This is a genomic window from Salinibacterium sp. NYA9b, assembly GCF_976973725.1.
Genome location: NZ_OZ333476.1, coordinates 2,163,025 through 2,219,740, shown reverse-complemented (window position 1 = coordinate 2,219,740; position 56,716 = coordinate 2,163,025). Strand labels below are relative to the sequence as shown.

Sequence of the window (56,716 nt, the reverse complement as noted above, 5' to 3'; positions counted from 1 at the left end):
CGAGTGGCAGCGGGTTCGATGACTCCATCGAGCTCTCCGCGCTCGGCCGCGAGGAACGGGCTAGCAACGTTGTAGGTGTATTCGTTGGCCAAGCGAGTGCGCACGGCTGCGACATCCTCACCAGCAGCCTCCGCAGCCTTGATCTCACCGCGGTACAGGATGTTGACGGCGCCCTGGCCGCCCATGACGGCGATCTCAGCGGTCGGCCATGCGTAGTTGAGGTCGGCGCCCAATTGCTTGGAGCCCATGACGATGTAGGCCCCGCCGTACGCCTTGCGAGTGATGACGGTGACGAGAGGCACTGTTGCTTCGGCGTAGGCGTAGAGGAGCTTGGCGCCACGGCGAATAACGCCGGTCCACTCCTGGTCGGTGCCCGGCAGGTAGCCGGGAACGTCGACGAGCGTGAGGATCGGGATGCTGAACGCGTCGCAGAAACGCACGAAGCGCGAAGCCTTCTCGCCAGCCTCGATATTGAGGGTTCCGGCCATCGCCTGCGGCTGGTTCGCAACGATGCCCACCGAGCGACCTTCAACGCGACCGAAACCGACCACGATGTTGGGGGCGAACAGCGGCTGGGTTTCCAGGAAGTCCCCGTTATCGACAATGTGCTCAATGATCGTCTTCACGTCATAGGGCTGGTTGGGGCTGTCGGGAATGATCGAGTTGAGTTTGCGGTCCTCATCTGTGATCTCGAGCTCAACTTCACTCTCGTAGATGGGAGCATCCGACATGTTGTTGTCGGGCAGGAAGCCGACGAGGGTGCGGGCGTAGTCGAGGGCATCCTCTTCATCGCTCGCCAGGTAGTGGGCAACGCCCGACACCTTGTTGTGGGTGAGCGCGCCGCCGAGCTCTTCCATGCCGACGTCTTCACCCGTAACGGTCTTGATGACGTCGGGGCCGGTCACAAACATTTGGCTGGTCTTGTCGACCATGATCACAAAGTCGGTGAGCGCGGGGGAATACACGGCGCCACCGGCGGCCGGGCCCATGATGATCGAGATCTGGGGGATGACACCCGAAGCCTGAGTGTTGCGGCGGAAAATCTCGCCGTACTTGCCGAGAGCAACAACACCCTCCTGGATGCGAGCTCCACCGGAGTCGAGCATGCCGATGATCGGAACGCCGGTCTTCATGGCGTGATCCATGACCTTGATGATCTTTTCGCCGGCAACCTCACCGAGCGAACCACCGAAGATCGTGAAGTCTTGGGCATACACGGCAACTTGGCGGCCGTGAATGGTGCCGACACCCGTGACGACAGCGTCACCGTATGGACGCTTCTTTTCCATGCCGAACGCGTGGGTGCGGTGGCGAACGAACTCGTCGAGTTCCACGAACGAGCCGTGATCGAGCAACTGCTCGATGCGCTCGCGGGCGGTCATCTTGCCCTTAGCGTGCTGCTTTTCGATGGCCGCATCACCGCTGGCGGTCACGGCCTCGTGATAGCGGTTCTTAAGATCGGCGATCCGGCCGGCGGTCGTGAACATGTCTGGAGTCGAGTTGTCTTCGGTCACTGTGTCACTTTACCCACCCATCCACCGCTTGTGTGGTTGGCGGAACCCACAAGTTTCAGGCCGGTTTCATTGAGGAAACACTAGAGACGGCATCCGCAGGCGCCTCGGCGCTCTACGCTGAAGCGATGCACTTGCCATTGAGTACCGCCGTTCTGCCGCTGCTTGAGCATGTTGATGAAATCGGCTCGACCAACCAAGAACTCTTGGCGCGCGCCACCCGGGGCGAGACTGAACACCTTTCGGCTCTCGTGACCGCCAATCAGACGGCCGGTCGCGGACGCTTGGGGCGAGAATGGGTGGCCCCTCCGGGGAAAACATTCGCCGTTTCAGTGCTGGTGGCGCCCGAGAATGCGCCCATTGAAGCACTGTCCTGGATGCCCCTCATCGGCGGGCTGGCGATGGCCCGCGCCGTGCGCAGCTTCGTCACCGACCGCGAGGTGACCCTCAAATGGCCCAATGACGTGCAGATCGAGGGTCTGAAAGTGTCGGGGTTGCTCTCGGAACTCGTGGCGGGCGGCACCGGAGTGATCGTGGGAGCGGGATTGAATCTCACCATCGAGCGCGACGAGCTGCCGACATCCGTCTCCAGTTCTCTTGTGTTGGAAGGCGCCGAGCCTAGCCTCGATGAGGCGCTGAGTCGCTATTTGGCCGAACTCGCCCAACTTGTCGAACAATTTATCGCTGCTGGACTCGATCCGGTACGAAGCGGTGTCGCGGATGCCGTGCGGGCCGAGTGCGGAACTATCGGTCGTCGAGTGCGTGTCGAGTTGCCCGGCGGCGCCCGAATCTTTGGGACCGCCGAAACCGTCGACGATCAGGGCCGACTCGTGGTTAAGGATGATGCGAACGGGCTGCTGCAGCACGTCGCGGCAGGTGACGTCACTCACCTGCGGTATGAATGATCTATGCCGAATGAGATGAGCGTTCAGCGCGAGGCTATTGTTGCCCGCGTTCGCTCTCACGCGCGTGCACTGACGTTCCCCGGCATCATTTTTGTGGCGACGGCGGGTACTCTCGGCTATTTCTTCGGCAGTTTCCCAGAGGATTGGCAGAATCTCGCGCTCCTCACCGCTGGGCTGCTCCTCATTGTCGTGGCGTGGTTCTTGCCCTTCTTCGGCTGGCTTGCCCGCAACTACACGATCACGACGCGGCGCGTGGTGCTCTCGAGCGGAGTCTTTGTGCGCATCCGGCAAGAGCTCTTGCACAGTCGTGGCTACGACGTCACCGTGCGTCAGTCCTGGATTCAGCGGATGTTCGGCAGCGGTGATCTGCTCATCAACGCCGGTCACGATCACCCCGTCGTGCTGCGCGACATTCCCTCTGTCGCGCTCACGCAAGCAGCCCTGCACGACCTTATGGAGAACAACCAAAACGTGGTTTCGCTGCGTCGGCAACGGGAAGAATCGCAGCCGTCTGACGAGACCGCCGTGTGGGGAACCCGCTAAAACGCAGCCTTTGCGGCGACGTTAGCGCGGCATTCTCGTGAGCAAGTTACTCGGCGTCAACTCTCATCAGATAGGCTGCCCGGCGTGAAGATTTCTGTAATCGGTTGTGGGTATTTGGGCGCCGTTCACGCGGCATCGATGGCAAAGCTTGGTCATGAGGTTGTCGGTATCGACATTGATGCGGCAAAAGTCGCGTCTCTGTCGCAAGGACTAGCTCCTTTCTATGAACCCGGATTGCCGGAGTTGCTGAGCGAGACCGTTGCTGCTGGCTCGCTCGAGTTCTCAACGGAGATGTCTCGCGCTGGTGATGCGCTCGTGCATTTTATTGCGGTGGGAACGCCGCAGAAGGCTGACTCCAACGCGGCCGATCTACGTTTCGTCGATGCAGCTTTTGAAGCATTGTTGCCGTTCATCGGTCCGGGTCACGTTGTTGTGGGCAAATCGACTGTTCCCGTGGGCACCGCCCAGCGACTGGCCGATCTGGTTGAAGCCACCGGCGCACGCCTCGCCTGGAATCCAGAGTTCTTGCGTGAAGGCTTCGCCGTCCAAGACACGATTGCACCCGATCGACTCGTTTACGGCGTTCGTGACGGCGACGAAGCGACGGCGAATGTTCTTGATGAGGCATATTCCTCCATTCTGGAACGCGACACTCCCCGAATCGTGACCGACTTTGCAACAGCGGAACTCGTCAAAGTGGCCGCCAATGCATTCCTCGCCACCAAGATTTCGTTCATCAACGCGATGGCTGAAGTGGCCGAAGTCGTGGGCGCCGATGTCACTCAGCTCGCTGACGCCATCGGGCACGACCAGCGCATCGGCCGTCGTTTCTTGAACGCCGGCCTCGGTTTCGGCGGTGGCTGCCTGCCTAAGGACATCCGTGCTTTCATGGCGCGCGCGTCAGAGCTCGGTGCTGGCGAGGCCCTCAGCTTTTTGGGCGAGGTCGACGCGATCAATCTTCGCCGCCGCGAACGCATGGTCGATCTGTGCCGCGAAGTGCTCGGCGGAACCATCAAGGGCGCACGAGTCGCCGTCTTGGGGCTCGCCTTCAAACCGGATTCCGATGACGTGCGTGATTCGCCCGCGCTCGATGTTGCAGCCAAGCTCGCGGAGCTGGGTGCTCACGTGCGGGCCACTGACCCTCAAGCAATCGAAACCTCGCGTCGAGTACGTCCCGGTCTTGACTACGTCGAGACCGTGGAAGAAGCGGCGAAGGATGCCGATGTCGTTCTCGTACTCACCGAATGGCCCGAGTACCGTGCCATTGATCCGAGCACGCTTGACTCAATCGTTTCGGTGCGCGCGATCCTCGATGGGCGAAACTGCCTGGACCCGGTGCAGTGGCGAGCGGCCGGCTGGACCTACCGCGCGCTCGGTCGTCCCTAGCGCGGCATCTGCCGCGGCATCCACTGCGATGTGAGCGGCATGGGTTGCGGCGCGTGCTGACTGCGCGGCGGCGTGCTCGGCAGCAAGAACACCGCGGCTGGGGCTGAATACCCACCAGCGGTAGAGCGCAAAACGGAATACCGCACCGAGAGCGAGACCGACGACGTTGGTCGCGATGTTGTCGGCGAGCAACGATGTGAAGCCGAGCACGTAGTGCGACACCCACAGGCACAGCAGGCCGATTCCCATTCCGGCGACGCTCACTACCGCGAACTCAGCACCCTCGCGCGTGGCGCCAGTGCGGCCGGTCGTGGCGAATGTCCAGCGACGGTTACCGATCCAGTTCGCGCCGATGGCGAGAGTGGTGGAAATCACTTTGGCGACCACAGGGCCTTCGTGCAGCACATCAGGTGAGAGAATTGTGAGCCGCAACAGATTGAATACTGCGACATCGATCACAAGCCCACCGAGGCCCACTACGCCGAAACGTAGAAACTGGCCGAGCAGCTTTCGCATGTGATCTCTCCAGTAGACAAGAATGGGGCAGGGCGGTTGGAAGTCTAACGCGCCAACCTAAGCCCGAAACTGGGCATCATCTTAGATAGTGCAGGAGTCACGAATGCGACCTATCGTCGGCGTCATTGGCGGAGGCCAGTTGGCCAGAATGATGATCCCGCGTGCCATCGAGCTCGGTTTCGAGCTGCGCGTACTGGCAGAGACCGAAGGAATGTCGGCCTCCCTCGCCGCCACAGCGGTCGGCGATTACACGGATGCCGCCACGGTTCTTGAGTTTGCCCGCGACGTTGATGTGATCACCTTCGACCACGAGCACGTGCCTCAGGATGTGCTTGCTGCTCTCGTGGAGGCTGGCGTTGCCGTGCACCCGGGGCCCGCTCCGCTCGCTGTCGCTCAAGACAAGATTCTGATGCGCCAGGAGCTGACGCGCTTGGGGTTGCCGGTTCCGGTCTGGGCCAGTGTCTCGAACGCTGCCGAGCTCGACACTTTTATTGCGGATAACGGTGGTCGCGTCATCGTGAAGACACCGCGTGGCGGATACGACGGCAAGGGCGTCCGCATCGTGGCCGCAGCCTCCGAGGTGGCTGACTGGTTCGAGGCGGGCAACCCGCTGCTGGCCGAAGAACTTGTCTCGTTCACTCGCGAGCTTGCCCAACTGGCTGCTCGAAGCCCCAGCGGAGAAGTAGCGCTCTGGCCTCTCGTGGAGTCGATCCAACTCGATGGCGTCTGTGCCGAAGTGATTGCACCGGCTCCCCGAGCACAAGCGTCCCTCTCCGAAGCCGCCGCCGCCATTGCTCGCGCGGTCGCTGAGAAACTTGGCGTCACGGGTGTGCTTGCCGTGGAGCTCTTCGAAACGACCGACGGTGAATTGCTCATCAACGAACTCGCAATGCGCCCGCATAACAGTGGACACTGGACGATGGATGGCGCGATCACGAGCCAATTCGAACAGCACGTGCGTGCCGTGCTCGATCTTCCTCTCGGCGCGACAGCCGCGCGCTCACCGTGGACGGTCATGATCAACGTTCTCGGCGGCCCCACTTCGGGCACTATCGCCGAGCGTTACCCGCTCGCTCTCGCCAACCAACCGACAGCAAAGTTCCACGAATACGGCAAAGCGCCGCGCCCCGGCCGCAAGGTGGGGCACGTAAATGTGAGCGGCGACGACCTCGACGACGTCATGTACCGAGCGCGTGCCGCAGCAGCATTTCTGAAGGATTGAGACCTAGCATGGGTTCCGTGACTCAACCGCAAGTAGCTGTCGTAATGGGATCAGACTCCGACTGGAAGGTCATGGTCGACGCTTCGGCGGCGCTCAAAGACTTCGGGATCGAGCACGAGGTCAGTGTCGTTTCGGCGCACCGCAGTGCTGAGAAGATGATTGCGTTCGGCAAAGAGGCTGCTAGTCGCGGCATCCGGGTGATTATTGCCGGTGCTGGTGGGGCAGCTCATCTTCCGGGCATGCTCGCTTCGGTCACGACGTTGCCGGTGATTGGTGTTCCTGTTCCGCTGTCGCGTCTCGATGGCATGGATTCGCTGTTGTCGATTGTGCAAATGCCTGCCGGTATTCCGGTGGCCACGGTGTCCATCGGTGGAGCGCGCAATGCGGGCATCCTCGCCGCTCGCATTCTTGGTTCAGGCGATGCCGAACTCACGACGAAGCTTGCGGACTACGCTGCCGGGCTTGAAGCCATGGTGGCTGAGAAAAACGCTGCATTGAACGCGAGCCTGTGAGCGCAACAAGTTCCCTTCGTCAGCCCGCCGATCGCTCAGCGGCCACGATGACGAAGCGCGCGTGGTGGTTGCTCGGGCTCAACATTCTCATTCCCGGTTCGGCCCAATTGTTGGCCGGAAACCGCAAACTTGGGCGCTTTGGTGTCGTCGCCAGCTTGATCTTTGTGTTGCTGGTAGTGGTGGGGCTTGTGCTCTCGGTAGCGTCACCGGGCACGCTTTTCACGATCGGCAGCAGCACGATCGGTCTCTGGGCGATTGCTCTGGTCCTCGTCTTTTATGCCGTGTTGTGGATCGTGCTGACTCTCAACGCGTGGAGTATTTCTGGACTTGGTCGCGCGACGCCGAGTGGTCGCGCGATCGTTGCCGCCTTCAGCGCGCTCGTGCTCGTCGCCATCGCCGGGACCGCAGGCTACGGCGCCTATGTTGCGACCACGGCGAGCACTTTCTTGAGTGATGTCTTCGTCGCAGCGCCGACCAAAGAACCCATCGATGGGCGCTACAACATTCTCTTGCTCGGCGGAGACGCCGGAGCAGACCGCGACGGGCTTCGACCTGACAGCATCACCCTCGCGAGCATCGACGCCGAAACCGGCGAAGCGGTACTGATCGGTTTGCCCCGCAACATGGAACGCACCCCGTTCGTTGAGGGGTCGCCGCTGGCGGCTAAGTATCCAGACGGCTACGGAGTCTACGGCTGCGACGTCGACGTGTGTCTGTTGAATTCGGTCTACACCGAGGTTGAACTCAACACCCCTGAGTTATATCCGGATGCCGTAGCGAACGGCAGCACGCCCGGAATCGAAGCAATGCGAGACGCTGTCGAAGGCATCACCGGTCTCAGCATCCAGTACTACGCCCTCATCGATATGCAGGGCTTCTCAGACCTCATCGATTCACTTGGCGGAGTCACGATCAATGTCGAAGAGGCCGTGCCGATTCATGCGGATGCGGAATTCACGATCGTTGCCGAATGGATCCCCGCTGGCGTGCAAGTCATGGACGGCTATCACGCCCTCTGGTACGCCCGCTCGCGCCACGACACCACCGATTACGACCGGATGGAACGCCAGCGTCAGTTGCAGCAGGCAGTCGTCGAGCAGTTCACGCCGTCGAATGTGCTCACCAAGTTCCAGGCCATCGCGTCGGCGAGTTCGCAGGTCGTCACGACCGATATCCCGCAGGGAAGTCTGGGCTACTTTGTGAACCTGGCCTCTAAGACGCGCTCGCTGCCGATCGGTTCGCTCGAGTTGGTTCCTGCCAACGACATCGACCCCGAATACCCCGACTTCGAGTACGTGCGCGAACTCGTTGCCGGTGTCACCACCTCGAGCGTGCCTGAGGAAGGCACCGAGTAGCGAGCGCTACTCAGCGGCGTCGTGTTGTGCGGCCCTTAGAGGTCAGCGTGGAGCTGCCAGACCTTCTCGGCTGACATGCGCCAGCTGAAGGCCCGCGCGCGGTCCTGGCCGGCGTAGAACAAGCGCTCAGCGAAGGGGGCATCGTTGAGCACTCGGTTGATTCCCTCGGCGAGAGCTTCGGGGTATCCCTCGGCTGGTTCGCGCTCGATAACCACTCCCGCATCGGCGGCGAGTTCGAGCAGAGCGGGCGCATCGGAATGTACGACAGGGATGCCGAACGAGAGTGCTTCAAGCACGGGCATGCCGAAGCCGACATCGAGATTGGGGTAAACGAAGGCCGCGGCGTGGTCGAAAATCACCGAAAGATCGTCGTTGCTCACGGTTCCCATGCCACGAACACGTTCGGGGCTGATCTTTTCGGCGGCGAGAAACTCGGCGATGCTTTCGTCATCGGGCTCAGGGCCCACCAGGAGCAGCACAACGTCTTCATCGATTTCTCGGAGGCCCCGGATGAGGTGGTCGATTCCGCGGTGCGGGTCGAGGCCACCGATCGCCAGCAAGAATCGCTGCGGGAGGTCGAGTTCGTTGGCGCGTTCGTCGATGTTCTCGGGAATGCGCAGGCTTGCGCTTGCTGCACCGCTGATGACGCGCACGCGGTCACCAAAGTTGGCAATTCCTTCGAGTTGCTGCGCGACGGTGTGGCTGGGCACCACGATCGCGTCGGCATACTTTTCTGCGCGCTTGAGCATTGCGCGGGCCCACCCGGCTTGCCTGCTGCCGAGAGATTCGGGACGCGTCCAGGCGACAACGTCATGCACGGTGACGGCGATTTGTTCGCCACGGTTAAGGCGGTCGTGGCGGCGTAACGGAGCCATCAGGCTGGGGGCATGCAGCATCCCGTGGCCGGGAATCTTCGTGAAACCGTGATGCCACGACGCGCGCAGCTCTCGGCGACTGAGGGCACTCTTGTGCAGTTTCGCCAGATTGGGGAGGCGGTCAGCGATGAGGTCATACTCGGTCTCGGTCGACGCTGAGACGAACGCTTCAACCGTGCAGTTGGCGGGGGCGACGTTGATGAGTTCTCGAGTCAACTCTTCGGTGTACCGGGCAACACTGCCGGGGGTCGGCGAGAGCATCTCATCGATGATGACGCGGAGAGTGGTCATTCGGCAGTCAACGCTCCTGATTCAAAGGCGGCTTTAAGGGCCTGCTTCCAATCACGCATCGGCTCGATCCCCGCATCGAGCCATGCATGGTGACTCAAAACAGAGAAGCCCGGTCGCGGAGCAGGCCGCGTGAAAGCTGAACTGTCGGTCGGCTTGACCCTATCAGGATCGAGCCCAGCACAGACGAATACGGCTTGAGCAAGATCGAACCAGCTAGCGCGGCCCGAGTTGGTGCCGTGGAAGATGCCAGCGGGCGTGCCAGCGTCGACGAGAGTAACAAGTTGAGCGGCGAGATCGCCCGTCCACGTGGGTTGGCCGTGCTGATCGTTGACTACCTCAAGAGTGTCGCGGTCAGCGGCCAGCTTCAGCATGGTGCGCGGAAAGCTGGAGCCGTTCTTGCCATACAGCCATGCCGTGCGCACGATTGCCGTGCGACCAGGGTTGTGCTCGAGTGCGAGCAACTCGCCGGCCGCCTTCGTGCGACCGTACGCCGATACCGGATGCCTAACCGCGTCTTCGGCGTAGGGCTCAGTAGCCGTGCCGTCGAACACGTAATCCGTGGAGAGCTGCACGAGGCGTGCTCCGTGCGTTGCCGCGGCGAGGGCAAGATTGTGGGGGCCGACAGCGTTGACGAGGTGAGCGTTCTCTTCGTCAGTTTCAGCGTCATCCACCCGGGTGTATGCGGACGCGTTGATGATGACATCGAAACCGCCCAGTACATCGAGGGCTGCGGCAGCATCGGTGATGTCGAGTTCGGCTCGCGTGAATCCGGTTGCATCGTGCTGCGCGAGAGCGAGCATGAGGTCGGTGCCGAGCATTCCGCCCGCACCGACAACAGCAACTCGGGTCACAACGCAGCCTTTTCCTTGAGGGGTTCCCACCACTGGCGGTTATCCCGGTACCACTGCACAACGTCAGCGAGGCCCTGTTCGAACGGCACTTGGGGTGCGTAGCCGAGCTCTGACTGGATCTTGGAAATATCGACGCTGTAGCGCAGATCGTGGCCGAGGCGGTCCTCAACGCGATCAACCGACGACCAGTCAGTGCCGGTGTGGTCGAGCATCATCTGAGTGAGCTCCTTATTGGTGAGCTCAGTGCCGCCGCCAATGTTGTAAATTTCACCTGCGCGGCCGCCAGTGACGACGAGCGCGATGCCGCGGCAGTGGTCGTCGACGTGCAGCCAGTCACGGATGTTGTTGCCCTCACCGTAGAGAGGCACGTGCTTGCCGTCGATCAAGTTTGTGACGAACAGCGGGATCAACTTTTCAGGGAAGTGATACGGGCCGTAGTTGTTCGAGCACCGTGTGATCGACACGTTGAGACCGTGCGTGCGGTAGTAGCTGCGCGCCAACAAATCGCTGCCCGCTTTCGACGCGGAATACGGGGAGTTGGGCTCGAGCGGCTGGAGTTCATCCCAGGAACCTTCGGCAATCGAGCCGTAGACCTCATCCGTCGACACATGAACGAATCGAGGCGTCTTCGCGCGGAGTGCAGCGTCGAGCAGGCGTTGGGTGCCGAGAACGTTGGTCTCGACGAATGCGCTCGCATCGCGCACCGAGCGGTCAACGTGAGACTCGGCAGCGAAGTGAACGATCGCGTCGATGTCGCCGAGAAGAGTGTCAAGAAGGTCGGCATCACGGATGTCGCCCTCGACGAAGCTGAAGCGAGGGGAATCGGCGACAGGAGCAAGATTTTCTAGGTTGCCGGAATAGGTGAGGGCATCGAGCACCACAACATCGGCGCCAGCGAGCCCGGGGTACTCATCCTGAAGGGTGCGGCGAACAAAGTTCGAGCCAATGAATCCGGCGCCGCCGGTCACGAGAAGCTTCATGAAGGGTTCCTGTCGTTTGAGGGCGTGGAGCCAGTGGTGGATGCCGAAGCGCCCCTGTGGGGAAACTCCGACGCGAGCGTGCGCTTGAGCGCATCTTGCAAGGAGTACGTCGCCGTATAGCCAGAGCTGCGCAACCGATCGGTGTTCACCGTGGTGTCGGCCGCAAACTTACGAATACGCACCGCACTGATCGGAAATGTGCGTCGGGTGATCTTAGCCGCAGCATCGAAGACATAGCCTGCAGCTATCCCCAAGGGCAGTGGCAAGCGCAGACCGCTCGCGGCGTGAACGTCCATTTCGTCGCGCAGGATCGAGATGAGTTCCTTGGTCGAGAGGTCGGGCTTGTCAGCAAAGTTGCGGATCTCGATGCCGGTCGGCGCCTCAAGGCGGCTCGCGATGTACCCAACGATGTTGCCGACATACGACATCGACTTCTTGTTGTCGCCCTTGCCGACCATGATGAAACGGCCAGACGAAACCTGCTTAGCGAGGTTGTACACGTTGCCACGGTTGCCTTCGCCGAAAACAACGGAGGGGCGCACGATCGCCAAGGAGCGTGCGGCATCCGCGTTCGCCCAAGTGCTGAACACACCTTCGGCGGCCAACTTGGAACGGCCGTATTCGTTGAACGGTTCCGGCACAGAATCTTCGGCTGCATCATTCTTATCGAGGCCATATAGCGCAACGGTGCTCGTGAAAACGATGCGCTGGATGCCATTAGCTTCCGCGGCAGCGACGAGGGCGTGCGCGCCTCCGACGTTCACCTCGGTGTAGAGGCTCAGCGGGGAGACATCGTCACGGTGTTCGGCGGCGAGGTTGATGATTGCGTCGTGACCGACACTGGCTGCCGTGAGCTCATCCGCCGAACGCACGTCTCCCGTCACGGACTGTTCAGGGAAGAGTGCGGAAACGTGGCGATCGAAGTTGGTGAATTTGTGGCCCTGTTCGTGCAGGGTTTCGAGTAGGCGAGTGCCGATAAAGCCACTACCGCCGACGACGAGAATCTTCATATTGTTGCTTTCTCTCTTTGCGACAGATTGTTTGTTCACCAGACACCCGAGCTGATCAACAGCGCAATTATCCACTGATCTCTTGGGCGTCGCCTGAGTTGGGACGCGCGGCGTGCCAGAGCATAGCGGGCTCGCAGGTTTGTTTTTTCGACCAGCTCACTCATCCGTTCGAGTTCTGGGCGATGAGCGTCGTCAGCTACGCGGAGGGCGATGCTCGCCAAAAGCCGCGCTTGACCGCGGTGCCACTGCTCGCGCACGAGTGCTAGACGAGAGAATGCGGAACGCGCACCGACGTTGGCGCCCATGACGTTGGCGTCGTGCTGGCGATACTCCACTGTTGGCACCGCATCGATGTGCCAGATCCAGCCCTTGGCTCGGGCCACAACGTAGAGCAACCAGTCGTGATACTGCGGCAGCGGGCCCGCGCCAGCAATGTCGGCAGCATCGAGCAGCTCACGCGTCACGGTAATGAGGCGGTTCGACATCAGAAATGTGGAGCCGGGGCCGGGGCTTTCGAGGAGGTAGTCGAAACGGCGCTGCGGAAAGTCCTTCTTAACAAGGCTACGTTCGCCCTCGGCCGTAAACGACGTGACGTTCGACGAGACTCCATCGGCACCCAACTCTTGGCTCAGGCGCACGTGGGTCGCAAGCTTCGTAGGAACCCAAATGTCATCTTGATCGCAGAATGCGTAGAACTCGCGGTCGGCGGGGGCCAGCTGTACGAGGCGGTAGAAGTTCGCGGCGGCACTGCCCGACGCGCCGTCACTCGGGATGACGGTCAGGCGCGGATCGGACGCGGCGCGTTCAGCGAGCCACTCGGCGGTGCCATCCGTTGAGGCGTCATCGCGGGCGAATACTTCGACCTCGACACCCTGTTGTGCGAGCACACTATCGAGCTGCTCGGGAAGCCAGCGACGACCATTGTGGGTCGCCAGCAGTACTGCGACGCGGGGGAGCACCCCTGGGGTGAGATCGGCAGGCATAACTCACCAATGATAGTTGGCTTGGCGCTGCGCGCTACTGCAGGCGGCGCACCTTAAGCTGGAGCAATGAGCGCGCCTGAGCCAACCCCCAGCATCTCGGTGGCCCTGTGCACCCACAACGGCGCCGCTTATATCGAAGAACAACTCGTCAGCATCCTGGAACAACAGCCAGCGCCGAAGCAACTTGTTGTGTCGGATGACGCCTCAAGCGACGACACAATTGCTCGTGTTCGACACACTGCAGCCCGCTATCCCGCTGTGCAGCTCGTGGTCTTCGAGAACACTCCGCCGCTGGGAGTGACTAAGAACTTTGAGCAGGCGATTCGGGCGTGCACCGGGGATCTCATTGCGTTGAGCGATCAGGATGATGCTTGGCACACTGGTCGGCTTGCGCTCTTTGCCGCTGAGTTTGCGGCGCATCCGGCCGTGTCTCTGATCCACAGTGATGCACGTCTCGTCGATGGGGGGCGAGCCCCGCTCGGGCACACACTGTCGGGAGCGCTCGGAGTGAGCGGTGGCGAAGTGGCGAGCATCCATTCTGGTGACGCATTTTCGGTCTTGCTGCGGCGAAATCTCGTGACGGGCGCCTGCACCGTTTTTCGTCGAAGCCTCGTGGAATTTGCAGCACCCTTCCCGCCGTCGTGGGTTCACGACGAATGGCTCGGCATTATTGCGGCAGCCGTCGCCTCGACAGACTTCATTGAGCAGCCCACTATCGACTACCGGCAACACGGCGCTAACCAAATTGGCGCGACCAAGCTGACCCTGTCGGGAAAGTTCGGGCGCATGATGGAGCCCCGTCGCGACCGCAATGCCCGCCTCGAGACCAACATGACTGTTCTCGTCGATCGCTTACAACGGCTTGGAACGCGGGTGAGCGACGACAAAGTCAATCAGGCGATAGCCAAGCTCGAGCACGAGCGGATGCGCAATTCGCTGCCCGAGGGCCGCCTGCGCCGCATTCCTTTAGTGGCCCGCGCCTTCGCTGCTGGTCAGTACGGCCGCTATTCGCGTGGCCCGCTCGACGCCGTGCGTGACATTCTTCAACCCGTCGACTAACGCTCTGAGCATCCTGAACCGCTCGCCAAGCCTCGCCGGGTAGGATTCTTGGTGTGCAAATACGTGAACTCTCGGTGCCTGATTCCTACGAAATCACCCCTAAGCAATTCGCTGACGACCGCGGCGTTTTCTTGGAGTGGTACCGCTTCGACAAGCTTGAAGAGGTAGTGGGGCACCCGCTCGACCTTCGACAGGCCAATACTTCAGTCTCTCAGCGCGGCGTTGTGCGGGGCATCCACTATGCGGATGTACCTCCCGGGCAAGGCAAGTACGTCACGGTCACGCACGGCCGCGGCATCGATTTCGTCGTCGACATCCGTGAAGGATCGCCCACCTTTGGTCAGTGGGACTCGGTCATTCTTGACACCGTCGACCGTCGTGCCGTTTATGTCGCTGAGGGTCTTGGCCATGCGTTTATTGCGCTCACTGACGATGCCACTCTCACCTACCTCGTGAGCGACGTGTACAAGCCAGGAGCCGAACACGACATCAACGTGCTCGATCCGGAGATCGGCTTGGTCTTCCCTCCCGAGCTCGGTGACCTCGTTCTCTCACCCAAAGACAAAATTGCGCCCACCCTTGCCGAACGCCTCGCCGATGGCTCGCTGCCGTCGTACGCTGCCGTCAAGGAGTACTACGAGGCGAACCGAAAGGAACGCAACTAATGCGCGGAATCATTCTGGCCGGTGGCAGCGGAACGCGCCTCTGGCCCATTACCAAGGGCATCTCCAAGCAGCTCATGCCCATTTACGACAAGCCGATGGTTTACTACCCCTTGTCGACCTTGATGAGTGCGGGCATCCGCGAAATCTTGATCATTACGACTCCGGATGACCAAGCCCAGTTCCAGCGCCTCTTGGGTGATGGCAGCGAGCTCGGCATCGAATTGTCCTACGCCGTGCAGCCGTCGCCCGATGGGCTCGCGCAGGCATTCATCATTGGTGAAGAGTTCATCGGCGACGAAAAAGTTGCCCTCGTTCTTGGCGACAACATCTTCCACGGCATGGGGCTCGGTTCGAACCTTCGCCAGCACAACGACATCGACGGTTCGCTGATCTTCGCGTACCACGTGCGCAACCCGCGGGCCTATGGCGTTGTCGAGTTCGACGAGAACTTCATCGCCAAGTCGATTGAAGAGAAGCCGCTTGAGCCCAAGAGCAACTACGCGGTTCCTGGCCTGTATTTCTACGACAATTCGGTTATTGAGATCGCCAAGTCGATCACGCCGAGCGCGCGTGGAGAACTCGAAATCTCGACCATCAACGAGCACTACCTCAACCGCGGTCAGCTGCAGGTCAACGTTCTCGACCGTGGTACCGCGTGGCTCGATACGGGAACGTTCGAGTCGATGGTTCAGGCCACCGAGTTCGTGCGCGTGATTGAAGACCGTCAGGGTTACAAGATCGGCTGCATCGAAGAGATCGCGTGGCGCGCTGGCTGGATTTCGGATGACCAGCTCGCCGCCCTCGCTGCGCCCCTCGTTAAGAGCGGCTACGGCGTCTACCTCGAAGGACTGTTGGCGGCGGCGAAGTGACTCGTGTTCTGATCATCACGGGCGACCCGATTGGTCCCCGGATGGCCGGCCCCGCAATTCGCTCGTGGAATATGGCGCTCGCGCTCGCCGACGCCGGCAACCAGGTCACGCTCATGACCACGACGAAGCTTCAGCCGGTGGATGCTCCCTTCGAGCTCACGCTCGTCACGCCGGGGGAGAACGACGCCTTTGCGAAACTCGAACAGTGGTGCGACGTTGTGGTCTTCCAAGGCCATGCCATGCGCCAGTTCGAAGTGCTGCGCACGACAGACAAGATCACCGTCGTCGACATTTACGACCCGATGCACCTCGAGATGCTCGAGCAGGGCCGCGAACTCGCGCGCGCGACCTGGGAGCTGCGCGTCACGACCGCCACCGAGGTGCTCAACGAGCAGCTCGCGCTCGGTGACTTCTTCATGTGCGCCTCCGAACGCCAGCGCCTCTTCTACTTCGGCCAGATGGCCGCCCTCGGGCGCCTCAGTCCCACCACGTACGAAAACGACCCGCACCTCGAGGGCCTCCTCAGCGTCGTGCCGTTCGGGCTCGAAGGCACCCCTCCCGCCCACGAGCGAGACACCCTCAAGGGTGTTCTGCCTGGCATTGATGCCGGCGACAAGCTGATGATCTGGGGCGGTGGGGTCTACAGCTGGTTCGACCCCAAGACTCTGATCCGCGCTGTTGCGAAGCTGGCTGAAACTCGCCAGACGGCCAAGCTCTACTTTCTCGGCACCCGGCATCCGGGAGTCGACCAGATGGGCATCGTGCGCGAATCGCACGATCTGGCGAGCGAACTCGGCGCACTCGACACCTCGGTGTTCTTTAACGAGGAGTGGGTCGACTATGCAGACCGCCAAAATTATCTGACCGAAGCGGATGCCGGCGTCAGTACCCACATGTCGCATATTGAGACCACGTTCTCGTTCCGCACCCGCATCCTGGACTATCTCTGGGCTGGCCTGCCTATGGTGGTTACCGAGGGCGACAGCTTTGCTGACCTCATCGAGACCGAGGGCCTTGGCCTTACCGTTCCCGCCCGGGACGTGGATGCTCTCGCCGCAGCCCTCGACCGGGTGCTGTACGACGACGCCTTCATCGCCGAGTGCAAGCGCAACGTCGCGCGCGTTCGTGAAGACTTCTACTGGAAGCGCACCCTTGAGCCTTTGGTGAATTTTGTGGCGAACCCGCAGCACGCCGCAGACCACGCCGAAACGCGTCGTCGTGGGGTTGCACTCGGGGGCAAGGTTCGCAAGCCCTACGGCCTGCGGCACGACCTCCGGATGGCGTGGCATCACTTGCGCCATACCGGCGTGAAAGCGACGGTAGACAAAGCTGTCGCACGATTGCGACGCTAATTGCCGTTCACAGCAGACTCCGGGTTTTCACGCGTTAGCTTTGTGCCATGTTGACTGGTCTGCGTTCCGTGTTCTCGCGCCCAGAACGTCGTCTCGGGATGATCATTGCGCCGCTATTGGTGTTCGCCGCACTCGCGGCATGGGCGTTGTCATCGCCGGTCGGCGCAAGCCCCGACGACGATTTTCATCTGACGAGCATTTGGTGCGCAACAGGAGATTCGCAGTATTGCGCGGAGACTGATGACGCTGGCGCGCGACTAGTCCCGCCCGCTGTCGCGAGGCCCGCGTGCTTCGCGTATGACCCCGAAAAGAGTGCTGGCTGCCAGAACAGCATCGACTTCACGGAGGGGCCGACCACCGAAACTGTCCGCGGAAATTTTGCCGGTGGCTACCCAGTTGTCTACTACGGCGCCATGAGCTTGTTTGTCGGGCCCGATGTGCACGCCTCTGTATTCGTGATGCGAGTCGTCAACATCGCGCTGTTCGTCGGTATTGGGGTCATCCTTTATTTAGCGTTGCCTACCAACCGTCGGCAGATTCTTGTCTGGCAGTGGGCGCTCACCACCGTGCCTCTTGGACTCTTTGTACTTTCCTCTAACAACCCGAGTTCATGGGCGCTCATGGGTGTGGGCTATGGGTGGTTAGCGCTGCTCGGTTTCTACGAGTCGTGGGGGGTCAAGCGGATCGTGCTTGGTGCGCTGTTCCTGCTTGGTGCGGTGATGGCGTCCGGCTCACGCAGCGATGCCACTGTTCTTTTCTGCCTCGCGGTCTTTGCAGCAGTACTTCTCGCGATGAACAAAACGCGACGATTCTTGTGGTCCTCGTTCCTTCCCGTCGCGGGTTTCATCATTTGTGCGCTGTTGTTCCGGGCATCTCGATCGTCCGAAGCGGTGACCAGCGGTGTGCAAGATCAGCTCAGTTTTGGCGTTATCGTTCGCCGCGTCGCTCTAAATCTCACGGAAGTCCCCTCGATCTGGACTGGCATTTATGGGCAGTCGTGGGGGCTCGGATGGCTAGATACCTCAATGCCCGCCGTGGTGTGGGTCAGTTCGCTCTCTGCCGTCATCGGTGTCGGTTTCGTCGCGGCGCGCGCTAATTCAGTGCGAAAGAGCTTCGTGCTCGTGATTGGCGCTACAGCCCTCGCGATGATCCCGGTCACTTTGCTCGTTCTTGCGGGTAAAGATGTGGGCGACGACTACCAGCCGCGCTATTTGCTCCCCCTTGTCATTGTCTTTGTCGGCGCGCTCTTCTTCACCTCGGGCACCCAGCTCCTGCGCCTGTCACGAGCGCAGACGTGGATGGTCGTTGTCGCTCTTTCTGGAGCGCAATTCGTTTCGTTGTACCTCAACACCCGCCGCTACGTGACCGGTATTGATGCGCTCAGCCCTGACCTCGATGCAGGCAGGGAATGGTGGTGGAACCTCATCATCACCCCCAATGTCGTGTGGATCGTGGGATCGCTGTGCTTTGCAGCAGCGCTGGCGATTCTCCTCCCGGCGCATCGCGTCACCGCAGAGGTGGGGGAGCGAGACCTCTCGCCTGATACCACCACTGCTCGCGCACTCTGAGATAGCCTGTACGGATGGCACCCGGACGCTTCGAACCTATTGTCGCGTCCGCGCGTACCAATCCGCTGCGGCGGTTCCGGCTTATTGCCTTAGCACCCGTGTTGGCTCTCCTCGCGCTTTCGGCGTGGGCTTTTGCATCGCCGATGGGCGCAGCTCCCGATGACGATTACCATCTGGTGAGCATTTGGTGTTCAACGGATAACCCGGCGTACTGCCAGCCGGGGGCGACTGAGTCAGCCCGACTCGTGCCACAAGCGCTCCTGAGCTCGCCGTGCTACGCCTTTTTTAGTGAGGAAAGCGCCGCCTGTCAGGACCGGATCGACTTCGGCTCAACCTCGTTAGTGGAGACGGACCGCGGAAACTTTGAGGGTGAATATCCGCCGCTTTACTATTCCGTCATGAGCGTATTCGTGGGCGATGACACCATGTTCTCGGTTATGGCGATGCGTCTTTTCAATGTTTTCTTGTTCGTTGCCTTGACCGCGGCGCTTTATATGCTGCTCCCCGTCAGGCGTCGGCCTGTGCTGGTGTGGGGCTGGCTCGTGACAACGATGCCGCTTGGCGTCTTTCTGCTCGCATCGAATAACCCAAGCGGTTGGGCTGTCGCCGGCGTCGGATCAGCGTGGTTGGCACTGCTCAGTTATTACGAGGCAGAGAGCCGCGTGGCTCGTGCCGCTTCTGCGGTACTCGTGGTCATCTCGGTTCTTATGGCGGCAGGTTCCCGCGGTGATTCTGCTTTGTACGTGGTTGGTGCGCTCGGCGTTGCAATCATCCTTGTATTTGAGAACACTCGTCGTTTTTGGCTGCTCTCGCTACTTCCCGTTGCAATGGGCGTTGTTGCTGGAGTGTTTTTCTTGTCTGCCAGGCAGACTTCAGCCGGAATCAACGGTTTTGCCGGAGCAGAAGCTGGGCCAGCGGCGGCACAAGCGGCAACGGCGGCAGACAGCTTGGCGGGTTTCGGATTGCTAGCGTACAACCTTCTCAACGTGCCTTCTTTATGGATCGGCGCTTTCGGCGGGTGGGATCTCGGCTGGCTAGATACTCCGATTCCCGCTTCGGTGGTGTTTTTCGGGATTGCTGCCTTCGTGGCGGTGGGCTTTGCCGGCCTCGGGGTGCTGAACTGGCGTAAAGCATTCGTGGTTGCGAGCGTCGGCTTCGTGCTCTGGATTCTTCCGACTTACGTGCTCACTCAGGGCGGGGACAAAGTGGGGGAACAGGTGCAGCCTCGCTACATCCTGCCGCTCATCGTGTTGATGGGTGGTCTGCTTGTGGTGCAAGCTGGCCGAAAGAGCGTCGCGCTCGGACGGGTGCAGACCGTCGCAGTCGTCGTTGCGCTAAGTGCCGCCAACCTCGTCGCGCTTCACATGAACATGCGGCGCTACGTCACGGGCAACGATGTTCCCGGATGGAACCTTGACGCTGGCGCCGAGTGGTTCTGGCCAGGAGCTCCAGCGCCCATGGTGGTGTGGGTGGTGGGATCATTAGCATTTGCGGGCATGGTTGTCATTCTGGCAAGGGAAATCTATATCGCACCGTTGGTGGCAAATAAGAATGCCACCGGCGCAACTGCAGCTACAGACGCGGGTGCGGGTGCGGGTGCGGATTCCGGTGCACCTAGAGATGCAGAAGCAAGCGCAGCCCTGCTTGCTGCTTCCGGCGTTACTCACGTACCCGCGTGAGTCCTCAGACAATGGACTCTCTTGCCGGCAAACGCGTCGCGGTCGTCAGCCGGATTTACGTTCCTGAACCCGCCGCGGCCTCGTACCGTTTACGCGCGCTGGTTGCTGAATTGGTGGCCAATGGCGCTGCCGTAGATGTGCTGACCACGAACCCTCCCGCAGGGTTCGATGATGCTGACACGCCAGCACGGGGCGCGCGAGTGCGACGTATGTGGGTGCTAAGAGACCGGGCAGGGTACGTGCGTGGCTACCTGCAGTACTTGAGCTTTGACCTGCCCGTGTTCTTTCGTTTGCTGTTTATCGAGAAGCCACACCTTGTCATCGTTGAACCGCCGCCAACTACAGGATGGTTCACCCGAATTGTGTGTGGGATCCGAGGCATTCCATATCTGTACTACGCGGCGGATATTTGGTCAGATGCTGTGGGGAGCGCGGGCTATCCGCGTCATATTGCAGCGATTCTTCGCAACGTGGAACGTTGGGCGATGAGCGGCGCTGCCGCAGTCGTGTCTGTTTCGGTCGAGTTCACAGCGCGCATCCGAGAACAATTTCCTCGGGCGACAGTAACCACGGTTGGCAATGGCGTAGACACAACGATGTTCAGCCCGGTGGGGGAGAAGATCACCCTCGACGTTCCCTATCTGCTGTACGCGGGTACGGCCTCTGAAGTCCATGGTGCGCAGATCTTCTTTGACGCCTTCGAAGAGGTTCTCAAGACCCGGCCGGATTCAAAGCTCGTCTTTATCGGCCAAGGGTCAGATTTCGCATCGCTTGCTGAGCGCAGCAAGTCCTTGCCCGTCGGGGCTGTGGAGCTCCGACCCCGGATGAGCCCCGAAGAAGTCGCAGCTTGGATTCGGGGCGCTGTCGCGACGCTCGCGAGCGTTCATCCAGAGGGCTACGCTCGCGCTTTCGCCACCAAAATGTACGCCTCAGTAGCGTGCGGTGCGCCCGTAATCTACGCGGGAACAGGCCCTGGGGCCGACTTCGCGGCTCAAGAGGGGATTGGGCATGCTGTCGCGTATGACAAAGATGCGATCGCAGCAGTAATGCTCTCGGTCCTCAACGTCGAGGAGCCACAGACGAATCGTGCTGCCCGCTCGGAGTGGGCTGCTAACAACATCTCTCTGCGTGCGGTCGCTTCGCGGATCGTCAGTGAAGCCTGGCGAATCTTGACCCGATAAGTGCGGCTCCGGGTGAACTCGAAACCGGCACAAGGGGAGGTAGTGTTGTAGGGATTCAGATGAGTCACCTGATTGAAAAGAGAGTTGCGCGCGGATGCCAGACATCGTCAAAACAGTCGCAGTAGTCGGTCAAGGCTATGTCGGTCTACCAGTCGCGATGCGGGCTGTTGAGCAGGGCTATCGCGTTATCGGAATCGACCTTGACGAACGTCGGGTCGAAGGTTTGCGATCCGGTATATCTTTCGTCGAAGACGTCTCTGACGCTGACCTCGCCCGCGCGATCGCTTCCGGCAGCTACACACCGACGACGGACTACGCTGACGTCGTCGGATTCGATTTCGCTGTTATTGCGGTGCCGACTCCTCTGCGTGAAAGCGTGCCGGACCTGAGCTTCATTGAGAGCTCCGGCGTTGCGTTGGCAGAGCGCATGAAGCCCGGAGCGACAGTCATTCTCGAGTCGACAACCTACCCAGGAACCACTGAAGAGCTTCTCGTGCCGATCTTGGAGTCCGGGTCGGGCCTCACTGCCGGTAGCGATTTCTACGTAGGGTACAGCCCGGAACGTATTGACCCGGGTAACCAGCAGTGGGGCTTCGTTACCACTCCCAAAATCGTGTCGGGAATCAACCCCGAGTCACTTGAGAAGGTTCAAGCGTTCTACGATTCGCTCGTCGACACGACTGTTCCTGTCCCCACTCCTAAAGAGGCAGAACTTGCGAAGCTTTTGGAGAACACCTTCCGCCACGTGAATATCGCATTGGTCAACGAACTCGCGATTTTCGCTCATCAGCTCGGCGTCAACGTGTGGGAGTCGATTGATGCAGCGAACACTAAGCCTTTCGGCTTTATGAAGTTCACGCCGGGCCCCGGCGTCGGCGGACATTGCTTGCCCGTAGACCCCAGCTACCTCTCGTGGCAGGTCAGAAGGAAGCTTGGTCAGAATTTCCGATTCGTTGAGCTGGCTAACGACGTTAACGACAACATGCCGCAGTACGTGACGCAGCGTGTCATGCACCTCCTCAACGCGTCTAGCCGCGCGTTGCGAGGCTCCAAGATCTTGCTTGTCGGAATGGCGTACAAGAAGAACTCCGGCGACATTCGTGAGTCCCCGTCGCTGCGACTTCTTGAGCTCCTCCACGACGAGGGCGCAGAAGTCTTTGCCGTCGACGATCACGTCGAAGCCCACCGCTGGCCTGCAAACGTAACGAAGGTATCTCTCACCGCAGAGACGATAGCCGGGATGGACATCGCGGTCTTGCTGACTGACCACGACACTCTAGAGCTCGAGCTATTGAACACTGCAGATGTTCCGGTGTTGGACACCCGTAATCGACTCAACGGACCGAAGGTCGAGATCCTCTAGTCTTTCCCTCGGAGAACGGCGAGCAGACTGCTAAGCGAGACCAGCCAAGCCTGCTTGCCGTGCGAACTCGGGCACTTTAGCCACGAGTTCGGAGAAGGTTCCCTGGGCGACAACTTTGCCATTCGACATGAAGAGGATCTGGTCTGCATGTTGGATCGTGGACAGTCTGTGCGCGACGGTGATGACGGTTTTCTCGCCGTGGAGGGCTTTGATCGCGTCGGTCACTGCGGCTTCTGTCGCAGTATCGAGGGCGCTTGTCGCTTCGTCGAGAACCAAAACGCGGGGATCCGCGTAGAGTGCGCGAGCAATTCCTAGGCGCTGCCGCTGTCCGCCCGAGAGCGCAAGGCCCCGTTCACCGATAACACCATTAATGCCGTCTTCGCGCTTATCCACGATGTCCAAGAGTTGCGCTTGTGCGAGTGCGGATCGCACGCGTTCCTCGTCGAAGTCATCGCCCCACGTGAGTGCAACGTTCTGCGCAATGCTGGAATCGAATAGGGCGACCTCCTGCGGCACGTAGCTGACTTGCTGTCGCCACGATTCCGTCAGCTTGTTCAGGTCCACCTGATCGATGGCCAGCCGTCCGCCAGTAGGTTCGATGAGGCCCAAAATCAGGTCGACGACGGTTGATTTCCCGGCTCCCGACGAACCGACCAACGCAACCGTGCTACCAAACGGAATGGTGAATGACACATCACTTATCGCATCGCCCTGATCGGCGGCATACCTAAAGCTCACGTTCTCAAAGCTCAGCGCACTCGATGGCTCGGGAAGCGTTAAGGTTTCGCGCCCGACGCGGTATTTGACCGAACTTTCAGCGCTCCGAATTTCGGCGAGCACGGCGCTTGCGTGGGGCATGTTCGCCGTGACTTGAGACACGACCGCTTGGAACCTGACGACCGAAGGCGCCATGCGGAAGCCAGCGAGTCCGAAAAGCGCTACCGCGGTTATTGCTTCTGTGACTCCGCCTGTGGCATATCCCGCAATCCCCACGAGCACGAAACCGCCCACGATCCCGGATTCGAGTACATAGCGAGGCACCTGGCCGAGGAACTGAATGTTGGAACGCGCGCGCGTCGAATGCACTCGATTGGAGCGGACGACGTCTGCGACTTCGTGTGACTTCCCGCGAAGCGTGACTTCCTTGAGCGCGCCGATCATCTCGGTAATGAGCCGAGAGCTTCGGAGCGTGTACTTAAGGTTGACGCGGCCAGCCTCACGCGCACGTTTCGCGACCCAGAAGTACAGGATCGCTCCTAGGAGACCGAGGTACCCCAGTGCGATGGCAGCAACCAGCGGCTGAACTACGGCGAGCACTACGACAATAGTGAGGAAGCTAAGAGCTTCTCCGAAAAGTGTGGAAAAGGGGAGCAGGAAGCCCGACACCGTCACGCCAACGCTGCCGTCAGTCAGCCGGACCACGTCTGCGGAGTTTCGCTTGAGTCGCTCGACCCACGGGGCGTCGATGTAGCTCGCGAAGAGTCGCGAACCAATGTCAAGTTCGTATTTTGCGAACCGCCGAGTGGCCCCCCACAAAAGGGCGACAGCAAGAATGCCCTTCGCAACGATCATGAGACACACGAGCCCCAGCATGAGCAGAAGGCCCAGCTCTCCGACCTCGCCAAGCACAGGAAGCGAAAGTGTGGTTCCAGACAGGATGGGGGAGATGACGAGAGCAAGCAATCCGAGTGCCAACGCATCGAGGATCGAGAGCAAGCCCAGAGTTACCGAATACACGATGAGGTAGCGCCGCGCTCCGGCGGGCAAAATGGAGAGCACCTCGTTGACGAGGGCAATTGCAGACTTCATCTATTTCTCCAGGTCGAGGCCGAATCCTACCGAAGTCTACGTGGTCTTTGATGGGGCCCGATTGAGCGGGAACCACGACAGAGACTTCTCGGTGCCGGGGTGATTCAACGCCCGGCGGGATCCACCCACCGGCGTCAGAGCCGTATTGTGAAAGCTCTATATCAGCGCGACTGATCATCGGAAAGTTCATGCGTATGGGAGACTGAGCATATGGGAAGAACTTGGGTCATTATCCCTATGTATAACGAGGGTGCGGTCATCGGCGAGGTGGTCGCCGAAGTGCGGAGAACGTTTCCGTACGTGGTGTGCGTAGACGACGGGTCGAGCGACGACTCTGCGGAGTTCGCGCGCGCTGCCGGAGCTATTGTGGTCGAGCATCCGATCAACCTCGGCCAGGGCGCCTCGTTGCAAACAGGCTTTGACTACGCCCTCTCCGACCCGGCCATGACCGAAGTCGTTACGTTCGACGCAGACGGTCAACATCAAGTGGCGGATGCCGCGGGCATGGTGGAGAAGCTCCATGCGAATAACTTGGATGCCGTCATCGGCTCACGATTCCTTGATGACCGTACAAAGGTCAGCCGCTCTAAACGCATCGTGTTACGCACTGCGGCGTGGTACACGCGAGTGACAACGAATATGGCTCTTACTGATGCGCATAATGGCCTCCGGGTGCTTAGCCGCACTGTGCTGGAGAATATTCACATCACTCAGAACCGGATGGCCCATGCCTCCGAGCTTGTAGATCTCATCGGCGGTCTCAAAATTCAGTGGTCTGAGTATCCCACCCATATTGTCTACACCGACTACTCAAAAGCCAAAGGCCAGTCCCTTCTCAACTCTGTCAACATTCTCGTTGAACTGATCTTTAGGTGAGCTCATGACCGTTATTTTTCAGACCATCGTCGTTTCGATTGTCATCGTCATCGCGGTAGTGATGATGCGCAATGGGGGAGCGCGGCATCAAGCGGTTCGTCGCATCCTCATGATGCTCTTCGTCGTCGCTGCCGCTTCGTCAGTATTCTTCCCTCAGATTTGGACGACGATGGCGAAATTGGTGGGGATCGGCCGGGGTGCTGACCTGCTGCTTTACCTCACGGTTCTTTTCTTCTTGGGGCTCGTGATGAGCACCTACCGGCGTTTTCGCCAGATGGATACTCAGATCACTGAGCTGGCTCGACAGCTGGCATTGAGTCAACAGCCGAAACCCGAGGAACTAGATTCGGGAGCCAATCACTCCGCTTAGGACCTTGCGGAATCGAGAATTGCACTCTTTCTGGGGGTGCGCCGTCGCGCATTTAAATGTTGTTCTGCTGCGGTTTTTGGGGGGAGTGAATTACCCTTGGTGCAGTACGTGCAAATTTAGGGGGCTCGAATGCGCTACAGGAGCATAAGAACGTCGGTTTCAGTCTTTCGTGGATTGGCCGTCACGGTCTTGGCGTCGCTGCTGTTCACTGTTGGCGCTACGAATGCAGTACCGGCCTCAGCACAAGCCCCTGTCGAGTCAGCACAATCTGCCGTGTCGCAACTGGCTGATTCTTCAGTGGTGCAATCGAGCCTATTTCAAGCTAATTCTGGAAGTAACTTTGACCCGGGTTACATCATTAGCGATGCCTATTTCTATAAATCGGGTGACATGTCTCAGTCTCAAATCCAGGCCTTCCTCGATTCGATGCTGGACTCCTGTGACAACTCAAACTGCCTGACGATTAAGCGCACCACCACTTTTTCGCGCGATGCGGATCGCACGGTGTGCGGGCCTTACGCGGGGGCGAGCAACGAGCGGACCTCGGCCATTATCTATAAGGTGCAACAAGCCTGTGGCATTAGTGCCAAAGTTCTGCTCGTGATGCTGCAGAAAGAACAAGGGTTGCTCACGAACGATGAACCGAGTGATTCGCGCCTGGCTCGTGCGATGGGCTACGGCTGCCCCGACAACGTTGGCGGAGTATGCGACGCCGAGTACTACGGCTTGTACAACCAGCTGTACAACGCGGCGTGGCAGCTCAAGCGCTACAGCACTCCGACTGCGTGGGGCTACTACCAGCCCGGAGTGAAGTCGATTCTCTATCACCCCAATACCGCGTGCGGTTCAAAGTCAGTAAACATTCAGAACAACGCGACTGCGGCGTTGTACAACTACACCCCGTACGTCCCCAACACGGCCGCTCTGGCTAATCTTGGCGGCTATGGTGACTCGTGCTCGTCCTATGGGAATCGCAACTTCTGGGACTACTTCACGGCATGGTTCGGTTCTACCACTGGGGCTCCCGTCTACACGGTCGACGACCCAGACATCGCTGCGTATTACGAGACTCGAACCACCGCGTTGGGTTCGCCCACTTCGACAACCAGCACGTACGAGACTGTAAATGGCGATGGCGCTGTCCAGCACTTCGCTAAGGCCCACGTCTATTCCAGTGACGCCGGTGTATTTACGGTTAACCTCGCGTTCCGAGATGAATCCGTCGCGCAAGGTGGCATCAGGGGAATTCTCGGCTGGCCTATCGGGGAACAATTGTGTGTTTCCGGTAGCTGTTCGCAGCAATTCCAAAACGGCGCCTTGTATCAGGCCTCGTCGAGCACAGCGGTCTACTCGATTCTGGACTCAGCGATCGTCGATTACTACGATGCGCAGCCCACTGCGCTCGGGTGGCCGGCCGCGGACACTGTGTTCTATGACACCGTCAATGGCAGTGGTCTTGTGCAGCGGTTCAACTACGCCCAGGTTTACTCAAGTGATGCGGGCGTGTTCGCGCTGAGTAAGGCCTTCCGTGACGCTTCGGTTGCTCAGGGTGGCATTAACGGAGTCATGGGCTGGCCCGCGGCTGAAATGGTCTGCGTTTCGGGTAGCTGTTCTCAACAGTTCCAACACGGTGCCTTGTACCAAGCCTCATCGAGTTCGGCTGTCTACGCGATCACGGATTCCGCGATCTCGGCGTACTACAGCACACGTATCGCCACTCTGGGCAAACCCACTCTCGATACCCGCTCCTACGAGACGGTGAACGGTAGCGGAACTGTCCAGCGGTTCGAGAATGCTCAGGTGTATTCGACTGATGCAGGGGTGTTCTCGCTGAGCAAGGCCTTCCGCGATGGATCGGTTGCTCAGGGTGGCATCAATGGTGCTCTTGGGTGGCCTGTTGCTGAGATGGTCTGTGAATCGGGTAGCTGCTCGCAGGAGTTCCAACACGGCGCCCTGTATCAGGGCTCGTCGAATTCGGCTGTCTATGCGATTTCAGATTCGACTATCGCTGACTACTACGGTGCTCGCATTTCAGAACTGGGGCTGCCGACGCTTGATACTCGTTTCTATGAGACGGTGAATGGCAGTGGAGCTGTTCAGCGCTTTGAGGATGCTCAGGTGTACTCGAGCTCCGCTGGCACGTTTGCTCTTAATTGGGATTTCCGCGGGGGATCGGTTGCTCAAGGTGGCATCAATGGTGCTCTTGGGTGGCCTGTTGCTGAGATGGTCTGTGAATCGGGTAGCTGCTCGCAGGAGTTCCAACACGGCGCCCTGTATCAGGGCTCGTCGAATTCGGCTGTCTATGCGATTTCAGATTCGACTATCGCTGACTACTACGGTGCTCGCATTTCAGAACTGGGGCTGCCGACGCTTGATACTCGTTTCTATGAGACGGTGAATGGCAGTGGAGCTGTTCAGCGCTTTGAGGATGCTCAGGTGTACTCGAGCTCCGCTGGAGTATTTACGCTCAACTGGGATTTCCGGGCGGAGTCAGTTGCTCAGGGTGGCATCAATGGTGCTCTTGGGTGGCCTGTTGCTGAGATGGTCTGTGAATCGGGTACCTGCTCGCAGGTATTCCAACACGGCACAATCTCACTGCCCGCGGCACCGTAGTGGAGTTCTGCTGAGTCCTCAGTCGGAGAACCCCGCCGCGAAAGCTGTCGCGAAGACTGTGCGATTTCTGTGACGAAGTACTAAATGACTGATGGGTTTGCCTGCGCGGAAATGTCGGGGGCGACGCGGCGCTCATCGAGTGAATCGCTCGCCACCAAGCGTCGACGCCCCATTCCGATCGCGATGATCAGGTAGAAAACTGCAAGGGGAAGCAACTGGATCCACATTCGGTTGAGCGAATCTCCCGCGCCGACGCGATACGCAGCCTCGCGCAGGTAAGCGAGCAGGAACGCCACGGGAATGAAAGTGACGATCGGGAATCGCATCATCTCGCCCCTGGGCAGTTTTGCGAAGAGTGCAACCGCGACGACGATCCCCAGCAGGAGTAGAGAGTATCCCCACGAGCCTGCTCCGAGCACCGCGTTGTCCACGGTCGCACGCAGGCTGTCGATCAGCACATCGGGCTGCCTCATTGCGAGGATGGCGAGTGCAACCCAGAGCAGAGCCTGTGCGGAGACGAGGAAGATGCTGCGCTTGCGGGTGAGGAGCTTCAACCGCAAAAGTGGGACTCCGCCAAGCGCTGCGATGCCTAAGGCGAGCAGCCCGAGAACAGACACCGGCACTCGCGAATCTCCGGCCACGTACATTATCGCTACGAATGACTGCCAAGCAATCGTCGAGATCCCGAACAAGCCCAAGAGTAGCGAGCGTTCACGCACCGAGAACTCTTGATTCAGAAGCACGGGGAGAAGAGCGAGCGCAACTGCTATCGGCGCTTCAGCACGAATCACCGATAGCGCGACTATGGACAGCGCCATGAGCGTAATGAGAGCAGCGCGGTTTACCTCAGTCTTCGTCGCAATGAGCCATCCGCAGCCGACTAGGACCACTATTAGCATCCCGAACAAGAGATGTCCGTTGACATAGAACGCGTTGAACACGTAGCGATTTACCGTCACGAGCGCCAACAAACACGACACGATGACGACTGCGGCAATCCGGTGATCGATCCGCGGTGCGAGTGCCACCCAGGCCAGCCACACGATAACGGCAATAGTGAGGCCAGCGATCAACGGCGTGATGGCGGGAAGGTAGTGTTCGCCGCCGAGGTTCGCAGCGGCATGCAACAGGGGAACCCCAATAAGTCTTTTGGGGAGTAGGTCAAGGGAGGCGGCATCCAGATGATGGTTTGCAATGAGCGATGCATTCACCAGATACTCAAAGCTATCTTTTGACCACGCGACGAGTCTGGCCTGACGAAAGAGAGCGACTGCCGCAACGACGCCGAGAACTGTTGCCACGCTTGGGATGATCCGCACGCCAACATCCGCGCCGCGAAGCGCTTGCCACGCCACCGCTGCGAGGGGGAGCCCGGCGGTAAGCGAGATCGTCACTACGGGGCTTGTCGTAATGGGAGTAAACACTTGCAGCATTCCGACAACGAGATACAGCGAGATTCCGGCCACTGAGCCCACAATGGGCAGTGCCCAACCGCGGATTCCAGTGATGCGCATGAGGGCGCTGCCCCCCACCACCATGGAGAGTACTGTCACAACCTCGATAATCATCCGACCTCCTCCATAGACGGCAGTATGCAGGTTTCAGTCGCCGAGAGGAGCGGCGTGAACGCTTCCTGGTCGAAGGCCACCACAAATACTCGAGGCGCGTCGGGATCTGTAGTCTCATCGCACTCCCGAGTAATGATCTGCCACGGGATGTTGTAGGTGTCTCCAAAGCTTCCGTTGCCGCTTGCCGCGACGAGAGTGCTTTCGAGCGTTTCGTCGGCGAACGGGTTCGCGTTGCTCAGTTCTGCGGCTTCCACGCGGGAGGCCTCTCCAAGGCTCAAGGCGTAGTTGCGCATCTCTGGAAGTGTGAAACCGTTCGACTCCTCCAGCAGGAGATGAGCCCCCGGTGCGATTCCTGACAGTTCCAGATAGAACTGGTACTCCCGCGCAATTTCTCCGGTGCCCACTCCGAGCTGCATGATGTCGGAGGTGGCCTTCCGGTCGAGCGCACGGTAGCGTCCCGACGTTTCACTGTCGATCGCGGAAAACTGCACAATGTTCACCACTGCGATGATCAGAACGATGCTGATGAGCGCCAAGCGCGACTTGTGAACCACTCGAACAGTGTAGACGCAACGGTGTCATTGAGACGGGCGCGCGACGGGCGGATGCGCTTGCCTCTCGAGGGCGGCGCTGAGACGTGATGACAACCCCGCCCGTATACTTGCCTCGGAAACCACTCGGCTGTCGTACACACAGCCACGGCCCGTAACGAAGAGAGCACATGAGTTCGCGTCCCAGCCTTTTGATCATCTCGTTTTCCACGCTAATTTCAGATCCGCGGGTGACGAAGCAGATCGAGATCTTCAAGGACCGCTACGATCTGTACACCTGCGGCATGGGTCCGGCGCCAGAAGGTGTCGTCGAACACTTCGAAATTCCGTTCGGAATCCGTGCCTGGGTTAACGATCGATTCGCCATGATCGCCCGAAGCTACAAGCGGGCCTACTGGAATCTGCCTGCAGTGCGGCTCGTTAGCGAAATCCTGCCCGTCGGTAAGTTCGACGCTGTCTTTGCCAACGATATTGAGGCAGTCCCAGTCGCCCTTTCGCTCGGAGCGAAGAAGGGCGTGCACGCCGATCTTCACGAGTACTTCCCTGAACTCAAAACTAACAACTGGCAGTGGCGAATCTTTGTGGCTCCGTACATGATGTGGCTGTGCAAGACCTACGTGCCCCAGACCACCTCTCGAACGGCGGCGTCGTCAGGTTTTGCGCGCCGCTACCAAGAGGACCTCGGAATTGACTTCGGCACGGTGACCAATGCCGCTCCCTTTGCCGATCTGCAGCCCACCCCAGTTGGCGACGTCATCCGCATCATCTGCACGACTGCCGGTGCTCGTGCACGCCGCATCGAGCTCATCGTCGAAGCGATGCGTGACGCGCCGCCGCATATTGAGTTGGACCTGATCGTCATGCCCAATGAGCCTGATTATGTTGCGAGCTTGAAAAAACTTGGCGCAGACATTCCGCAGCTAAAATTCCGTGAACCGGTTGCGTACACCGAGCTCGTCAACACCGTGGCCGAGTACGACGTTGCGCTGTCCTTCATTCCTCCCACGAACGCTAGCAAGGCCCTCGCGCTTCCCAATAAGTTCTTTGAGGCGATTCAAGCTCGCGTGGGTGTCATCATCGGCCCAGGCCCCGAAATGACACCTCTTATCGAGCGCTACGGCGTAGGCGAAAGCACTGATGACTATTCAGTGGAGTCGCTGCGGAAGACGCTTCATGGGCTCGACAAGCAGCGAGTTGAAGCATGGAAACAAGCGGCGCACCGCGCGGCTCCTGAACTGTCCTCAGAAGAACAAGTGAAAATCTGGTTCGACGCCGTTCACGACATTCTGGGCTGAACGCGCGTCAGTGGAGCACTGTTGCGATCATGTAGCGCAACGGTGCGTCGGGCGCGAAGAAGCTCCGCAAGTCATGGGTCAGCACCGTCGCGGGGCGTCCAAATGCTCGTCTTTTTGCCATGAGCGTTGATAGTTCTGGAGCATCGGACGACGTGCTAACGATGGACCGACATAGTTGAACATCGGCAATGGATAGCGACTTCAGGTATCCGGGGGCGACGTTGTGGAGTAGGCGGATAAATTCTGCTGCAGCTTCCTTCGACTCGGCAGACCACAAGCGAGTATGGAGCCGTCGGTCGACGCCGCCGAAGAGCTGCAGGCGAACGAACTTAACTGCGATTGCGCGACGCGAAGTCACAGGAAGCGCTGCAAACCACGGCGAGGCTAGCAGATCACGGGTAGCTTTAAGTTCGCCGGCGAGTGGTTGCATTTGTGTGGTGACGCGTGTTTCGGCGTCGCCTCCCACGATGTAGCCGGGGCCTCCACGGGCAAACCGTACCGCGTTGCTTCCAAACCACAGCATGAGCGCAAAGATTTGATCTGACCCGTTTCGCACGCCGCTCCCAAACTCAATGCCTAGCCGTTCGATCGCCGCTCGGCGAATGAGGCCAAGCGGTGCCGTGCGATAGCTCACGCGATCACGAACAGCATCGAGATTGCCCCTCCGGAATCGTCGAACGGGCGGGGTGCGAATGGTCTTTCCCGTGTCGTGGCGTTCTGGAGGGATGACGGCATCAAGAGCATGTTTGTCTGCGAGGGCTACCCACGCCGCTAGGGCGTGAGGGTCCAGCGTGTCATCCGAGTCGACGAACGAGATGTATCGGGCTGTGGATTGCGATAGTGCAAGCGCTCGAGGGCCGGCGGGGCTGGGGAGGTTGTCGTGGCACTCAATCAGGCGCACAATCTCGCGCAATTCTGGAGTCAGATTGGCGGCAATATCAGCTGCGGAGATGTTGTGACACGCAACCGTGATCTGAAGTTCTGTCCCGGGTGTAAGTCCCGATGCCAGCAGTGATTCGAGAGTGCGTTCAAGCGGCCGTTTCGAATCGTGGATGGGAATAATGACATCGACGATCGGGGCAGAATTCACTTCGTCACTTTAGCAGCAGGCTCGCGTGACTCGAAGAAGCACGTGCTGCGGGACTGGTTCGAATGACCCGGCTACTATGTGGAAGGTTGAGTACTGGCAAGGGATGGGAGGACGGACGAATGAGAGTTGCACTGACTACAAACGTCCTAGCTGTCCCGCCGACGTATTTCGTCGTCAGCCATGCTCAGTTGCTTGCTGATCGACACCACTTCGAAGCCTTCTCATTGCTGGCGGATGTGCGCGACCCGTCCGTCACTCTGCCCGTTCACGATTTTGCCCCGTTTGCGCAACTGGATCCCACGCGACGCCTATACCTCGCACCGTTCGCTGGATCTGCGATGGCGAAAGGGCTCATTCAGTACCGGCCTGACCTCATCCATCAGCACTTTGCGACGTGGTCTGGGCCCGCAATCCGTGCAGCTGGCACTCTCGATGTGCCATTGCTCACGACGCTCCACGGGTACGACGTGAGGGCCCTAGCTCGTCCGACACGCAGTGCAATGAATGTGTGGCATCGCCGAAATGTGCGCGCGATTCAGAAGGTGAGCGATCGCGTTCTGAGCGTGAGCAAGTATCTCGCGGATGAAGCCATCGCGGTCGGCTTCGCTCCTGAACGCCTAGAAGTTCACTACCAGGGCATCGATACCGCGTTTTTTACGCCCGCTAGCGACGACGCTCCCGCGATCGAGGCGCCGCTGATTAGCTTTGTAGGGGCGCTGAGCTCGCACAAAGGCCCGCTCGATCTCGTCAGGGCGTCAATTTCCCTCATCGCTACCCATGATCACCGACTGCGCCTGATCGGGGCAGGACCGCAGGAAGGCATCCTCCGGGAGCTAGCCGACCAGCACCCGCACATAGAACTTCTAGGGCGCGTGCCTAAGGCTGTGGTTCGTGACACTCTGCGGGCTTCTCGGGCAATGGTGCTGCCGTCGCAAGAATCTCAGGGGGGACGCGAAGCTGCCGGCCTTGTTCTTTTGGAATCTCAAGCGTGCGGCACGCCGGTCATCGCCTACAACAGCGGTGGAATCTCCGAGATGATGGATGCTGGAACGACGGGAACGCTAGTGCCGGAGCGTGACGTTGAGGGGCTCACCATCGCGGTACGCGAAATGCTGCAGATGAGCAACGGCGAGCGCGCTCGGCTAGGGGCTGCTGCGCGGGATTTCGTCGTAAAAAAACGCAGCCTGACCCATAGTGCTGCCGAGCTCGAGCAGCACTATTCAGAGGCGCTGCGAACCCGATTGTGACGTGACGACGCTGTCGTGCAGTCTCCGTGAGGCAAAGCACACGACAGCGATCGCGAATCGCTCTCCTAGACTGTCATTATGAGAGTTTTGGTCACCGGCGGTGCAGGCTACATCGGGGCACACACGTCCCGACTATTGGCTCAACGGGGTGACTTTGTTCTCGTGATCGACGATCTTGTTACCGGAAATCGAGAGCGAATCCCTGGGCTTCCCGTGGTGCAATTCGATATTGCCAGCGGTTCTGCCTCACAGCTCGCGGATCTCATGCGTGAGCACCGTATCGAAGCCGTTATTCACTTCGCTGGGCAAAAGCAGGTTGCCGAATCTGTGGCGAAACCGGCGTGGTATTACGAACAGAACGTGGGGAGCGTTGCGCAACTGCTGTTGGCGATGGAGTCTGCCGGCGTCGCGAAACTTGTGTTTTCTTCGTCTGCTGCCGTCTATGGAGACGCTTCGGGGGCAATCGGCGAAAGCGCGCCCACGACGCCCATCAATCCGTATGGCGCCACGAAACTTGTCGGTGAGCAATTGATTACCGCCTCGGCGCAGGCGTGGCCTCTGCGGGCTGCAAGCCTGAGGTATTTCAACGTCGGCGGGGCAGGGGCGCCGGAGTTGGGCGACACCCAAGCTCTCAACCTGATTCCGATCTGTTTTGAGCAGATAGCTGCGGGCAAGCCGCCACCTATATTCGGTAATGATTACGACACTGCGGACGGCACGTGCATTCGAGATTACGTTCATGTGAGTGATGTGGCAGATGCACACCTCGCGGTGCTTGACGCGTTGCCGCAGGCCCCAGGGAACACTGTGCTCAATATCGGTACCGGTGTTGGCACGTCCGTGCGTGCAATAGTTGACGCGATTCTGGCTGTGAGCGGTAGCGATTTGCCCGTCGAGGTTCTTGATCGTCGTGCCGGCGACCCCGCCGCAGTTGTAGGAGTCGTCGATGGCATTCACCAGCTGACTGGCTGGCGCGCACGCTACGGGGTAACTGACATTGTGGAATCAGCGTGGCAGTCACGGCAGTACTTTTCCGCGCAGTCCCATGAGGAAAGCTAAGCCGCTACGGACCCCATGCTGTGAATCTGTCTTCACCGACAGTGGCATGCAGAAACCAAAGTTCGCAAATGACTACACTTTAGGTGCGGGCTCGGTCCCTATCGGCGGCGAAGTTAACGTGGCGTGTGGGCTGTCGCTTCGCGCGACCTGAGGCGCGGCCTCATTCCCACGCGGGCCGCTGTCTTGAGTCCCCACGTGTTAACCGGAGGCGAAAGTGGCACGAACGGATTCAGTCAAACGGGCGACGCCTCCGTTTGTGCGCGCAGGGTTCCGAGCGGATATTCACGGATTGCGCGCGCTCGCCGTTCTTGTTGTTCTGGTCTATCACGCAGGTTTGCCGCTCTCGGGAGGGTTCGTCGGAGTCGACGTCTTCTTCGTCATTTCCGGATTTTTGATTACGAATCATTTATTGAGCGAGCTCGCCAGGTCGTCGAGGGTGCGCTTCGCTGACTTTTACGTGCGTCGTGCCCGGAGAATCCTTCCCGCCTCGCTAACGGTCGCAGCGGCGACTGTTGTACTAGCTTTCATCGTTCTCCCTTCGGAACTCGTCAAGTCCGCAGCAAAAGACGCAGTCGCAACGGTCTTCTATGTGCCGAACTTTCTGTTTGCGGTGCGGGGGACCGACTACTTGGCCGAGACTGCAGCGTCGCCTTTTCAGCATTACTGGTCGCTCGGCGTCGAGGAACAGTTTTACTTGCTGTGGCCGCTTGTCTTGCTTGGCTTATGGAAGCTCGCCAAGTCAGCCTCGGCGCGAGTCGCGCTTGTGGCAAGCATCGTCGTCGCATCATTGCTGACGAGTGCCTTCTTAGTCGAAACGAGTGGCCCCTGGGCGTATTTTTCCCCGGCATCGCGCGCCTGGGAACTGGGGGTCGGTGCGCTAGTCGCGCTCGCGTTCAGTCGCATCACGCTTCTTCCCCGCGCCATCTCCGCGGTCATCGCGTGGCTCGGCATTGTAGCGATCGTGCTTGCCGCGATTCTCTACGGGGATACGACGCCGTTTCCGGGCTTCGCCGCGTTATTGCCTGTGCTCGGCGCCGCTGGAGTGATCGCTTTCGGTGGTAAGGCAGGCGATGCCGGACCGCTTCGGCTTTTGCGGTTGAAACCGTTCCAGTTCCTCGGAACTATCTCATATTCGTTGTATCTGGTGCACTGGCCACTCATCGTTTTTGTCGATTACTTAGGCTGGGTGCCTTCCGAGGCGAACGCCATGGCTAAGGTGTTGGTTGCTCTCGTGTCCGTCCCGATCGCGTGGCTGATTTATCGCTTTGTAGAGCGACCGTTTATTCGTTCGGACTCGCGACGAGCACGGACACCGCGGCGCACGGTTACGTGGGGTATCGCGGCGTCAACCACCGTTGCAGTCATGGCGCTGTCTGCTTTTGTGCTCGTCGATTCAAGGCCAACGGATGCCGGACGTGAAGCAGCTGCGATAGTGGAACCTAGCCTGTATCCAAGTTTCACTAGCTACGTACCATCTAACCTCGAACCCTCGTTGGCTAATGCGAGTGAGAGCATTCCGGTGCTCTATGTGGACGGCTGTCACCTCAGGTCAGCCGAGCAAACTGAGAATCCTGAATGCAAGTTCGGAGATTTATCAGCGACCCGCACGATTGCGCTCTTCGGCGACTCGCATGCTGCCCAGTGGTTTCCAGCTCTGGAGCAAGAGGCGAGCGAGCAGTCGTTCGCTTTGTATTCTTTCACCAAGTCCTCGTGCCCTTCCGTTGCGGTGAAAGTGACACGCTACAACGTGCGAGATGACGCATGCGAACAGTGGCGCACGAACATGACCGACAGGCTCAATGAAATCAAGCCTGAACTCGTTGTGATCTCAAACCTCTCTAACTACACCGCGCTGGACGGCGACCCGGTAACTACCGCCGCGTGGAAAAAGGGCTATTCAGAGCTACGTGCCGCGCTGGATCCGTCGATCGAGCTCGCGGTTATTGCGGACACACCCCATTTTGACGAAACGCCGACGCTGTGTCTCGAGGTCCATCTCGAAAGTGCAGAGGAATGTGCTTCTCCCCGGACTCAGGCAATTTACGGACCCTTTGCCGCGGCAGACGCGGAGGCGAGCGCCGCATTGGGCGCAACATTCGTCGACCTGACGGACTACTTCTGCGACGCCGATTCGTGCGGAGTCATTATTGGCTCAACTCTCGTCTACCGCGATTCACACCACGTCACTGTCGAATATTCGACCACGCTGTCAGCAGCGTTGTGGGAGTCGCTCCCGTTGTCGTGAGTGCGCTGCGATAGTTGGCAGCGCACAAGCGCTCGCGCAGCGCTCCTAGACCCCCGACTGAGGCTTGGTGTCGAGGGCGTTTCGCCAGCTGAGCTCACGGGCTGCTTTGACACAGCACACGACGAAGGTGAGCCAACCGAACTCGATCAGCAGCGAGCTCTCTGCGAAGGCGCTCACGATCAGCGCAAGCAGTACAAGAGCCGGCCAAGCAAAGACAATGCTGCGCCGGCGCGAGGCAAGCAACCACGAGCGCATAAAAGCCAGACCGAGGAGTCCTAAGAAGATCAGGAATCCCACGAGGCCGAGCTGGAACCACACGTCGAGATACGCGTTGTGGGCAGAGTCGGGAACACGCCCACCGAAGTTGCCGAACGCGGTGAACGGCGCAAGCTCGTCATTCCACGGACCGATCCAACCCCAGCCTTCGAGGCGGTGGACTTCTCCGAGATCCCAGAGCTGTCGCCAGACCCGCAGTCGGTAGGTCAGGTCGCCACTGGCATCGAAGGACGCGACGATGGCAACTCGCGAGACCCAGCTGATAATCGCAACGGTCGCCACGAATCCGATGAGCACAATTTGCCAGTAGCGGCGACGCCCGGATGGAACGCGACGGAGGGCGTAGAGCGCTGCGCTCGCCGCGAGGATGACGAGGGCGACCCCGAAAGCGAGGGGCGATTGTGAGAGCAACAAAACGACGCTCGCGAGAACGAGGGAGCCGATCGCGAAGCCGCGTTGCAAGGATTTGGTTCGCAATTCTGTCGCGAACGTAATGAGAGCAATCACGGCAATGATGCCGAGTTGGTTACGCGCTCCAAAGATTCCTTGGATGGGGTCGGTAGTCCCCAGATTTCCGGCAATCGAGAGAGCGTTGAGGGAGGTGTCAAATACGAGCCCGGTCAGGATCTCAAGCCCGATGGAGACCACGAGGACAAACCTCAGGACATCGCCAAACGCCCGAACGATCTGGATCGTGTCCCGTACCAAGGCGATGTAGATGCCGAGCACAGTGAAGATGAGCATGTAACTCACCGCACCGACCGACTCAAGTGTGTACTGACTCCAGAAGACAGACAGCCAGGCCCAGACGGTGAACGCCATGAGCGAGATAGGAACGAGCGCGCGCCAACCGATATTGCGCCATTGGGCGGCAAGAGACGTGGCAACAAGGACAACGAGGCTCAGCACGATAGCGAGGAGCCCCGCATTTCCAGCGGTCTGGCGAAGAGCGAAGGCACACAGGGCGGTTCCCACGCTCGCGGTGGCGAGTACTGAGGAGACGCGGGGGGATCCGAGGATGGCGGCACCGGTGTCGATGGCCACTCGATAGCGCGGGGGAGGCTGAATCATGATGAGCGCACCATCCAATCGGGCCGTTTGGTCTTGACCGCAATAATCACCAGCAGTGCGAGAGCATACTCGCCGATGAGCCTGCTTTCGGGGATGCTCTGCACGACAAGCGCCACCATCACGAGAATGGGCAAAAGCGATAGCGGCGAGTAAGGCTCAACGCCAGCGGCCACCTTCTGGGGCGGGTCGATCGCGGTGAACCACGCCCGCACCAGGGTTGAGGCCACAAATACGGCGAACACAACGACTCCGACGATCCCGAGTTGTAGCCACACATCAAGCCAGGTGTCGTGCGCTTGAAGCTGCACGACTCCGTTGCGGATGACGCGGTCCTTGAACGGTTCGACCCACGGCATCCAGAAACTGATCCAGCCCCACCCGAAGGCCGGACGCTGCTGGGCGAGCCCAATGACGGTCTGCCAAATTTCGGCACGCCCAGTGAGGTCGCTGCTCTTGCCGAGCAACCCGAAAATAGTGTCACGGAGGGCGAATGCGGTTGCCGCTGCGGCAACGGCGAGCGCAACGAAGCCAACCGCGGTGCGGTGTCGGGCGCGTTCGGTGCGGCGACGGCGGATGATGAGAAGTCCGAGAGCGGTGAGGGTGACGGCTGCCAGCGCCACGGTTACGGTCGCCGAGCGGGTGAAGAACAGGGTGAGCGCCGCGAGGGCGATCCACGTTATCGACCAGCGTTTGCTGACACTGCCGGTTGCCCATTGGATCGAGAAGGCAATAACGCCGAGCAGTGCCAAGAATCCCAGATGGTTGGCGTTGCCGACGATGCCTTGGATGCGCCCAGAGTCGAAGGTCTCAAACAGTTCGTTGCGCGACCAGTAGAGCATCTTGGGGATGGTGTCGTAGCCGGGCACTGCCACCGCTGGCTGGGCTGTCCACGGCAGGATAGGGCCTCGGACGATCGTCGCAATGATGAGCTCGAACAGCAGCGAGAGTGCAATCAGGATGCGCAGCACGCGGGCGAGCCCGTCGAGCAGTTCTTGCCAGCTGAAACTGATGGCGAGCGTGAGTGCCCCCAGCACGGTCATCCAGGTCGTTGCGAGGCCGAGTGCTGTCGCTGCCGGGTATTGCGACCACGCCAGTGACACTGTGGCGAGCGCCATGAAGACGACGAAGGGGTAGGGCAGTCCGCCGATGCTCCAGCGGTGCCGAGACTGAACCAGAATCACGACAGACGTGACAACGATTCCGGCCGCGGCAGCGCCCCAGACAACCCAACCCACCGAGTATCGCCAGGCGTCTCCACCAAAGAGAATCAGTAGCGACAGCGTGAGAAACCAGGTGCGCGCCCGTGGGTGCTCAATCAGTCGCATGACGCAAGATTAGACGAATGCTGCCTTACCTGTGATGGCGCGACCCACGATGAGCGTGTTCATCTCGCGAGTTCCCTCGTACGAGTAGATCGCTTCTGCGTCCGCAAAGTGGCGCATAACTCCGTAGTCGAGAACGATTCCGTTGCCGCCGAGCACTTCGCGGCACCACGCGACGGTCTCGCGCATGCGGCTTGCTGTGTATTCCTTGGCAAGGGCGGCGTGCTCATCCTTCTGGGTGCCCTCATCGAGCATTTCGGAGACGCGAGTAACCATGCCAATGGATGCGGTGATGTTGCCGAGGCTCTTGGCGAGGTGTTCTTGAACGAGTTGGTGGCTGCTGATGGTCTTGCCGAATTGGATGCGCTCGCCCGTGTATTTGACGGCGGCTTCGTAGGCGCCGATGGAGTTTCCGACCGCAGCCCACGCCACTTCGGCGCGAGTGAGGCGCAGCACGGCTGCGGTGTCGCGGAACGAGGTGGAATTCTGCAGACGGTTGCTCTCCGGCACGATGACGTCTTCGAGCACGATGTCGGCATTCTGTACGATGCGCAGTGCTTGCTTGTTTTCGATGCGGGTGGCCGAATAGCCAGGGGTGCTCGTGGGAACGATGAAGCCCTTGACCTGATTGTCGGCTTCGTCGCGTGCCCAGATGATGGTGACGTCGCTGATGGAGCCGTTGCCGATCCAGCGCTTGGCGCCGTTGATGATCCAATTGTCGCCTTCGCGCTTGGCGACGGTCTGGAGGCCCTGGGCGGTGTCAGAACCCGAGAGGGGCTCGGTCAGGCCGAAAGCACCAAGCAGTTCGCCTGAAGCAAACTTGGGCAGCCACTCATCGCGCTGTTCTTGCGAACCAGCAACACCAATGGATCCCATGACGAGACCGTTTTGCATGCCAACGAGGGTGGCGGCGCTGGCGTCGACACGAGCGAGCTCTAGCGCCACCCAGCCACGGAAGACGGCTGAGTTGGGGAACTGCTGGGTTTCGGCCCAGGGGAGTCCGAAGAGTCCGAGGTCAGCGAGTCCCTTGACGACAACGTCGCGGTCGAAGAACTCCGCTTTAGCCCACAGGTCGTTGGCAATCGGGCGCACCTCTTTGTCGAGAAATGCGCGCAGCTTCAGGATGGTGTCTTTCTCCTGATCGGTCAGCGCATTCTCGTAGCCGTAGAAGTCGCTGCTGAGGGTCTCAAATGACATAGTCGTCGCTCCATTGCTTATCGAAATCACTGCGATCCTAAAGCGTGAGTACACGTCGCTTCTAGACGGTTGGTACTTTGGGCTAAGGCTTCGAGAAGAGTGGACTGAATGTTTGTAGGCATCACTAATACGCCCCGTGATTACGCGTGGGGCTCCGCTGGCGAAATCTCTGCGCTTCTGGGCACGGAACCGACGGGAAAGCCTGAAGCTGAGCTCTGGCTTGGTGCGCATCCGGGGAGTCCCAGCGTCATCCTCGACCCGACTCTTGCCGGCGGCGCCCGTGATCTGAACGAGTGGATCCAGTGCGATGGTGCGCGAGTTGTGGGCGCGGGAGTCGAACGGCTTCCCTTCCTGTTGAAGGTGCTTGCCGCCGGTGCGCCCCTCTCCCTTCAAGCTCACCCCACTCCCGAGCAGGCTGCGGAGGGCTTCGCGCGTGAAAACGCAGCGGGCATTCCGTTGACCGCGCCGTACCGCAACTACAAAGACGCGTCCGCTAAGCCTGAACTCATCGTTGCGGTGAGCGACACGTTTGAGGCGCTGTGCGGTTTTCGATCCATGGGCGACACCCGAGCATCCATCGAGCGCCTTGCTGAATTGGATGCCGCCAGCAGCGCCCCGCGCCCGGCCCTGTTCGCCGAGTGGTTGGCTTTCGCTCGCACCGACGCCGACCTGCGTGCGATGTTCGAGTGGCTCATTTCGGCCGCAGCCCCAGTGCCGGAGCTCGTGCAGTGCGTCACGGCGCTCGCCGAAGCCGACCATGCCAGTGATGAGTTCGCCCTCGTGCGCACGCTTGCCGGCTACTACGCTGGCGACCCCGGCGTGCTCATTTCGCTGATGCTCAACCATGTGACGCTCGCCAAGGGTGAGGCGCTGTTTTTGCCTGCGGGCAACATCCATGCCTATTTGCGCGGCCTGGGCATTGAGCTCATGGCATCGTCAGACAACGTGATGCGTGGAGGGCTCACTCCGAAGCACGTAGACGTTCCTGAGCTGTTGCGCGTTCTGGATTTCTCGGCGAGCCCTGTGCCGTATCTCGCGCCCGAACCCGTCGGGGCAACAGCTCGAGTGTTCCGGCCACCCGTGCGAGACTTCCAACTGCTCGAAGTGACTGAAGATGCGTCGCTCGAGCTGCACAGCGCGGCGATCGTGTTGTGCACGGCGGGGCAATTCGTTGTCGGCGGCAGCGATCACTCGACGTCGCTCTCACGCGGCGAATCAATTTTTGTGTCCGGCGACGAGAGCACGCTCACAGTGCGGGGCGCCGGTCAGTTGTTTGTGGCGGCAACGCAATAGTGTTGCTCTCATGACCGCACGAGGAGGCTTCGCTAAACGCATCCTCGGTTTTGCTGGCCTGCCGTTTCTGTCGCTGATCACGCCCTTCCTGTTTCTGCCGATCTTGGCGAGGGTTGCGGGTGCTGATGCGTGGCTCGCCATCGCGGTGGGGCAATCGAGCGGTGGATTCTTTGCGCTCATTGTTGCGCTGGGCTTCAACACGGTTGGCCCGCCGCTGATTGCGTTGGCTGCTCCGAGCATCCGTCCCCGCATTTTGGTGACGAGTTTGCATGCCCGCGTGCTGGTGTGGCTGCCGAGTGCGGTGCTGGCCGCGGTAATCGCCGCGCTGGTGTCGCCGAGTGACTACCGGGTGGATGCCGCGGTGATGGCGATCGCGATGACCCTCACGGGGCTCTCGAGCGCGTGGTTCATGATCGGTCTTGGCCGCGCGAGCCTGATTGCGATTTACGAGATCTCTCCGCGCATTGTCGCGACAATCATTGCCGCCGTCGTGGTGCTGAATGCGGGGGATGTGCTCTGGTATCCGGTGCTGCTCGTGGCAGCCTCTCTGGTGAGCGTCGTCTTATTTGCCCTGCGCACCGCCGGGGTGGCCGAACTCGTTCGCCGCGATGGACACGAGGTGCGCGAAGTGTTTCGCGCGAACCGTTCGGCGGTGACCACCGAGGTTGCTGGTGGCGCCTACAACTCGCTGGCCGTGACCTTTGTCGGAGCGACAGCGGCGAGTGCTCAAGCAGCCGCGTACGTCTCGGGAGACAAGCTTTATCGCATCGGCCAATACTCGGTATCTGCGCTGGGTAATGCACTTCAAGGCTGGGTCGTCGAGGAAGGCAATGCCGAATTCGGGCAGCGCATCCGCCGCTCCTTCGTCGTGCACGCCAGCCTCGGCCTGACCGGACTTGTCATGTTCGCCCTGCTCGGTCCGTGGCTGTCTGAGCTGCTCTTTGGCGCCGAAGTGGCGATCAACGAAGCGACGGCGCTCGGGCTCGGTGTTGCCACCCTCGGAATTGCGCTCGGCACAACGCTTGGTCGCATCACCCTCGTGGGAATGGGCGCGCGGCGCCAGTTCATGCTCAGCGTGCTGCTGGCTGCCACCGTGGGTGTCCCGTCCATTCTGTTGCTCAGTGCCGCCTACGGGGCTGCTGGAGGCGCGTGGGGGCTCGCAATTGGCGAGACTGTCTCGGTGTGCACGCAAGCGCTGTTCGTCTGGCGGTTGCGCGTCAAGGCCGGCGCGTTCATTGTGGCGACGACGAAGCCGGATGCTGCGCCTACCGAGCTCTAGGCCACACGGTCATCCCCGACCTCTGCACGACCGTTCAAGTTCCAGTAGCGTTACTTCGGCCGACGTGTTGGTTCGGAACCTAGGCAGAACCGACCGCAAGCAAGAGAGATCACTATGAAGCGCGCATTCATTACCGGAATCACCGGCCAAGACGGGCTGTACCTTGCCGAGCTATTGCTCTCGAAGGGCTACACAGTTTTCGGCCTCATGAGAGGCCAGAACAACCCGAAACGCGAAATGCTCGAGCGAGTGATTCCGGAGGTCGAAATTCTTACGGGAGACCTCACCGACCTGTCGAGCCTCATGCGCGCCATGAGCGTCGCACAGCCCGACGAGTTCTACAATCTCGGCGCGATTTCCTTCGTCGCCTACTCGTGGGAAAACGCGCACCTCACCAGCGAAGTCACCGGCATGGGCGTGCTGAACGCCCTCGAAGCGGTGCGACTGCACACCGCCGCTACCGGCCAAGAGGTTCGGTTCTACCAGGCATCCAGCTCTGAAATGTTCGGCAAGGTGCAAACCGTTCCGCAAGACGAAGACACGCTGCTCTGGCCGCGCTCGCCGTATGGCGTTGCCAAGGTCTACGGCCACTACATGACCATCAACTATCGCGAGTCGTACGGCATGCACGCCTCGTCTGGCGTGCTGTTCAACCACGAATCCCCGCGCCGCGGCCCGGAGTTTGTGACCCGCAAAGTTACCCGCGCCGTAGCGCGAATTTCGCTCGGGCTCCAAGACACTCTCACCCTCGGCAATATCGATGCTCAGCGCGACTGGGGTTTTGCCGGTGACTACGTCGAAGCAATGTGGCTGATGCTGCAGCAGGATGAAGCAGACGACTACGTCATCTCGACGGGGGAGACCCAGAGCATCCGCGTGCTCCTCGATTTCGCGTTCGCCGCGGTGGGAATCGACGACTGGACAAACTACGTCACCTTCGACGAGCGCTTCATGCGCCCCGCAGAAGTTGACTTGCTGGTGGGAGACTCCTCGAAAGCGAAGGAGAAGCTCGGGTGGGAACCGCGAGTCAAATTCCCCGAGCTCGTCGCGATGATGGTCGAAGCCGACCTCGCTGAACAGAAAGCGCTCGCCGGTCTCGTATGACTCGTGCACTGATCACCGGAGTCACAGGCCAAGACGGTTCGTATCTGGCTGAGCTTCTGCTCGCGCAAGGCTATGACGTGCACGGTGTCACCCGCGATGCCGGTGAACTGGTGACACCGGGAGTCGTCGCCCACGAGCTCGACCTCGCTGCAGATAGTGCAATCGGCGAACTCATCGAAGAACTGCAGCCGAACGAGATTTACAACCTGGCGGCGCTGAGCTCCGTGTACCAGTCGTGGCAAAATCCGACCCTCACCGCGCGGCTAAACGGCGCGGTCGTGGCAGAAATGCTCGCAGCGGTCAAGAAGATTCACGACCGCGGCGACGCCGACATCCGCTTCGTTCAAGCCTCGAGCGCAGAGATCTTTGGCGCGCCAACCGTCTCTCCCCAGAACGAGAGCACCCCAGTGCGCCCCACAAGCCCCTACGGCGCCGCTAAGGCCTATGCTCACGGACTCGTCGGCGCGTACCGCACAGCGGGCGTTGCAGCCTCTTCTGTGATTCTCTACAACCACGAGTCGCCGCGTCGCCCCGAAACGTTCGTGACCCGCAAGATCACCGCGGCCGCTGCGCGGATTTCTCGGGGGCTGCAAGACACTCTCGAACTCGGAAATCTGGATGCCCGCCGTGATTGGGGCTGGGCACCCGACTACGCGGATGCGCTCGTTCGAGCAGCGCAGCATCCACAAGCCGACGATTTTGTGATTGCGACGGGAGTTTCTCACTCCGTGCGGGATTTCGTGGCCGCTGCATTTGGGCGGGCGGGCGTCGACGACTGGTCTGAGCGCCTGACGGTCTCCGAGTCTTTGCTGCGCACGGGGGATGCCGCCCTACAACTGGGGGATGCGAGCAAGGCTCAGCAGATTCTAGGTTGGTCTCCGCAGGTTAAGTTTGATGAAATTGTAGGAGCGATGGTCGATCACGATCTCGCTTTGCTGAGTTAATTTAAGTCACGGCGCGCCATAACCCTTAACTCGTAGTCGAGGCAATTATGATCTGCGACTTGACTCTCGCGAACTACACCGGTGTAATTATGTAACGCGATTTGATGCGAAGCATTAAAGGCGGAGGGGAGAAAGACCAGATGGGCAACAGCGGATACCGCGCGGGAGTTCCGGACGACTGGTTTGTTGACCCCGTACGACTTGGGGTTCCCGGAGTTCGTCAACCTCTCGCCGATGAAGACGGCAATGCGCTGTCCTGGCAAACAGACTCCCTCTGCGCACAAACAGACCCCGAAGCGTTCTTCCCCGAAAAGGGCGGGTCAACTCGTGACGCAAAGAAGATTTGTTCCTCGTGTGAAGTTCGCAGCCAGTGCCTCGAATACGCTCTCGAAAACGATGAGCGTTTCGGAATCTGGGGCGGTCTCTCTGAGCGCGAGCGTCGCAAGCTCCGCAAGCGCGCGAGCTAGTTGTCCGAGCGGAGCCATAACCCCGAATTGGGGCGGCTCTCAGACTCGCGGCTCTGCAGCGCGTCGAGTGCAAAACTGCGCTAGCGGCGCATAGTCTCAAACAAATGCAGCCGAGAGTCACCGCAGTACTAGTCGCCCGAAACGGTGCGAAGTATTTGCCACGAACACTTGCCGCGATCGCGGCCCAATCTCGACGACCCGATTCGGTCATCGTGGTTGATGCTGAGTCCAGTGATGAGTCGCTGGCTCTCATGGCAGACTCCGCCCCGGCGCAGGTCGCGGACGCTCACGCGCACAAGACTTTTGGTGGCGCGATCGGCGCTGCGCTCTACACTGCTGCTCCTCAGGCCACAGAAAACGAGTGGTTGTGGTTGCTCGCGCACGACAGTGCGCCAGATCCGAATGCGTTGCGTGCACTGTTGGGAGCGGTCGAAATTGCGCCATCGGTTGCAGTCGCTGGCCCCAAATTGGTGCGCTGGGATGATCCCGCCGTTATCTCGAACTTCGGCGAAACGCTGACGCCTCTTGGGCGATCTGTCGGTCTTGTCAATGACGAACTCGACCAGGCCCAACATGATGTGCAAACGGACGCGATGGGCGTGGCCGGCGCTGGCATGCTTGTGCGTCGCCAAGTATGGACGGCGCTCGGCGGCTTTGACCCGAAACTTACCTCGGTGGATGCGGCACTCGACTTCTGTATTCGTGCGCGTTTGGCTGGCCACCGCGTCGTTGCTGTTGCGGATGCTCGCGTCGCAAGCTCTGGTGGCCCGGAACTCTTCGGCAAGCGCACGATCTCGGCGGCGGCTCATAACCGCGTGCAACGTTTTGCGCAGCTTCACCGTCGACTCGTATACGCGCCCGCTGTCGCGGTGCCGTTGCACTGGCTGACGCTCTTGCCCCTCGCGATCTTGCGGTCACTCGGTCATCTCATCGCAAAACGTCCCACGGCAATCGCGGGTGAATTTGCCGCAGCCTTCGCCGCGATCTTCGACGGCGGCGTTGTTGCAGCCCGCCGCAACCTCCGACGCAACAAAAAGGTGGGGTTTGCGGCCGTCGACCCGCTACGGATGTCGTGGGCAGAGTTGCGCGAAATGCGGGCCCATGAACGTCACGGAGCGGCGCCCGATGCCGCGTTCGAAGTTGAGCGACCCAAGTTCTTTGGAAATGGCGGCGCCTGGGTCGTGCTGCTGGCTGGCATCCTCGGCATGATCAGCTTTTCCCGCTTTGTGGATGCTCACGCCCTCATCGGTGGCGGACTCCTGCCACTCTCGACAACCGTTTCTGAACTCTGGGCTCATGTCGGCTACGGCTGGAACGATCTTGCCCAGCAGGTAGTAGCGGCGGATCCGTTCGCCGCCGTTCTCGCAGCCTTGGGGTCGCTCACATTCTGGAATCCCTCGTTCAGCATCGTGATGCTGTATCTCTTGGCCTTGCCGCTGGCGGCGCTGGCGGCGTGGTTGTGTGCGGCAGCCATTTCGGAACGCACCTGGGCGCCAACCCTCGCTGCCGTTGCGTGGACGGTCGCTCCGAGCTTCTTGGTCGCTCTCGGCGAGGGGCAACTAGGCGCTGTTCTTGCTCACATTCTGCTGCCGTGGCTGATTCTCACCGCGTTGCGCGCTGCCCACAACTGGGCGATGGCCGCACTGGCCGCTCTGCTCTTTGCCGTAATCACGGCCTCGGCGCCGAGCCTGATTCCCGCTCTCGTGATCGGACTCGTAGCGTGGATTGTGCTTCGCCCCAAGTCGACTCATCGTCTGATCTGGATTGTTCTTCCCGCCGCTGCACTGTTTGCGCCGCTCGTGATTCAACAGTGGGGTCGCGGCGCCCTTCTCGCCATTTTTGCCGACCCCGGACTGCCGGTAGCCCGCGTTGCCTCAAGCGGCTGGCAGTTGGCGATCGGCAGCGTCGTTCCCGGAACCAACGGGTGGAGCGAACTCCTTGCGACTCTCGGTCTCAACGATCGCTATGGCCCGCTCCTCGTAGCGCTACTGCTGGCACCATTCGCGGCCCTCGCCCTCATGAGCCTCTTTGTTCCCGGCACACGCCGCGCTGTTCCCGCTCTCGCACTCGCTCTGTTGGGCTTCGCGACCGCCGTCGCCGCGACGCACCTGACGGTGAGTGCTTCCGGCGAATCCGAAGTCACCGTGTGGGCCGGTGCCGGTCTTAGCCTGTACTGGCTCGGTCTCAGCGGCGCCGTGATCGTCGCGATCGATAGTCTTGGCCGTCATGCCGCCCTGCCAGCAGTGGTCGCCCTCGTCGGCATCCTCGGAATTTCTGCTGCACCGCTGTGGTCGCTCGCCTCGGGCAACGTGCCCGTCACGACGAGCAATGGGCGACTGCTTCCCGCCTTTGTCGCAGCAGAGTCAACACAGCGCGACGGACTTGGCACTCTCCAACTCACGGTGACCTCAGACTCCACCATCGCGGTCGATCTGCACCGCGGCCGCGGCTCAGGACTCGACGAGCAATCGACACTCGCCGCAACAAGCACCGAACTTTCGGACGCCGAACTCGTCAACGCAACGCTCGCCGGCAACATTGCCTCACGCAGCGGCTACGCGATTGCGAACGAACTGAACGACCTTCAGGTCGCGTTTATCGTACTTACACCGGCAACTGATCCGGAGACCTCCGAAACACGTCAGCGCATCATCGAAGCCCTCGATGGCAACAGCCTCTTGAACCCCATTGGCGATACTGCCCAGGGCTACCTCTGGCACTACCCCGAACTGCGCGAAGCCGAGATTCCCGTCGGCGCAAGCAGCACGGAAACTCGCTGGGGACAGATTGTGCTCGCCGGGCAGGCCACTGTCTTCGGTCTGACGCTTCTGCTCGCCATTCCGACAACTCGTCGCCGCCGTCTCAAAGCGGCCAAAGCGGAGAGCGCCGTCACCGTGATTGAGGCGAACCAATGATCGACAACGAACTCACCCCCGACGAAGCCGCCGCGCTGCCCGACCAGCCCACTGGCGAAGAATTTGATGATGACCACGAACTCACGGGAGCTCCTGAGCCAGAATCGAGCGCAAAACGGCCGGTCTCGGCGAAAGCCGCTGCTGCCGTCGGCGCGCGAGTCGTCGTCGGAGTACTCGGTATCGGAATTGCCGCCGCTGCGGTGCTCGGTTCGAGCTTTCTCGATCTTCCCTCGTACACAGCGACACCGCCAAGCGAGCTCGTTGTTCCGGTGCCCACAGCGCAGCAGCTGACGTGCCCCGGGCCACTCTTGCGGCTCTCGGACGAATCAGGAGCAGCGGCATCCGCCGTATTCACTCTCGGGCAAGCCCTCACACGTTTTTCGTCGAGCACGGGAACTGTTGAACAGTCCAGCATTTCCGCCTCGGATGCCCAAGCCGGTGAAGCCGTCGCGGAACCGTTGGTGTTGAGTGCTGCCCCTGACTCGCAATCTCCCGACTCGCTCGTGCGACTGAGCGGCGCGCAATCGCAATACGTGAACATCGGTGACTATGTTGGCTTCGCGGCTGCTGGCTGCCGTGCTGTCGGCGGCGATAGTTGGCTCGTTGGCGGTTCGACAACCACGGGGCGCACGACACTGATCTCGCTGACGAACCCCACCGAAGTTGCCTCGACAGTCACCCTCGACATCTTCGACGAGCGGGGGATCGTGTCAGCGGCCGGTACCACCGGAATCGTGGTCCCGCCCAATGGACAGCGCGTCTTGTCGCTTGCCGGGTTTGCGCCGGGCATTTCTTCTCCCGTCGTGCACGTGACGAGCACTGGTGGCCAGATCACGGCAGAACTGCAGCAGTCAATCGTGCGCGGGCTCGATGCTGGCGGTGTGGAGATCGTGGGCGCAAGCCAACCGTCATCTCGCTCGGTCGTAATTCCCGCGATGGTAGTGACCAGCCTCGAAGCCATTCAGGCTTTGCGCGGCACCGCAACCGAAACGGATGACGTGATTGCGGCGATCCGGGTGTTCGTGCCCGGTGAGGCACCGGCGACCATCACCACAACGCTGACACCGACGGATGCCGAGCGTGACCCTATTGAGTTCACTCTCGACCTGAGCGCTGGTGTTGTCACCGACATCCCGATCGAAGAACTCGCCACCGGAACCTACGCGGTTCAGATCGAATCGGACGAGCCCATCGTTGCCGCCGCCCGCACGACCTCCGCCGTAATCAGCGCGAGCGAAAAGATTTCGGCGACAGACTTTGCCTGGTTTACCTCGAGCCCGGCGCTCAGCGGTGACACCCAGTTCACGGTTGCTCCTGGACTGGATGCCACAGTCAACGTGACTAATGCCGGCGAGACTGCAGTTGATGTTGCTCTCACCGCCGACGCGGGTTTCAACGAGGAGTACACGATCGAGGCGGGCACCAGCGTAAGCGTGCCAGTGTCGAGCGGACGAACGTTCACGCTCACCCAGAGTGGGCCGGTCTATGTGAGTGTTACGCAGGCGGAGAACGGCTTCATTGCGGCGTATTCGATTGACCCGCAGACGCCAGGTTCATCACCGCTGACAGTCTTTCCCTAGCGGTTAGAAATTGCGGAACCGCTCCGGAGCGAGTTCCCACGGTTCTTTGCCAATGTATTCGGCGACGGCCTGAAAAACACAACTTTCGATGAGCATCCGCTTATGGAGTTCGTCATCGCGGTGCAGCCTGGCCATGCGTTCGATGGGCAAGCGGTAGAGGATGATGCGCTTCTCATCGGGCAGGGCAGTCCAGCGCACGATCTTGCTGCCTTCGGGGCTGCTGCCGGGCATGAGCCCGAGCTCGAAGCGGGCATTAGCTAGCTCGTCTGGCCACATTTCTTTCAAGTATTGTGCGGCAGAAGCAACCGTGAGTTCAAAGTTGCCGTTGCGGCTGCTCAGCAGCGGAAGGTGCGGACCAGTAACGGCGGAGCGGATGCCGCGACCATGACGGTCGCGCCAGTTGCCCCGCACAGAGCGCGTCGACGCTCGCTTCGATGATCTAGCCACGTGCTCATTGTACGACCGCCAGTTGCCCATCTGTGGGCGCAGAGTCGTAGGCTAGGGCTCACAATGATCCAGCGCCCGTGCAGCAAGGTCGCCTGCAACTCCGAAGCAGTCGCCACTCTCACCTATGTCTATGCCGACTCGATGGCCGTTTTAGGGCCGCTGAGCTACAGCGCAGAACCGCACACCTACGATTTGTGCGACCGCCATGCTGAACGACTGTCCGTGCCTCAGGGTTGGCAGGTCGTTCGCCATGTAGTTTTGGGGCATGAGCAAAGCTAACCCCATCGATCTTGCACCGTTTATCAAGGCGTACGACGTTCGTGGCTTGGTAGGTTCGCAGCTCACCGACGACGTTGTTGAAGCGCTCGGCGCTGCTTTCGCTGACGAAGTGGATGCCGCCGGCCACGAGATCATCGTCGGCCACGATATGCGCGACTCCTCTCCGGGATTCGCTGCAGCCTTTTCGGCGGGTGCGCGCGCTCGCGGCGCCAACGTTGTTCTCATCGGGCTTTGCTCGACAGATGAAACCTATTTCGCTTCCGGTTCGCTCAATGCTCCGGCCGCCATGTTTACGGCCAGCCACAATCCGGCGACGTACAACGGCATCAAGTTCAGCAGAGCCGGTGCACAAGGAATCAGTTTCGCGACCGGTCTGAAGTCGATTCGTGACCGTGCCCAGCAGTACCTCGCAACGGGGATCGACGCGGTTTCCGCGGTCGGCGCCCAGCGAGAGCTCGATGTGCTTGGCGACTACGCCAGCTACTTGCGTGAACTCGTTGATCTCAACGGCATCCGCCCCATTCGCGTCGTAGTAGATGCCGGTAACGGCATGGGAGGCATGACAGTTCCGGCTGTGCTCTCGACCGCTGCCGGTTTGCCGGCGCTGCCCATCGAGATCATCCCGATGTATTTCGAACTCGACGGCACCTTCCCGAACCATGAAGCCAACCCGCTTGAGCCCGCCAACATCGTCGACCTGCAAAAAGCGGTGCTCGAACACGGTGCGGATCTCGGGCTCGCGTTCGATGGCGACGCCGACCGTTGCTTCGTGGTCGACGAGCGCGGAAATCCCATGAGCCCCAGTGCTGTTGCCGCGGTCGTGGCCCTGCGGGAAATTCAACGGGTGCGCGCACTGCAGCCGGAGGGCGACATCCGGGTTATCCACAATCTGATCACTTCGCGCATCGTCGCAGAAACGATCGAAGCCGCTGGGGCGATCCCGGTGCGCACCCATGTTGGCCATTCGCTCATCAAGGACCAGATGGCGGCGACCGGCGCGATCTTTGGCGGCGAACACTCGGCGCATTACTACTTCCGCGATTTTTGGGGCGCCGATAACGGGATGCTCGCCGCGATGCATTTGCTTGCCGAGTTCGGTTCGCAGCAGGAGCCCCTCTCGGTGCTCTCCGATCGCTATTCGCCCTATGCGGCGAGCGGCGAAATCAATTCGGTGGTGGACGACGTTCCGGCAGCCACTGCTCGCATCCGTGCGGCCTTCGAGGGCGAGGCAGAGTTCGACGATCTTGATGGCCTCACCGTCACCGGCACCACGGTGGCGGGCGAACCCTTCTGGTGGTTCAACGTGCGTCCTTCGAACACTGAGCCATTGCTGCGACTCAACGCCGAAGCCGGCGATCAGGCAACGCTAGAGATCGTTCGCGATCGCGCGCTTGCGTTGATTCGCGCTTAGCCGCGGTCGCTTGGAAAGCCGCGCGGAACACCCGTCAGCGCGGGGGAGAGGGCGGCAAGCCGTGCCTTCTCGCTGGCAAGCGCGACAGTCTCGCGCTCTCGCCGCACAGCGCTAACGGCGCTGAGCAGCACTTCTGGCTCCACGGCGGGTAGCGGCGACACGTAGGCGGAGGCCTCGTGCGCAAGGTTCAGGGCGTGCTGGTGGCGCGTCATCGGCGTATAGCCGGGCGCGGCGACCAGAAAGTGCGAGATGCGCCGGGCCAGAGCATCCGGCATCTTGGCAACATCGGCGGTGCGAGCCCAATCAGCCAACTGGCCGGGCAGCTGCACCACGGGGTTCGAGAACTTCGATACGCGTTCGTACTGGGCGTAGGTGCCCGCGACAAGGTCGCCGAGGCGCTGTGCGCGAGTGTTGAGCAGCGCCACGATGGCGGCCAAGCCACCCGCGGTCATGAAGATTTCGAGCACACCGATCAGGGCGCGGATGAAGGCATGGCGAAAGCCGATCGCGCCGCCATCGTTGCGAACGATGCGGGCTCCGATCGCAAGCTTGCCGAGGGACTTGCCGCGGCTGAGTGTTTCGACGGCGGTGGGGATGACCACGAGGCAGATCACGGTCGCGCTGACGGTAAGCGCCGTGGCGATTGCTTGGTCGAGACCGGCAGCGGTCGCGAAGGCGAATGCGCCGATCAGGAGGCCAATGAGAGCGGCCGCGTAGACCAGAAAATCGATCATGGTGCCGGCCGCACGCAAGACAAAACTGGTCGAATGCAGCTCCAACGCAACAGCTTCACCGGTGATGAGCTCATCGGGTTCGTCACCATACGCAAATGTGTTGGTCGTTTGTGGGCTCGGCATGACATCATTTAAGCAGATGGATCTCGACTCTTACTCAGCCGCGCACCGCGAAGAATGGGATCGCCTTGCCGATTTGGGCAAGCAACGACGACTTTCCGGCACTGATGTCGACGAATTGATCGATCTTTACCAGTCCGGCGCCACTCAGCTGTCAGCGATGAAGACGAGTTCGGGCCAGTCTGCGCAGGCTGATCGACTCTCGCTCACCCTCAGTCGGGCGCGTCTGCGATTCACCGGGGCCTCGGCAAACCTGCTCAGTCAGCTCCCACAATTCTTTGTTGTTCAACTTCCGGCGGCGCTCTACCGGGTGCGCTGGATGTCGCTCATCCTCGCCGCCGCAACCTTCCTTGTTGGTTTCCTTTTCGCGTGGTGGGCAATTTCAAACCCGCAGGTTCTTGCGAACTTCGGAACGTCGGCAGAGCGTGAAGCTCTCGCTCAAGATGACTTCGTCGGGTACTACTCCGAATACTCCGGCGGATCGTTCACCGGGTTCGTCTGGACCAACAACGCGTGGATTGCCGCACAATCTGTCGCGTTTGGAATCATCGGCCTCTACGTTCCCTACCTGCTGTTCAACACGGCCCAGCAGCTGGGATTCACCGCGGCAATCATGAACGAGTTCGATCGCCTCGACGTGTTCTTTCTCTACATCGCTCCGCACGGCCAGCTTGAGCTCTACGCCATCTTCGTGGCAGGCGCGACCGGAATGATGATCTTCTGGTCGTGGGTCGCCCCAGGGGCACGCACGCGGGCTCAGTCGCTTGCTCACGCTGGTCGCTCGCTCTTCACGATCGTCGTCGGGCTCATCCTTGCGCTGCTCGTGTCCGGAGTGATCGAGGGCTATGTCACGCGCCAGGACTGGCCGTGGCCCATCAAGATCGGCATCGGCACTGTCGCGCTCGCCGGATTCTTGGCATACCAGTGGATCCTCGGTGGGCGCAGCGCTCGCGCCGGCAACACGGGAGACCTCAGCGAGTTCGACGCGGGGGCTACCCACATCGTCGCCAACTAACGCCCAGCCGCACTGACGCCCAGCAGCACTAACGCCTAGCCGCGCTGACGCCCAGCCGCGCTGTGGCAGCACTGGCGCAGCACAGAGGAGCTCGTAGAGAGGCTCTGCCGTGGTCTCGTGCCGCTACAGCTTTCCGGCGGCCTTGAGCGCGATGTAGTGGTCGGCAAGAGCCAGTGGCAGTTCACTGGGGCGTCTCGAGACGACGGATGCTCCGAGCTGGTTGATCGCGGCGGCAACTCGCGACTGATCGAGGAGAGCGCGCTCGGCAGCCCCGGCGAGATAGACGGCGTCGCGCGTGGACCGGTCGAGCGTGGCATCCGCAATGGATGGATCGGTGACGGAAGCCACCACAACAGTGTGTTTCGCGGTGAGCTGGGGGAGCATGGCGAGCAGCCCGAGGCTTCCGCCCGGCGATTCGGCTGTTGTGGCGAGAACGACGAGCGCGCGTTGGGTGGTGGCCTGACGCACGAGGCCCGGCACCGAGTTCCAATCCATCTCAATGAGTTCCGGCTGCACCGGCGCCATGCTGTTGACCATTTTCGAGAGCAGGTCGGGGCCGCTTGCGCCCTGCACTCGTGCGCGAACGCGGCGGTCGTAGATCATGAAGTCGACGTGATCGCCGGCACTCGAAGCGAGAGCGGCGAGCAGCAACGCTGATTCGAACGCGGTGTCGATGCGGGGCTCGTCTTCGATTCGTGCGGCTGAGGTGCGACCGCTGTCGACGACGATGACAACGCGGCGATCACGTTCGGGGCGCCACGTGCGCACCACAAGTTCAGAACGGCGGGCGGTGGCACGCCAATCGATGGAGCGAACGTCGTCGCCGCGCACGTAGTCGCGCAGGCTGTCGAATTCGGTGCCTTGACCACGGATCATGACGCTCGTTGCGCCATCGAGTTCTCGCAAGCGAGCGAGCCGTGATGGCAAGTGCTTGCGAGAGTTAAACGGGGGAAGCACGGTGAAAGAACTCGGCACGCTCACCGTAGTTTGACGCGCAATCAGTCGCAGCGGGCCGTACGACCGCACCGTGACGTGCACGGCTTCGCGGGTTCCTCGCCGCACGGGCGTGAGCACGGTGCTGAGTTCCCGACGTTCGCGCGACGGCACCGTCAGAGGTACCCGGTTGGTGTGAGCACCGGCGGACGGTTGCCAGCCGTCGCGCACGACGGCGCGCAGTCGGCGGCGGGTCGGGTTGGTGATGCGCAGGGTTGAGCTCGTGGTTTCGCCGAGGCGCACCCGGTCGGGCGCGATGCGTTCGAAACGCAGCGACCGCACCGACACCGCCAGCAGCAAATCGATGGCACCGACGACGATGACGAAAAGCAGCCACAGCGTGAGTACAAAGGGCTCGCCAGTCAGGACGATCGGCACAATGCCGAGCGCCAGTAGAGCGACGAACCATCCAGAAAGCGCCATCGTTAGATCGGAACCTGCACTTGCTGCACGATCGATCGCAAAATCACGTCAGACGAAACGCCTTCAAGCTCGGCCTCTGGACGGAGCTGGATGCGGTGGCGAAGCACCGGCAACACCATGCTCTGGATGTGGTCGGGCGTGATCGCGTCGGCGCCGGTGAGCCACGCCCAGGCCTTGGCTGCCGAGATGAGCGCGATTGCACCACGAGGGCTGACCCCGAGCTTCACGGAGGGGCTCTGGCGAGTGGCGCGAGCGAGGTCGACGGCGTAGGCAATCACGTCGGGGCTTGCGCCGACTTTTGCTACGGCATCCTGAGCGGCGGCGAGCATGGTCGCATCGAGCACGGGGGTTACTCCGGCGGCGGCGAGATCGCGCGGGTTGAAGCCGGCAGCGTGGCGCGTGAGCACTTCGATTTCAGTGTCACGTTCCGGCAGATCGAGCACGAGC

At 60.6% G+C, this 56,716-nt stretch carries 49 protein-coding genes (2 of these 49 running past the window's edge); 31 read left to right on the top strand and 18 right to left on the bottom strand.

Annotation, left to right across the window (positions count from 1 at the left end; translation table 11 throughout):
* A protein-coding gene (locus ACWFSR_RS10625; RefSeq protein WP_197107163.1) for an acyl-CoA carboxylase subunit beta crosses the window boundary here: on the bottom strand, positions 1-1,487 show its 5' portion. It extends 85 nt beyond the left edge of the window; the window shows 1,487 of its 1,572 coding nt (coding positions 1-1,487); its start codon is at positions 1,485-1,487; its stop codon lies beyond the left edge, outside the window.
* Between the two features lie 59 nt (positions 1,488-1,546).
* Between ACWFSR_RS10625 and ACWFSR_RS10620 the strand changes: the two genes are divergently transcribed.
* The 3 genes from ACWFSR_RS10620 to ACWFSR_RS10610 all read left to right on the top strand — a co-directional run bounded on the left by ACWFSR_RS10620 (position 1,547) and on the right by ACWFSR_RS10610 (position 4,345).
* Positions 1,547-2,416 (top strand): biotin--[acetyl-CoA-carboxylase] ligase, encoded by an 870-nt coding sequence (locus tag ACWFSR_RS10620; RefSeq protein WP_197109603.1) that lies wholly within the window; start codon positions 1,547-1,549, stop codon positions 2,414-2,416.
* 3 nt (positions 2,417-2,419) lie between these two features.
* Positions 2,420-2,959 carry a PH domain-containing protein gene (locus ACWFSR_RS10615; protein WP_197106214.1) on the top strand — a complete coding sequence of 180 codons (540 nt, stop codon included), beginning with the start codon at positions 2,420-2,422 and terminating at the stop codon, positions 2,957-2,959.
* Between the two features lie 84 nt (positions 2,960-3,043).
* Positions 3,044-4,345 carry a UDP-glucose dehydrogenase family protein gene (locus ACWFSR_RS10610; protein WP_197106213.1) on the top strand — a complete coding sequence of 434 codons (1,302 nt, stop codon included), beginning with the start codon at positions 3,044-3,046 and terminating at the stop codon, positions 4,343-4,345.
* On the opposite strand, the gene ACWFSR_RS10605 is transcribed toward ACWFSR_RS10610, so the two are convergent.
* On the bottom strand, positions 4,244-4,861 hold the full coding sequence (locus tag ACWFSR_RS10605; RefSeq protein WP_197106212.1) for a GtrA family protein: 618 nt from the start codon (positions 4,859-4,861) through the stop codon (positions 4,244-4,246). The genes ACWFSR_RS10610 and ACWFSR_RS10605 overlap by 102 nt on opposite strands.
* Before the next feature lie 103 nt (positions 4,862-4,964).
* On the opposite strand from ACWFSR_RS10605, the gene ACWFSR_RS10600 reads away from it, so the two are divergent.
* Genes ACWFSR_RS10600 through ACWFSR_RS10590 form a run of 3 tightly spaced genes read left to right on the top strand, consistent with a single transcriptional unit; the run spans position 4,965 to position 7,950 of the window.
* The gene (locus tag ACWFSR_RS10600) at positions 4,965-6,083 is read left to right on the top strand and encodes a 5-(carboxyamino)imidazole ribonucleotide synthase (protein WP_197106211.1); all 1,119 of its coding nucleotides are present in this window, start codon (positions 4,965-4,967) and stop codon (positions 6,081-6,083) included.
* An 8-nt stretch (positions 6,084-6,091) separates the two neighbouring features.
* The gene (gene purE, locus ACWFSR_RS10595; RefSeq protein ID WP_197106210.1) at positions 6,092-6,595 is read left to right on the top strand and encodes a 5-(carboxyamino)imidazole ribonucleotide mutase; all 504 of its coding nucleotides are present in this window, start codon (positions 6,092-6,094) and stop codon (positions 6,593-6,595) included.
* Entirely contained in the window at positions 6,592-7,950 is a 1,359-nt protein-coding gene (locus tag ACWFSR_RS10590) for an LCP family protein (RefSeq protein WP_307783817.1), read from the top strand. Before purE ends, ACWFSR_RS10590 begins: the two co-directional genes overlap by 4 nt.
* Positions 7,951-7,985: 35 nt before the next feature.
* On the opposite strand, the gene ACWFSR_RS10585 is transcribed toward ACWFSR_RS10590, so the two are convergent.
* From ACWFSR_RS10585 to ACWFSR_RS10565, 5 genes are read right to left on the bottom strand one after another with little or no spacing between them, the layout of a single operon-like run.
* On the bottom strand, positions 7,986-9,116 hold the full coding sequence (locus ACWFSR_RS10585) for a glycosyltransferase family 4 protein (RefSeq protein WP_197106209.1): 1,131 nt from the start codon (positions 9,114-9,116) through the stop codon (positions 7,986-7,988).
* The gene (gene rfbD / locus ACWFSR_RS10580; protein ID WP_197106208.1) at positions 9,113-9,967 is read right to left on the bottom strand and encodes a dTDP-4-dehydrorhamnose reductase; all 855 of its coding nucleotides are present in this window, start codon (positions 9,965-9,967) and stop codon (positions 9,113-9,115) included. The genes ACWFSR_RS10585 and rfbD overlap by 4 nt, the downstream gene beginning before the upstream one ends.
* Positions 9,964-10,947, bottom strand: coding sequence for a dTDP-glucose 4,6-dehydratase (gene rfbB / locus ACWFSR_RS10575; RefSeq protein ID WP_197106207.1), 984 nt, complete (start codon positions 10,945-10,947; stop codon positions 9,964-9,966). Before rfbB ends, rfbD begins: the two co-directional genes overlap by 4 nt.
* Positions 10,944-11,957 carry an NAD-dependent epimerase/dehydratase family protein gene (locus ACWFSR_RS10570; protein WP_447522355.1) on the bottom strand — a complete coding sequence of 338 codons (1,014 nt, stop codon included), beginning with the start codon at positions 11,955-11,957 and terminating at the stop codon, positions 10,944-10,946. The genes rfbB and ACWFSR_RS10570 overlap by 4 nt, the downstream gene beginning before the upstream one ends.
* A 35-nt stretch (positions 11,958-11,992) precedes the next feature.
* Positions 11,993-12,940: a glycosyltransferase family 2 protein gene (locus tag ACWFSR_RS10565; RefSeq protein WP_197106205.1), complete on the bottom strand. Its 948-nt coding sequence runs from the start codon at positions 12,938-12,940 to the stop codon at positions 11,993-11,995.
* 66 nt (positions 12,941-13,006) lie between these two features.
* Here ACWFSR_RS10565 and ACWFSR_RS10560 point away from each other — a divergent pair, with 66 nt between their 5' ends.
* The 8 genes from ACWFSR_RS10560 to ACWFSR_RS10525 all read left to right on the top strand — a co-directional run bounded on the left by ACWFSR_RS10560 (position 13,007) and on the right by ACWFSR_RS10525 (position 22,676).
* The gene (locus tag ACWFSR_RS10560) at positions 13,007-13,999 is read left to right on the top strand and encodes a glycosyltransferase family 2 protein (RefSeq protein WP_447522354.1); all 993 of its coding nucleotides are present in this window, start codon (positions 13,007-13,009) and stop codon (positions 13,997-13,999) included.
* A 53-nt stretch (positions 14,000-14,052) separates the two neighbouring features.
* Positions 14,053-14,664: a dTDP-4-dehydrorhamnose 3,5-epimerase family protein gene (locus tag ACWFSR_RS10555; protein ID WP_197109607.1), complete on the top strand. Its 612-nt coding sequence runs from the start codon at positions 14,053-14,055 to the stop codon at positions 14,662-14,664.
* Positions 14,664-15,533 (top strand): glucose-1-phosphate thymidylyltransferase RfbA, encoded by an 870-nt coding sequence (gene rfbA, locus ACWFSR_RS10550; protein WP_447522353.1) that lies wholly within the window; start codon positions 14,664-14,666, stop codon positions 15,531-15,533. The genes ACWFSR_RS10555 and rfbA overlap by 1 nt, the downstream gene beginning before the upstream one ends.
* Positions 15,530-16,885: a glycosyltransferase family 4 protein gene (locus tag ACWFSR_RS10545; protein ID WP_447522352.1), complete on the top strand. Its 1,356-nt coding sequence runs from the start codon at positions 15,530-15,532 to the stop codon at positions 16,883-16,885. The genes rfbA and ACWFSR_RS10545 overlap by 4 nt, the downstream gene beginning before the upstream one ends.
* Positions 16,886-16,932: 47 nt before the next feature.
* Entirely contained in the window at positions 16,933-18,453 is a 1,521-nt protein-coding gene (locus ACWFSR_RS10540) for a DUF2142 domain-containing protein (RefSeq protein WP_447522351.1), read from the top strand.
* 14 nt (positions 18,454-18,467) lie between these two features.
* A complete protein-coding gene (locus ACWFSR_RS10535; RefSeq protein WP_197106200.1) occupies positions 18,468-20,132 on the top strand; it encodes a DUF2142 domain-containing protein in 1,665 nt (554 codons plus the stop codon).
* Positions 20,129-21,313, top strand: a complete 1,185-nt coding sequence (locus tag ACWFSR_RS10530) for a glycosyltransferase (RefSeq protein WP_197106199.1) — start codon at positions 20,129-20,131, stop codon at positions 21,311-21,313. Before ACWFSR_RS10535 ends, ACWFSR_RS10530 begins: the two co-directional genes overlap by 4 nt.
* Before the next feature lie 94 nt (positions 21,314-21,407).
* Entirely contained in the window at positions 21,408-22,676 is a 1,269-nt protein-coding gene (locus tag ACWFSR_RS10525; RefSeq protein ID WP_197106198.1) for a nucleotide sugar dehydrogenase, read from the top strand.
* 30 nt (positions 22,677-22,706) lie between these two features.
* Here ACWFSR_RS10525 and ACWFSR_RS10520 read toward each other — a convergent pair whose 3' ends face one another.
* Entirely contained in the window at positions 22,707-24,485 is a 1,779-nt protein-coding gene (locus ACWFSR_RS10520; protein WP_197106197.1) for an ABC transporter ATP-binding protein, read from the bottom strand.
* A gap of 210 nt (positions 24,486-24,695) precedes the next feature.
* Here ACWFSR_RS10520 and ACWFSR_RS10515 point away from each other — a divergent pair, with 210 nt between their 5' ends.
* From ACWFSR_RS10515 to ACWFSR_RS10505, 3 genes are all read left to right on the top strand, one after another.
* Complete coding sequence (locus ACWFSR_RS10515; protein ID WP_197106196.1) at positions 24,696-25,361, top strand: glycosyltransferase family 2 protein; 666 nt, start codon at positions 24,696-24,698, stop codon at positions 25,359-25,361.
* Positions 25,362-25,365: 4 nt separating this feature from the next.
* On the top strand, positions 25,366-25,731 hold the full coding sequence (locus ACWFSR_RS10510) for a DUF2304 domain-containing protein (protein ID WP_197106195.1): 366 nt from the start codon (positions 25,366-25,368) through the stop codon (positions 25,729-25,731).
* 603 nt (positions 25,732-26,334) lie between these two features.
* Complete coding sequence (locus ACWFSR_RS10505; RefSeq protein ID WP_447523445.1) at positions 26,335-28,344, top strand: LGFP repeat-containing protein; 2,010 nt, start codon at positions 26,335-26,337, stop codon at positions 28,342-28,344.
* A gap of 80 nt (positions 28,345-28,424) precedes the next feature.
* Here ACWFSR_RS10505 and ACWFSR_RS10500 read toward each other — a convergent pair whose 3' ends face one another.
* Both ACWFSR_RS10500 and ACWFSR_RS10495 read right to left on the bottom strand, forming a co-directional pair.
* Complete coding sequence (locus ACWFSR_RS10500; protein WP_197106193.1) at positions 28,425-29,912, bottom strand: hypothetical protein; 1,488 nt, start codon at positions 29,910-29,912, stop codon at positions 28,425-28,427.
* On the bottom strand, positions 29,909-30,466 hold the full coding sequence (locus tag ACWFSR_RS10495) for a hypothetical protein (RefSeq protein ID WP_197106192.1): 558 nt from the start codon (positions 30,464-30,466) through the stop codon (positions 29,909-29,911). The genes ACWFSR_RS10500 and ACWFSR_RS10495 overlap by 4 nt, the downstream gene beginning before the upstream one ends.
* Before the next feature lie 227 nt (positions 30,467-30,693).
* Here ACWFSR_RS10495 and ACWFSR_RS10490 point away from each other — a divergent pair, with 227 nt between their 5' ends.
* Positions 30,694-31,758: a glycosyltransferase family 1 protein gene (locus ACWFSR_RS10490; protein ID WP_307783819.1), complete on the top strand. Its 1,065-nt coding sequence runs from the start codon at positions 30,694-30,696 to the stop codon at positions 31,756-31,758.
* Positions 31,759-31,765: 7 nt separating this feature from the next.
* Here the strand turns inward: ACWFSR_RS10490 and ACWFSR_RS10485 are convergent, their stop codons facing one another.
* The gene (locus tag ACWFSR_RS10485) at positions 31,766-32,848 is read right to left on the bottom strand and encodes a glycosyltransferase family A protein (protein ID WP_197106190.1); all 1,083 of its coding nucleotides are present in this window, start codon (positions 32,846-32,848) and stop codon (positions 31,766-31,768) included.
* Positions 32,849-32,967: 119 nt separating this feature from the next.
* Here ACWFSR_RS10485 and ACWFSR_RS10480 point away from each other — a divergent pair, with 119 nt between their 5' ends.
* From ACWFSR_RS10480 to ACWFSR_RS10470, 3 genes are all read left to right on the top strand, one after another.
* Complete coding sequence (locus ACWFSR_RS10480) at positions 32,968-34,095, top strand: glycosyltransferase (RefSeq protein ID WP_197106189.1); 1,128 nt, start codon at positions 32,968-32,970, stop codon at positions 34,093-34,095.
* 78 nt (positions 34,096-34,173) lie between these two features.
* The gene (galE, locus tag ACWFSR_RS10475; protein WP_197106188.1) at positions 34,174-35,154 is read left to right on the top strand and encodes a UDP-glucose 4-epimerase GalE; all 981 of its coding nucleotides are present in this window, start codon (positions 34,174-34,176) and stop codon (positions 35,152-35,154) included.
* 214 nt (positions 35,155-35,368) lie between these two features.
* Positions 35,369-37,399 carry an acyltransferase family protein gene (locus tag ACWFSR_RS10470; protein WP_197109613.1) on the top strand — a complete coding sequence of 677 codons (2,031 nt, stop codon included), beginning with the start codon at positions 35,369-35,371 and terminating at the stop codon, positions 37,397-37,399.
* A 45-nt stretch (positions 37,400-37,444) separates the two neighbouring features.
* On the opposite strand, the gene ACWFSR_RS10465 is transcribed toward ACWFSR_RS10470, so the two are convergent.
* Genes ACWFSR_RS10465 through ACWFSR_RS10455 form a run of 3 tightly spaced genes read right to left on the bottom strand, consistent with a single transcriptional unit; the run spans position 37,445 to position 41,265 of the window.
* Entirely contained in the window at positions 37,445-38,746 is a 1,302-nt protein-coding gene (locus ACWFSR_RS10465; protein ID WP_197106186.1) for an O-antigen ligase family protein, read from the bottom strand.
* Positions 38,743-40,071, bottom strand: a complete 1,329-nt coding sequence (locus tag ACWFSR_RS10460; protein WP_197106185.1) for an O-antigen ligase family protein — start codon at positions 40,069-40,071, stop codon at positions 38,743-38,745. Before ACWFSR_RS10460 ends, ACWFSR_RS10465 begins: the two co-directional genes overlap by 4 nt.
* 9 nt (positions 40,072-40,080) lie before the next feature.
* The gene (locus tag ACWFSR_RS10455; RefSeq protein WP_197106184.1) at positions 40,081-41,265 is read right to left on the bottom strand and encodes an acyl-CoA dehydrogenase family protein; all 1,185 of its coding nucleotides are present in this window, start codon (positions 41,263-41,265) and stop codon (positions 40,081-40,083) included.
* Between the two features lie 108 nt (positions 41,266-41,373).
* Between ACWFSR_RS10455 and manA the strand changes: the two genes are divergently transcribed.
* From manA to ACWFSR_RS10420, 7 genes are all read left to right on the top strand, one after another.
* Positions 41,374-42,558: a mannose-6-phosphate isomerase, class I gene (gene manA / locus ACWFSR_RS10450; protein WP_197106183.1), complete on the top strand. Its 1,185-nt coding sequence runs from the start codon at positions 41,374-41,376 to the stop codon at positions 42,556-42,558.
* Positions 42,559-42,568: 10 nt separating this feature from the next.
* Positions 42,569-43,837 (top strand): polysaccharide biosynthesis protein, encoded by a 1,269-nt coding sequence (locus tag ACWFSR_RS10445; RefSeq protein WP_197109616.1) that lies wholly within the window; start codon positions 42,569-42,571, stop codon positions 43,835-43,837.
* Between the two features lie 114 nt (positions 43,838-43,951).
* Entirely contained in the window at positions 43,952-44,941 is a 990-nt protein-coding gene (locus ACWFSR_RS10440; protein WP_447522350.1) for a GDP-mannose 4,6-dehydratase, read from the top strand.
* Positions 44,938-45,885, top strand: a complete 948-nt coding sequence (locus ACWFSR_RS10435; RefSeq protein ID WP_447522349.1) for a GDP-mannose 4,6-dehydratase — start codon at positions 44,938-44,940, stop codon at positions 45,883-45,885. The genes ACWFSR_RS10440 and ACWFSR_RS10435 overlap by 4 nt, the downstream gene beginning before the upstream one ends.
* 140 nt (positions 45,886-46,025) lie before the next feature.
* Positions 46,026-46,352 carry a WhiB family transcriptional regulator gene (locus tag ACWFSR_RS10430; protein WP_197107160.1) on the top strand — a complete coding sequence of 109 codons (327 nt, stop codon included), beginning with the start codon at positions 46,026-46,028 and terminating at the stop codon, positions 46,350-46,352.
* 104 nt (positions 46,353-46,456) lie between these two features.
* The gene (locus ACWFSR_RS10425; protein ID WP_447522348.1) at positions 46,457-49,267 is read left to right on the top strand and encodes a glycosyltransferase family 2 protein; all 2,811 of its coding nucleotides are present in this window, start codon (positions 46,457-46,459) and stop codon (positions 49,265-49,267) included.
* Positions 49,264-50,847 carry a DUF5719 family protein gene (locus ACWFSR_RS10420; RefSeq protein ID WP_197106178.1) on the top strand — a complete coding sequence of 528 codons (1,584 nt, stop codon included), beginning with the start codon at positions 49,264-49,266 and terminating at the stop codon, positions 50,845-50,847. Before ACWFSR_RS10425 ends, ACWFSR_RS10420 begins: the two co-directional genes overlap by 4 nt.
* A gap of 3 nt (positions 50,848-50,850) precedes the next feature.
* Here ACWFSR_RS10420 and ACWFSR_RS10415 read toward each other — a convergent pair whose 3' ends face one another.
* Complete coding sequence (locus tag ACWFSR_RS10415) at positions 50,851-51,294, bottom strand: metallopeptidase family protein (RefSeq protein ID WP_197106177.1); 444 nt, start codon at positions 51,292-51,294, stop codon at positions 50,851-50,853.
* 63 nt (positions 51,295-51,357) lie between these two features.
* Between ACWFSR_RS10415 and ACWFSR_RS10410 the strand changes: the two genes are divergently transcribed.
* Both ACWFSR_RS10410 and ACWFSR_RS10405 read left to right on the top strand, forming a co-directional pair.
* Positions 51,358-51,573, top strand: a complete 216-nt coding sequence (locus tag ACWFSR_RS10410; RefSeq protein ID WP_197106176.1) for a DUF3499 family protein — start codon at positions 51,358-51,360, stop codon at positions 51,571-51,573.
* Entirely contained in the window at positions 51,560-52,984 is a 1,425-nt protein-coding gene (locus ACWFSR_RS10405) for a phosphomannomutase/phosphoglucomutase (protein ID WP_447522347.1), read from the top strand. The genes ACWFSR_RS10410 and ACWFSR_RS10405 overlap by 14 nt, the downstream gene beginning before the upstream one ends.
* Here ACWFSR_RS10405 and ACWFSR_RS10400 read toward each other — a convergent pair.
* A complete protein-coding gene (locus tag ACWFSR_RS10400; protein ID WP_197106174.1) occupies positions 52,981-53,841 on the bottom strand; it encodes an RDD family protein in 861 nt (286 codons plus the stop codon). The genes ACWFSR_RS10405 and ACWFSR_RS10400 overlap by 4 nt on opposite strands.
* A 16-nt stretch (positions 53,842-53,857) precedes the next feature.
* Between ACWFSR_RS10400 and ACWFSR_RS10395 the strand changes: the two genes are divergently transcribed.
* Complete coding sequence (locus ACWFSR_RS10395) at positions 53,858-54,853, top strand: stage II sporulation protein M (RefSeq protein WP_197107159.1); 996 nt, start codon at positions 53,858-53,860, stop codon at positions 54,851-54,853.
* 123 nt (positions 54,854-54,976) lie between these two features.
* On the opposite strand, the gene ACWFSR_RS10390 is transcribed toward ACWFSR_RS10395, so the two are convergent.
* A complete protein-coding gene (locus ACWFSR_RS10390) occupies positions 54,977-56,269 on the bottom strand; it encodes a DUF58 domain-containing protein (protein ID WP_197106173.1) in 1,293 nt (430 codons plus the stop codon).
* A 2-nt stretch (positions 56,270-56,271) separates the two neighbouring features.
* Positions 56,272-56,716 carry the 3' portion of an AAA family ATPase gene (locus ACWFSR_RS10385; RefSeq protein ID WP_447522346.1) on the bottom strand. It continues 512 nt past the right edge of the window, so only the last 445 of its 957 coding nucleotides appear in the window; the start codon falls outside the window, past its right edge; its stop codon occupies positions 56,272-56,274.

What these genes read in the sequence shown, in the direction of transcription:
- ACWFSR_RS10615 (WP_197106214.1), top strand. Translation starts at nt 2,420, where the DNA reads ATGCCGAATGAGATGAGCGTTCAGCGCGAGGCTATTGTTGCCCGCGTT.
- ACWFSR_RS10605 (WP_197106212.1), bottom strand. Translation starts at nt 4,861, where the DNA reads ATGCGAAAGCTGCTCGGCCAGTTTCTACGTTTCGGCGTAGTGGGCCTC.
- ACWFSR_RS10600 (WP_197106211.1), top strand. Translation starts at nt 4,965, where the DNA reads ATGCGACCTATCGTCGGCGTCATTGGCGGAGGCCAGTTGGCCAGAATG.
- purE (WP_197106210.1), top strand. Translation starts at nt 6,092, where the DNA reads ATGGGTTCCGTGACTCAACCGCAAGTAGCTGTCGTAATGGGATCAGAC.
- ACWFSR_RS10585 (WP_197106209.1), bottom strand. Translation starts at nt 9,116, where the DNA reads ATGACCACTCTCCGCGTCATCATCGATGAGATGCTCTCGCCGACCCCC.
- rfbB (WP_197106207.1), bottom strand. Translation starts at nt 10,947, where the DNA reads ATGAAGCTTCTCGTGACCGGCGGCGCCGGATTCATTGGCTCGAACTTT.
- ACWFSR_RS10570 (WP_447522355.1), bottom strand. Translation starts at nt 11,957, where the DNA reads ATGAAGATTCTCGTCGTCGGCGGTAGTGGCTTTATCGGCACTCGCCTA.
- ACWFSR_RS10565 (WP_197106205.1), bottom strand. Translation starts at nt 12,940, where the DNA reads ATGCCTGCCGATCTCACCCCAGGGGTGCTCCCCCGCGTCGCAGTACTG.
- ACWFSR_RS10560 (WP_447522354.1), top strand. Translation starts at nt 13,007, where the DNA reads ATGAGCGCGCCTGAGCCAACCCCCAGCATCTCGGTGGCCCTGTGCACC.
- rfbA (WP_447522353.1), top strand. Translation starts at nt 14,664, where the DNA reads ATGCGCGGAATCATTCTGGCCGGTGGCAGCGGAACGCGCCTCTGGCCC.
- ACWFSR_RS10540 (WP_447522351.1), top strand. Translation starts at nt 16,933, where the DNA reads ATGTTGACTGGTCTGCGTTCCGTGTTCTCGCGCCCAGAACGTCGTCTC.
- ACWFSR_RS10535 (WP_197106200.1), top strand. Translation starts at nt 18,468, where the DNA reads ATGGCACCCGGACGCTTCGAACCTATTGTCGCGTCCGCGCGTACCAAT.
- ACWFSR_RS10525 (WP_197106198.1), top strand. Translation starts at nt 21,408, where the DNA reads ATGCCAGACATCGTCAAAACAGTCGCAGTAGTCGGTCAAGGCTATGTC.
- ACWFSR_RS10520 (WP_197106197.1), bottom strand. Translation starts at nt 24,485, where the DNA reads ATGAAGTCTGCAATTGCCCTCGTCAACGAGGTGCTCTCCATTTTGCCC.
- ACWFSR_RS10515 (WP_197106196.1), top strand. Translation starts at nt 24,696, where the DNA reads ATGGGAAGAACTTGGGTCATTATCCCTATGTATAACGAGGGTGCGGTC.
- ACWFSR_RS10510 (WP_197106195.1), top strand. Translation starts at nt 25,366, where the DNA reads ATGACCGTTATTTTTCAGACCATCGTCGTTTCGATTGTCATCGTCATC.
- ACWFSR_RS10505 (WP_447523445.1), top strand. Translation starts at nt 26,335, where the DNA reads ATGCTGCAGAAAGAACAAGGGTTGCTCACGAACGATGAACCGAGTGAT.
- ACWFSR_RS10500 (WP_197106193.1), bottom strand. Translation starts at nt 29,912, where the DNA reads ATGATTATCGAGGTTGTGACAGTACTCTCCATGGTGGTGGGGGGCAGC.
- ACWFSR_RS10480 (WP_197106189.1), top strand. Translation starts at nt 32,968, where the DNA reads ATGAGAGTTGCACTGACTACAAACGTCCTAGCTGTCCCGCCGACGTAT.
- galE (WP_197106188.1), top strand. Translation starts at nt 34,174, where the DNA reads ATGAGAGTTTTGGTCACCGGCGGTGCAGGCTACATCGGGGCACACACG.
- ACWFSR_RS10465 (WP_197106186.1), bottom strand. Translation starts at nt 38,746, where the DNA reads ATGATTCAGCCTCCCCCGCGCTATCGAGTGGCCATCGACACCGGTGCC.
- ACWFSR_RS10460 (WP_197106185.1), bottom strand. Translation starts at nt 40,071, where the DNA reads ATGCGACTGATTGAGCACCCACGGGCGCGCACCTGGTTTCTCACGCTG.
- ACWFSR_RS10455 (WP_197106184.1), bottom strand. Translation starts at nt 41,265, where the DNA reads ATGTCATTTGAGACCCTCAGCAGCGACTTCTACGGCTACGAGAATGCG.
- manA (WP_197106183.1), top strand. Translation starts at nt 41,374, where the DNA reads ATGTTTGTAGGCATCACTAATACGCCCCGTGATTACGCGTGGGGCTCC.
- ACWFSR_RS10445 (WP_197109616.1), top strand. Translation starts at nt 42,569, where the DNA reads ATGACCGCACGAGGAGGCTTCGCTAAACGCATCCTCGGTTTTGCTGGC.
- ACWFSR_RS10440 (WP_447522350.1), top strand. Translation starts at nt 43,952, where the DNA reads ATGAAGCGCGCATTCATTACCGGAATCACCGGCCAAGACGGGCTGTAC.
- ACWFSR_RS10435 (WP_447522349.1), top strand. Translation starts at nt 44,938, where the DNA reads ATGACTCGTGCACTGATCACCGGAGTCACAGGCCAAGACGGTTCGTAT.
- ACWFSR_RS10430 (WP_197107160.1), top strand. Translation starts at nt 46,026, where the DNA reads ATGGGCAACAGCGGATACCGCGCGGGAGTTCCGGACGACTGGTTTGTT.
- ACWFSR_RS10425 (WP_447522348.1), top strand. Translation starts at nt 46,457, where the DNA reads ATGCAGCCGAGAGTCACCGCAGTACTAGTCGCCCGAAACGGTGCGAAG.
- ACWFSR_RS10420 (WP_197106178.1), top strand. Translation starts at nt 49,264, where the DNA reads ATGATCGACAACGAACTCACCCCCGACGAAGCCGCCGCGCTGCCCGAC.
- ACWFSR_RS10410 (WP_197106176.1), top strand. Translation starts at nt 51,358, where the DNA reads ATGATCCAGCGCCCGTGCAGCAAGGTCGCCTGCAACTCCGAAGCAGTC.
- ACWFSR_RS10405 (WP_447522347.1), top strand. Translation starts at nt 51,560, where the DNA reads ATGAGCAAAGCTAACCCCATCGATCTTGCACCGTTTATCAAGGCGTAC.
- ACWFSR_RS10400 (WP_197106174.1), bottom strand. Translation starts at nt 53,841, where the DNA reads ATGCCGAGCCCACAAACGACCAACACATTTGCGTATGGTGACGAACCC.
- ACWFSR_RS10395 (WP_197107159.1), top strand. Translation starts at nt 53,858, where the DNA reads ATGGATCTCGACTCTTACTCAGCCGCGCACCGCGAAGAATGGGATCGC.
- ACWFSR_RS10390 (WP_197106173.1), bottom strand. Translation starts at nt 56,269, where the DNA reads ATGGCGCTTTCTGGATGGTTCGTCGCTCTACTGGCGCTCGGCATTGTG.